The organism is Microvirga sp. CF3062, assembly GCF_036314045.1.
Taxonomy (GTDB): domain Bacteria; phylum Pseudomonadota; class Alphaproteobacteria; order Rhizobiales; family Beijerinckiaceae; genus Microvirga.
The window spans coordinates 166,675-224,345 of the sequence record NZ_JAYGGN010000005.1; the positions used below are offsets into that span (position 1 = coordinate 166,675).

At 59.4% G+C, this 57,671-nt stretch carries 49 protein-coding genes, 1 tRNA gene and 2 pseudogenes (2 of these 52 only partly in view); 31 read left to right on the top strand and 21 right to left on the bottom strand.

Features of this window, described 5'->3' with window-relative positions:
* Window positions 1-3, bottom strand: partial view of a phospholipase D-like domain-containing protein gene (locus VB618_RS11015; protein ID WP_329796690.1) — the beginning only. 1,428 nt of this gene lie to the left of the window's left edge; only the first 3 of its 1,431 coding nucleotides appear in the window; the start codon lies at window positions 1-3; its stop codon lies off the left edge, out of view.
* A 191-nt stretch (window positions 4-194) separates the two neighbouring features.
* Between VB618_RS11015 and VB618_RS11020 the strand changes: the two genes are divergently transcribed.
* Window positions 195-317, top strand: coding sequence for a hypothetical protein (locus tag VB618_RS11020; protein ID WP_329796691.1), 123 nt, complete (start codon window positions 195-197; stop codon window positions 315-317).
* Between the two features lie 97 nt (window positions 318-414).
* Here VB618_RS11020 and VB618_RS11025 read toward each other — a convergent pair whose 3' ends face one another.
* The 7 genes from VB618_RS11025 to VB618_RS11055 form a co-directional block, all read right to left on the bottom strand.
* Complete coding sequence (locus tag VB618_RS11025) at window positions 415-738, bottom strand: hypothetical protein (protein WP_329796692.1); 324 nt, start codon at window positions 736-738, stop codon at window positions 415-417.
* 610 nt (window positions 739-1,348) lie between these two features.
* Complete coding sequence (gene prfH, locus VB618_RS11030; RefSeq protein WP_329796693.1) at window positions 1,349-1,975, bottom strand: peptide chain release factor H; 627 nt, start codon at window positions 1,973-1,975, stop codon at window positions 1,349-1,351.
* The gene (locus VB618_RS11035) at window positions 1,972-3,126 is read right to left on the bottom strand and encodes an RNA ligase RtcB family protein (RefSeq protein WP_329796694.1); all 1,155 of its coding nucleotides are present in this window, start codon (window positions 3,124-3,126) and stop codon (window positions 1,972-1,974) included. Before VB618_RS11035 ends, prfH begins: the two co-directional genes overlap by 4 nt.
* Window positions 3,127-3,491: 365 nt before the next feature.
* A complete protein-coding gene (locus VB618_RS11040; protein WP_329796695.1) occupies window positions 3,492-4,766 on the bottom strand; it encodes a hypothetical protein in 1,275 nt (424 codons plus the stop codon).
* Between the two features lie 240 nt (window positions 4,767-5,006).
* Window positions 5,007-6,533: a hypothetical protein gene (locus VB618_RS11045; RefSeq protein WP_329796696.1), complete on the bottom strand. Its 1,527-nt coding sequence runs from the start codon at window positions 6,531-6,533 to the stop codon at window positions 5,007-5,009.
* A gap of 477 nt (window positions 6,534-7,010) precedes the next feature.
* Window positions 7,011-7,844 carry a hypothetical protein gene (locus tag VB618_RS11050; RefSeq protein WP_329796697.1) on the bottom strand — a complete coding sequence of 278 codons (834 nt, stop codon included), beginning with the start codon at window positions 7,842-7,844 and terminating at the stop codon, window positions 7,011-7,013.
* Between the two features lie 207 nt (window positions 7,845-8,051).
* Window positions 8,052-8,594, bottom strand: a complete 543-nt coding sequence (locus tag VB618_RS11055) for a hypothetical protein (RefSeq protein ID WP_329796698.1) — start codon at window positions 8,592-8,594, stop codon at window positions 8,052-8,054.
* A gap of 98 nt (window positions 8,595-8,692) precedes the next feature.
* On the opposite strand from VB618_RS11055, the gene VB618_RS11060 reads away from it, so the two are divergent.
* The 3 genes from VB618_RS11060 (at window position 8,693) to VB618_RS11070 (ending at window position 13,039) form a co-directional block, all read left to right on the top strand.
* Window positions 8,693-9,880, top strand: a complete 1,188-nt coding sequence (locus VB618_RS11060) for a hypothetical protein (protein WP_329796699.1) — start codon at window positions 8,693-8,695, stop codon at window positions 9,878-9,880.
* Between the two features lie 253 nt (window positions 9,881-10,133).
* Window positions 10,134-12,011, top strand: coding sequence for a hypothetical protein (locus VB618_RS11065; protein ID WP_329796700.1), 1,878 nt, complete (start codon window positions 10,134-10,136; stop codon window positions 12,009-12,011).
* 371 nt (window positions 12,012-12,382) lie between these two features.
* Window positions 12,383-13,039: a DUF2971 domain-containing protein gene (locus VB618_RS11070; protein ID WP_329796701.1), complete on the top strand. Its 657-nt coding sequence runs from the start codon at window positions 12,383-12,385 to the stop codon at window positions 13,037-13,039.
* Window positions 13,040-13,179: 140 nt separating this feature from the next.
* Here VB618_RS11070 and VB618_RS11075 read toward each other — a convergent pair whose 3' ends face one another.
* A complete protein-coding gene (locus VB618_RS11075) occupies window positions 13,180-14,853 on the bottom strand; it encodes a hypothetical protein (RefSeq protein ID WP_329796702.1) in 1,674 nt (557 codons plus the stop codon).
* Window positions 14,854-15,477: 624 nt separating this feature from the next.
* On the opposite strand from VB618_RS11075, the gene VB618_RS11080 reads away from it, so the two are divergent.
* Genes VB618_RS11080 through terL form a run of 3 tightly spaced genes read left to right on the top strand, consistent with a single transcriptional unit; the run spans window position 15,478 to window position 18,783 of the window.
* Window positions 15,478-16,899 carry a site-specific DNA-methyltransferase gene (locus VB618_RS11080; RefSeq protein ID WP_329796704.1) on the top strand — a complete coding sequence of 474 codons (1,422 nt, stop codon included), beginning with the start codon at window positions 15,478-15,480 and terminating at the stop codon, window positions 16,897-16,899.
* An 11-nt stretch (window positions 16,900-16,910) separates the two neighbouring features.
* A complete protein-coding gene (locus tag VB618_RS11085; RefSeq protein WP_329796705.1) occupies window positions 16,911-17,351 on the top strand; it encodes a DUF5681 domain-containing protein in 441 nt (146 codons plus the stop codon).
* The gene (gene terL, locus VB618_RS11090; protein WP_329796706.1) at window positions 17,344-18,783 is read left to right on the top strand and encodes a phage terminase large subunit; all 1,440 of its coding nucleotides are present in this window, start codon (window positions 17,344-17,346) and stop codon (window positions 18,781-18,783) included. The genes VB618_RS11085 and terL overlap by 8 nt, the downstream gene beginning before the upstream one ends.
* Before the next feature lie 28 nt (window positions 18,784-18,811).
* Here the strand turns inward: terL and VB618_RS11095 are convergent, their stop codons facing one another.
* The gene (locus VB618_RS11095) at window positions 18,812-19,324 is read right to left on the bottom strand and encodes a hypothetical protein (RefSeq protein WP_329796707.1); all 513 of its coding nucleotides are present in this window, start codon (window positions 19,322-19,324) and stop codon (window positions 18,812-18,814) included.
* A gap of 157 nt (window positions 19,325-19,481) precedes the next feature.
* Between VB618_RS11095 and VB618_RS11100 the strand changes: the two genes are divergently transcribed.
* From VB618_RS11100 to groL, 8 genes are all read left to right on the top strand, one after another.
* Entirely contained in the window at window positions 19,482-19,727 is a 246-nt protein-coding gene (locus tag VB618_RS11100; protein WP_329796708.1) for a helix-turn-helix domain-containing protein, read from the top strand.
* Window positions 19,728-19,856: 129 nt separating this feature from the next.
* Window positions 19,857-20,102 (top strand): hypothetical protein, encoded by a 246-nt coding sequence (locus VB618_RS11105; protein WP_329796709.1) that lies wholly within the window; start codon window positions 19,857-19,859, stop codon window positions 20,100-20,102.
* Between the two features lie 108 nt (window positions 20,103-20,210).
* Window positions 20,211-20,822 (top strand): DUF3489 domain-containing protein, encoded by a 612-nt coding sequence (locus tag VB618_RS11110; RefSeq protein ID WP_329796710.1) that lies wholly within the window; start codon window positions 20,211-20,213, stop codon window positions 20,820-20,822.
* A 5-nt stretch (window positions 20,823-20,827) separates the two neighbouring features.
* Complete coding sequence (locus VB618_RS11115; RefSeq protein WP_329796711.1) at window positions 20,828-21,373, top strand: DUF2924 domain-containing protein; 546 nt, start codon at window positions 20,828-20,830, stop codon at window positions 21,371-21,373.
* The gene (locus VB618_RS11120; protein ID WP_329796712.1) at window positions 21,370-22,968 is read left to right on the top strand and encodes a recombinase family protein; all 1,599 of its coding nucleotides are present in this window, start codon (window positions 21,370-21,372) and stop codon (window positions 22,966-22,968) included. Before VB618_RS11115 ends, VB618_RS11120 begins: the two co-directional genes overlap by 4 nt.
* 357 nt (window positions 22,969-23,325) lie before the next feature.
* On the top strand, window positions 23,326-23,463 hold the full coding sequence (locus VB618_RS11125) for a hypothetical protein (RefSeq protein WP_329796713.1): 138 nt from the start codon (window positions 23,326-23,328) through the stop codon (window positions 23,461-23,463).
* 849 nt (window positions 23,464-24,312) lie between these two features.
* Window positions 24,313-24,627 (top strand): co-chaperone GroES, encoded by a 315-nt coding sequence (groES, locus tag VB618_RS11130; RefSeq protein ID WP_099509915.1) that lies wholly within the window; start codon window positions 24,313-24,315, stop codon window positions 24,625-24,627.
* Window positions 24,628-24,670: 43 nt separating this feature from the next.
* A complete protein-coding gene (gene groL / locus VB618_RS11135; protein WP_329796714.1) occupies window positions 24,671-26,323 on the top strand; it encodes a chaperonin GroEL in 1,653 nt (550 codons plus the stop codon).
* 222 nt (window positions 26,324-26,545) lie between these two features.
* Here the strand turns inward: groL and VB618_RS11140 are convergent, their stop codons facing one another.
* Together VB618_RS11140 and VB618_RS11145 are read right to left on the bottom strand one after the other, a co-directional pair.
* Window positions 26,546-26,695, bottom strand: a complete 150-nt coding sequence (locus VB618_RS11140; protein WP_329796715.1) for a hypothetical protein — start codon at window positions 26,693-26,695, stop codon at window positions 26,546-26,548.
* A 625-nt stretch (window positions 26,696-27,320) separates the two neighbouring features.
* Window positions 27,321-27,596 (bottom strand): annotated as a pseudogene (locus tag VB618_RS11145) (recombinase family protein); the annotation flags it as partial.
* Window positions 27,597-27,824: 228 nt separating this feature from the next.
* Between VB618_RS11145 and VB618_RS11150 the strand changes: the two are divergent.
* Window positions 27,825-28,280: a very short patch repair endonuclease gene (locus VB618_RS11150; protein WP_329796716.1), complete on the top strand. Its 456-nt coding sequence runs from the start codon at window positions 27,825-27,827 to the stop codon at window positions 28,278-28,280.
* Window positions 28,281-28,300: 20 nt separating this feature from the next.
* On the opposite strand, the gene VB618_RS11155 is transcribed toward VB618_RS11150, so the two are convergent.
* The 7 genes from VB618_RS11155 to VB618_RS11185 form a co-directional block, all read right to left on the bottom strand.
* Window positions 28,301-30,094 carry a DNA cytosine methyltransferase gene (locus VB618_RS11155; protein WP_329796717.1) on the bottom strand — a complete coding sequence of 598 codons (1,794 nt, stop codon included), beginning with the start codon at window positions 30,092-30,094 and terminating at the stop codon, window positions 28,301-28,303.
* 111 nt (window positions 30,095-30,205) lie between these two features.
* Window positions 30,206-32,035 (bottom strand): MZA anti-phage system associated AIPR family protein MzaE, encoded by a 1,830-nt coding sequence (gene mzaE / locus VB618_RS11160; protein WP_329796718.1) that lies wholly within the window; start codon window positions 32,033-32,035, stop codon window positions 30,206-30,208.
* 2 nt (window positions 32,036-32,037) lie between these two features.
* Entirely contained in the window at window positions 32,038-33,057 is a 1,020-nt protein-coding gene (locus VB618_RS11165; protein ID WP_329796719.1) for a PD-(D/E)XK motif protein, read from the bottom strand.
* Entirely contained in the window at window positions 33,041-35,866 is a 2,826-nt protein-coding gene (locus VB618_RS11170; RefSeq protein ID WP_329796720.1) for a Z1 domain-containing protein, read from the bottom strand. Before VB618_RS11170 ends, VB618_RS11165 begins: the two co-directional genes overlap by 17 nt.
* 43 nt (window positions 35,867-35,909) lie before the next feature.
* Window positions 35,910-37,421, bottom strand: coding sequence for an MZA anti-phage system associated ATPase MzaB (mzaB, locus tag VB618_RS11175; RefSeq protein ID WP_329796721.1), 1,512 nt, complete (start codon window positions 37,419-37,421; stop codon window positions 35,910-35,912).
* Window positions 37,418-39,649 carry a sigma-70 family RNA polymerase sigma factor gene (locus tag VB618_RS11180; RefSeq protein WP_329796722.1) on the bottom strand — a complete coding sequence of 744 codons (2,232 nt, stop codon included), beginning with the start codon at window positions 39,647-39,649 and terminating at the stop codon, window positions 37,418-37,420. The genes mzaB and VB618_RS11180 overlap by 4 nt, the downstream gene beginning before the upstream one ends.
* Window positions 39,650-41,100: 1,451 nt before the next feature.
* Window positions 41,101-41,176 (bottom strand) — tRNA-Ala (locus VB618_RS11185).
* 183 nt (window positions 41,177-41,359) lie between these two features.
* Between VB618_RS11185 and VB618_RS11190 the strand changes: the two genes are divergently transcribed.
* From VB618_RS11190 to folD, 3 genes and pseudogenes are all read left to right on the top strand, one after another.
* Entirely contained in the window at window positions 41,360-41,659 is a 300-nt protein-coding gene (locus VB618_RS11190; protein ID WP_329796723.1) for a YggT family protein, read from the top strand.
* A gap of 12 nt (window positions 41,660-41,671) precedes the next feature.
* A pseudogene (locus VB618_RS11195) lies at window positions 41,672-41,958 on the top strand (DUF167 family protein).
* Entirely contained in the window at window positions 41,955-42,857 is a 903-nt protein-coding gene (gene folD, locus VB618_RS11200; protein ID WP_329796724.1) for a bifunctional methylenetetrahydrofolate dehydrogenase/methenyltetrahydrofolate cyclohydrolase FolD, read from the top strand. Before VB618_RS11195 ends, folD begins: the two are co-directional and overlap by 4 nt.
* Here folD and VB618_RS11205 read toward each other — a convergent pair whose 3' ends face one another.
* Together VB618_RS11205 and VB618_RS11210 are read right to left on the bottom strand one after the other, a co-directional pair.
* Window positions 42,858-43,526, bottom strand: coding sequence for a hypothetical protein (locus VB618_RS11205; RefSeq protein ID WP_329796725.1), 669 nt, complete (start codon window positions 43,524-43,526; stop codon window positions 42,858-42,860). It abuts the gene before it with no gap.
* A 125-nt stretch (window positions 43,527-43,651) separates the two neighbouring features.
* On the bottom strand, window positions 43,652-44,539 hold the full coding sequence (locus VB618_RS11210) for a LysR substrate-binding domain-containing protein (RefSeq protein ID WP_329796726.1): 888 nt from the start codon (window positions 44,537-44,539) through the stop codon (window positions 43,652-43,654).
* A 201-nt stretch (window positions 44,540-44,740) separates the two neighbouring features.
* Here VB618_RS11210 and sdhC point away from each other — a divergent pair, with 201 nt between their 5' ends.
* From sdhC to VB618_RS11270, 12 genes are all read left to right on the top strand, one after another.
* Window positions 44,741-45,136, top strand: a complete 396-nt coding sequence (gene sdhC / locus VB618_RS11215) for a succinate dehydrogenase, cytochrome b556 subunit (protein WP_329796727.1) — start codon at window positions 44,741-44,743, stop codon at window positions 45,134-45,136.
* 12 nt (window positions 45,137-45,148) lie between these two features.
* Window positions 45,149-45,568 carry a succinate dehydrogenase, hydrophobic membrane anchor protein gene (gene sdhD, locus VB618_RS11220; protein ID WP_329796728.1) on the top strand — a complete coding sequence of 140 codons (420 nt, stop codon included), beginning with the start codon at window positions 45,149-45,151 and terminating at the stop codon, window positions 45,566-45,568.
* 11 nt (window positions 45,569-45,579) lie between these two features.
* Window positions 45,580-47,403 (top strand): succinate dehydrogenase flavoprotein subunit, encoded by a 1,824-nt coding sequence (gene sdhA, locus VB618_RS11225; RefSeq protein ID WP_329796729.1) that lies wholly within the window; start codon window positions 45,580-45,582, stop codon window positions 47,401-47,403.
* A gap of 16 nt (window positions 47,404-47,419) precedes the next feature.
* The gene (locus tag VB618_RS11230) at window positions 47,420-48,202 is read left to right on the top strand and encodes a succinate dehydrogenase iron-sulfur subunit (protein WP_329796730.1); all 783 of its coding nucleotides are present in this window, start codon (window positions 47,420-47,422) and stop codon (window positions 48,200-48,202) included.
* 184 nt (window positions 48,203-48,386) lie between these two features.
* The gene (locus VB618_RS11235; protein ID WP_329796731.1) at window positions 48,387-48,974 is read left to right on the top strand and encodes an AprI/Inh family metalloprotease inhibitor; all 588 of its coding nucleotides are present in this window, start codon (window positions 48,387-48,389) and stop codon (window positions 48,972-48,974) included.
* A gap of 239 nt (window positions 48,975-49,213) precedes the next feature.
* Window positions 49,214-50,413, top strand: a complete 1,200-nt coding sequence (gene zapE, locus VB618_RS11240) for a cell division protein ZapE (RefSeq protein WP_329796732.1) — start codon at window positions 49,214-49,216, stop codon at window positions 50,411-50,413.
* The gene (locus VB618_RS11245; protein WP_329796733.1) at window positions 50,410-51,039 is read left to right on the top strand and encodes a TetR/AcrR family transcriptional regulator; all 630 of its coding nucleotides are present in this window, start codon (window positions 50,410-50,412) and stop codon (window positions 51,037-51,039) included. Before zapE ends, VB618_RS11245 begins: the two co-directional genes overlap by 4 nt.
* 235 nt (window positions 51,040-51,274) lie before the next feature.
* A complete protein-coding gene (mdh, locus tag VB618_RS11250; protein ID WP_329796734.1) occupies window positions 51,275-52,237 on the top strand; it encodes a malate dehydrogenase in 963 nt (320 codons plus the stop codon).
* Window positions 52,238-52,347: 110 nt separating this feature from the next.
* A complete protein-coding gene (gene sucC, locus VB618_RS11255; protein ID WP_329796735.1) occupies window positions 52,348-53,544 on the top strand; it encodes an ADP-forming succinate--CoA ligase subunit beta in 1,197 nt (398 codons plus the stop codon).
* A 21-nt stretch (window positions 53,545-53,565) separates the two neighbouring features.
* Entirely contained in the window at window positions 53,566-53,892 is a 327-nt protein-coding gene (locus VB618_RS11260; protein WP_329796736.1) for a hypothetical protein, read from the top strand.
* Complete coding sequence (sucD, locus tag VB618_RS11265; protein ID WP_329796737.1) at window positions 53,876-54,763, top strand: succinate--CoA ligase subunit alpha; 888 nt, start codon at window positions 53,876-53,878, stop codon at window positions 54,761-54,763. Before VB618_RS11260 ends, sucD begins: the two co-directional genes overlap by 17 nt.
* Window positions 54,764-54,822: 59 nt before the next feature.
* Window positions 54,823-57,671 carry the 5' portion of a 2-oxoglutarate dehydrogenase E1 component gene (locus tag VB618_RS11270; protein WP_329796738.1) on the top strand. The gene runs 112 nt beyond the window's last position, so the window shows 2,849 of its 2,961 coding nt (coding positions 1-2,849); the start codon lies at window positions 54,823-54,825; its stop codon lies beyond the right edge, outside the window.

Sequence of the window (57,671 nt, forward strand, 5' to 3'; positions counted from 1 at the left end):
CACTGCTGCTCTCTCCATCGCCTTGCATGTTTGGTCCCTCAGGGCGAGCGTGGTCTTATCAAGGGTGCCTTGGCTTTAACCGGGTGCAGTCACCCGAGGTTCCGACGGGAAGCCGTGATCATGGATGTGAGAACCGCGCCGAGGCCTCGCTGCCCAGGCTTGCCGATCGTACCATAGCCGAACTCCTCTGAGTGGTGACCACAGCCTTGAACGTCTCGACCGGCCAGACCACCCCTGAAAGCGATCTCGGCAACACCCCTCAATGTGAGGCGGCCCTCAAGTCGGCACGCATCTATCTGGAGAGCTGCGGGGCGTGAGCGGACATGCGGCAAGTCGGTCCCGCGGGAGCGCGGGACCGATGCTAAGATGAGAGGCGAAGCCCAACCACTTTATCTCAGGTGAGCAGGCTACTCGTCAGTGCGCTGTCGCCGCATTCTCTTCGCCAGGTAAGGCAGAACTGGCGACTGTTGACTGGACTGGATCCGTCTTATGAGCCAATGGACGGGCCACTAGTGTCGGCTCGAAGGCCTGCATGAACGAATGCGGACGGTTGCGCAGATCCATCAGCGAACGCAATTCAGTCGCTGGCAGATCCATAGGCTTCGCATCCCTCCAGCGCCTGCGGAACTTGGGCTTTTGTGAAAAGAGCCCCCATTTGCTCTCTAATTCTTCTTCAACTTGCAAAATGATCCGTCCGGAAAAAGATTTCCGGAGATTAAAACGCCCCGTCAGAGCCATTGTTATGTCCTTTGATCTGGATCTTTGACCCAGAAGAACTCATAGCAACATAGTATCGCCAAAGCCTTAAGACACAAGGTAAACGCCGCAAATTCTGGCAAAGCGGCAGGCACCCTTACCCGATACTCCGGACGACCCCGCGCAACCGGAGCCCGGCCGGACGCTACTTGAGATGGGTGGAGCGCTCGTTGCATTCGCTGTGACACCGTTGTGCCGACTGCTAGGTGCGGTTGATAAGAGCTTTCTTCCGCCGACGTTTTTACTCGATTGTTAAAACTGCGAGTTGGAAAGCCGCCTAAATTCTCAAGAAAGGCTTGGTGGTGGGCGTAGTCCGATACGACTCAGTCTCCCCATCCATTTGCCTGTTCCGCCGGAAAATACAGGGAATGCAGCCGGTTTTCTGGGCAGTAAGGCAGCACCTGGTTCTAAAAACCTAAGACAGACCGGTACTTGACGATGGTTTCCCTGGATCTGAAAACAGGGAAAAGTTCGTGAGCAACAGGGAAACGGCGCATCAGCATCAGGCATTTCCACCACTTGCTCCATATGAATCTCTGCTGCGCTACTGCTCCGGTCGGGAGGCCGGATACCAGATCCGGCCTCCTAGATTTCACCGCTTAGTTCTCAGCCACCTGACGAGCTCGCCGCCCTCGTAGGTCCGGACCGGATTGCCCCGTTCCACCGAGATGCGGACCAGCCATTGCTGGAACTGCGCCGCATTACGGTCCCGCTCATGCACGGCGGCGATGAGCGCCCGCAGGCGCTCGACAGCGAGAACCTTGTTGCGGTGCTGAGAGCGCTCATCGCGTGCGACGACCGAGATCCCCGTAGGGCGATGAGTGGCACGAACAGCGCTTTCCGTCCGATTCTGATGCTGCCCGCCCGGGCCTCCAGCCCGCAGGGCCTCATAGGCGATTTCCGCTTCCTTGATCTCCGGCAGTTGAGGAGGCTGAGGCAGACGGCTGACCGAGACGAACCAGTTCTTCCGCTTGTGCCGCGGTCTCAGGCTACTCCGGGCCACCCACAGCACCGACCCTTCCCAGGAGCGGGCGAAAGCGTCAGCGGCTTCACCGTCGATGGAAACGAAGGTGGAGGCGCGTCCGTGCTCCATCTCCATGCCGAAGGCGAGGCCGTGTTCGGCTGCCTCCTCCCGCATCAGCTCGACGATATGCGCCATGGCTTCGCGGCACTCGGCGGGCCCGCGGCCCGCTGTCACGCAGAGAAGCACCGTGCTCATGAGTGCCTCCGTTCACTGGAACGGGAGGCATCCCGCGCTGTCTTGAAGGTGATGAGCGGGCGCATGATCGCAACCGTACGGCAGAGCCCGTGCGCCTCAAGATCTGCCACGACGCGGCGGATGTCCTTATAAGCCTCAGGCGCTTCCTCCACGAGGAGCTTGCGATCCATGCAGATGACGCGCCCGCCGAAGGCATTGCGCGTCAGCTTGTCGAGATCGCCGGCCTGCGTTCTCACGCGCTTTTCCATAGAGGCGCGGTCGTGCTTGCGGCCGGCTCCATGGGCGAGCGAGAACAAGGCACCCTCCGCCTGCGCGGCGAGCGGTTCGACCAGGTAGGTCACCGCTCCCCGCGAACCCGGGATGGGCAGGAGAGGGCAGTTGGACGAAGCCGCGCCCTTGCGGTGAAGGATGCTGTCTCCCTTACGCTCCGCGAAGTTATGGGGCGCATCGACGATCTCAGTGCCCTCTGTGCGTAGGGCCTCCATGGCCCTCTCGGCGATGACGCGCCGGTTGAGGGCCGCAAAGCGAAGAGCGATATCGTGCTCGTTCAGATAGGCGAGACCTCCTTCATTCAGAGCGATGCCATGAGCATGGCCGGGATGATGGCGCGAGAGCGTGTACGCTCCAAGCCCGCGCGAACCGGAATGGACCAGGATGTAGAGACCACCCTTAGTGATCCTCGCTCTCATGGCGGCGTCTTCATTGAGGATCTCGGCCACGGCCTGAACCTCGCAGAAGTGATTGCCGCCGCCGATGGTGCCGAGGCTTGGCGCGAAGAGACCCGCGTCGATCCCATGCTCATCGAGCAGGCTATTGCTATCTCCGTCCCATGGCCCTTCTAGAGCCAGCATGCGGTCTGCTGCCTTGTCGAGCTTGAGGCGATGCTCCTTCAGGTCGAGAGACCAGAACTGCATGCCGCAGCCGATATCCGTTCCGACCACGTCGGGATGAACGATACCTCGGCTGAGAGCGGCGCAGCCCACCGGACCGTTCATACCCGGATGGAGGTCCGGCATGCCGGAGACCGCCTCGATGCCCTTGCGGTCGGCGAGCTGTTCCAGCTGGCGAATTGCCGCTCCTTCGATCCAGGATTGCGGCGAAGTGAAAAGGCGGACGCGCCGATTGGCGCCCGCAGAAATGGGATTGCCCATGTGAGTTATCTTCGAAAGGGACGCTGCGCCCAAAGCGTGTGTTCGCTCAGGCGTGCGTCAAAGCTTCCAGTGCCATGAGAGGCAGGTGATGGTCAGCTTCTGGCCCTGACCGGGCAGCATGTCATCGTCATGGCTGTGCCCTTTCGAATTTTCAGGCCATTGAAAGGCCTATAAGTGCGAATATAGGATCGGGAGCAAATATCGGCTAGTGAATTTCTGCAACAGTGCAGCATGATCGCAAGTTCCATTCCCCTCATGAGAAACAGGGAGCTGACAGATCGGCATCAGGCATCTGGCGGATCACATAGCGACGGGGTTCAAGGCCTCCGAACACAATAAGATCGTTGGCACGAGCTTATTAAACTCTAAGAGAATTTTGAACGGTGTCTCTCGTCCGGCGCTACCCACATTTCAATAAAATCCAGCGGATCTACACTCTCCATCATCGCCCTGGCGAGCGTCAGACGCTCCTCTAGGCGGTGCCGACGCTCGCCGTTCGTACTCTTCAGACGTTCTTCCGCATCCGTGAAGAAGCGCTCGACGGTCATGGCTCTTCCCCATCTCTCGATAATTTCCGCAAGCTGTTGACGGCTATCGGTGAGAGCCTGAGCCGTCTTGCGGGCATCCTCCTGCCTTTCATAGCGCTCCCACTGTTCTTCCCACTCTTTTTTCCTCTTCGCCTCCGCAGCATCCTCGGCGTCCATGAGGCGTCGCAGATTGTTCTTGGAGGCCCTCAACGTCTCGACAATTCTTGGGATCAGCGTGCCAAGCAATTGCTGTTCCGTTTCCTGCCAGCTGACAGACCAATCGACGCCTTTTTTGGGTGAGTAGGCAACGACCCGAAAGCGCCCGCAGGGCATATCCTGCTCTGTTGTCCAAGAGTTCGTCAGCTGCCACGATTTGGCTGAACGTATGAGGGCGCTGTCCTCCCGATGGTAATCACCATCGAGGTACCGCATCGTCACTCGCTCGGTCATCTCCGTGAGAGCGAGGCCAATTGGTACCGTGCCGATATAAAAGACAGTCGGTCGGTCCGGAGCCCAGATGCGTCCTGAGCCGTAGCGGCCGTATCTGCGATCCTTTTGCTCCACCTCTTGTTCCCTAACATGGATGCGATGCAGATTTTCGGCAGCCTGAGCGATGTGAACTCGATATCCTTGTTCGTCGAGCGCCAAGTATAGGTCGTTAGCGATTGAGAGTGCGCGCAGCAACGCTTTTTCTGATGAAATCAGATCCGGCAGGATTCTCTTGTAGGGTCTGAGGAATTCGCCATTTTCAGCGTCTCGTGTTTTTCGAAAATGCTCTTCGACACCAAAAAGCAGCGGGTGGCGTGCCGGACGATGGGGTTTCGCGACGGGCCTTGTCTTGCGCGCGGATCCTTCTTCCGACGTTCGCTTTTTTCGCGGCTTAGCGACTGACGGTATGAGATCGATGGTTTCATCAGACGCCTCCGGCAACGTAGGCAGCTCTGCCGGAAGTCCGAGGGACTTGCGAGTCCAGTACCCCGACCCGGGATAAGGAACCTGATAGCGTTTGCAGATAGCTGCCAGCGCCGTGCCGGAAATTCCGAGCTCCGGTGCGACTTTGCTGAGAGGTTTGTCGCAAACCCGTTTATAAAGCTCAAGGCGTGTCATCTGCATAGCGAAAGGTCTCAACTCAATCATGACCTATATCGCACTGCCGGACCGCGCGGGATTCGAAACTTCGATATCGATACGATTCAGCTGCCAACGGCATCCGGTAATCCAGCTCCACGATAGCGGTACAAACATCTCCAATGGACAGTTCGTAAGATATTGATCTTACAGCTTTATGGAGCGGATCGACACAATCCTCTTAGAAACTGTAGCGCTTTCGTGAATCTGCTTGCATCTAAGCAATCAAGCCTCCAAGTGCTTGCTCCACAAATCGGCGAAGTGAATTTCGTGATCAAACAGCTCTACTGACATGGGCTCAGGTTCTGGCTCAACATGATCCTCCATTTCAAGCCTCAGCCGAGCGTGCAACTTTTGAAAAACATTGTCAGTTGGTCCGACCTCGTAGCGCGCCCTTGCAAATTGCGGCCAATTGGCGAGAGCCAGCATTTGATGCTTAGTCTCAAAACCATATCCCTTGAACCTCGCACCCGACCTTCCGACTCCAAAAAGGTAAACCTTGGTGATGTTAGGTGCATCTACGTCTCGAAGGCGAAGGGATTGCTTTAGCCCAAGATCGGACAAGCGAGTAAGCCATTCCTCGACGATAGATGCCCAATCGTCCATCCCTTGGACGAAGTTCTTAGCCTTGCTACGAAGCTGCCGCACATCATTTGTGTAAAAGTCCTGCCACTTGATCTGCAACAGCGCCAGTTCGCCAGACGTGCGGTCCAGTATTGCGCCATCAACATCTGTTGCAATCGCTCCTTCTTTACGGACCTTGATGTTTCCATTTACTCGCAGATACCGATCGCCCTGGAACAATCCGTAGATGTCAGCGCGCATCCAGTCTTCGCGTGGTTCTGAAATCCGATTCCGAATTGTTGGGTCACGCCATTCTTGGATTGTACGAACCGTATGAAACGGATTGCGCATGACACTCGCTACCGGCCTTAGGTCCATTCCATTACCCAAGTCGATCAGCAGTGGACGCAACGGCGTTGTATGTTTTGCCAACAACTCGGTGTCGCCTGTCTTCACTGACAGAGCATCCAGTGCCTGCGACGCAAGGCGCTCAGGAAGCCCTGAGTAATCGACAAGAGACTGGATCAGTTCAGAGCGGGGTTTCCAGATCGTCAAACTCTGGACCGGCGAGACCTCTGGCAACTGCTCACATGCGTGTAACGTAAAGGTCACATGCTTCATGTGAAAACTGGCAACGAAGGCAGCAACACCTGAAAGAACCTCGCCAGTTAACTCATTGAAGCGCAAGTCAGGGTGAATTCCGGCGTCACTCTGGGCAATACGGACGAAATGAGCCGCCTCAGCCAAGAAGTGGGCATCAACCTCTGGCAATGCCTTGTACGATGCCATTATGCCCGCACCAGAATCCCAAGGGTAAATCAGAGGCTGCATCAGGGACGGGAGATCGGACCTCTTCCAATGCTCCAGCGGGTTGAAGGACTTGCCGCCCCATATGCTCTTTTCCAAAGCCTCAAGGCGTTGAAACTCGAGCCTGTCCAAGAACTGCGTTGCGATAGCTTTGTCGGTCGTTTGCAGCCGATATCCGCCTCCGCTTCTCTCAACACGGAGAATGCCACAACGCACCATCTCAGCAGCCCGACGCAATAGTACACAGCAGCCAAGCCAGTAAAGCAATTCTGTTGCATACTCTTGAGTGACTTGAGTACTTCTCTTAAGCGGAAAGGCATCTGGAATGTGGAGAGATGTGGAGAGATGTGAAAAGAAGCGATGCTGCCAGATTCCACCCACTCTGGATCAAATCGAACGTAGGCTGAAACAGCCGCTTGTCCTCTGGCGCGACCTCTTGGTAGACACTACAGTAGTCGATTACGCGCGTCGCTTCGACGAATATGGAAAACCTATTGCTCTGATCTTCAGGAATACGTTCTGCCAAATCAGACAATGCTCGTTCGGCTATCGCCTCAAGTTCTGCGGCGATTGTAGTACGCTCATCACTGTTCAATTGCATGGAATGCACACAGCCGCACGGCACTTAGAGAAGGCATATTGGGAGCTTAATCAAACCGGTTCATGGGAGTTTGGCGTTCAGCCATCGCTTGTTTACTCAGAGAACATGCGACTGTAGGCAGGTTTGAAACTAGGATCCGCACGCTCTGCAAGGATCTCCATCACTTCAAAAACTCTGCTTATGTAGTCTTCATCCTTGTTGTAGTCTGCGATGGTGGACCTAACCCGCAAGTACATTTCCTCACTTGCGTACTTCCCCTAAGAGGTGAGAAGGATATCCAAGCCTCTTTTGACGCTCTCCTCATCACTGAGCGCATCCTTCGCCGACACCTGCAAAATTCCCGTTGTTCGATTTTGCTTCCACCAAGCCAGTCGTTCCAGGGCCCGGATTGCAGGGGGCCGACAGTAGTCCTCGTAGACAAGGACAGAGTACGCCACGAGCTTGAGCAGATCGTCGGTCACTTTGCTATTGATGAGATCGCCGAATTCGCGGCGAGCTGTCATGTAGTGTTTTGTCACAAAGCTATTTCGTCTACGTGCTCCAGGTCCACCTGAAAGCGGTATCTTGTTTGAAACGGCGTACAGAAAGGCGAGAATTGCAAGCCACAACTCGTTCCCGGCGGTCTCCAGATTTGGGATAAGAGAGCGATTAGGTACGATCAGATAGTGGTATGCCAGCGCAGCAGCGCTTATGCCGACGAGAGCATGGACTAGATATCTCGGCCAACTTATCAAGTTGTAGCGATTGAACAGGAAGATCACTCCGACGCGTACAAGATAGTAGTACGGAGCCACCATCACTATTCCGAGCCGCAGGACAGGTAGCCCCAGTGCAACGAAGATAGCGGAAAGGATAATGATAAAAACAGCCGGTGAGAGCGCGCGAATGAAAAAATTCAAAGCTACACTCTCATTCGGCTCCTCAAACAAGGTTGTACTGATATAGCCGAAATCGATGGCGTGCCTTCCGATCCAGTTGACCAGGAAGAACAGAGCGACAGCTAAGGCGATGTGCATGCCGAATAGCGGCCAGCTGAATTCAAACATTTTTTCCCCTTGTAACACGCGGCGCTCCAACAACCGGCAGGCCACGATTGATCTTTGGCATACTGACGTGAGAGGGCAACTCAGACATTCTTCGGCAGGCGAACGAACGGCTTAACTTATTGACCGGCCGCATTCGGTTATGGCTGCAAGTAAAGTCTCTGTCCGCAAAGGGCGCCAAGCGGACCTGGTAAGTCTGCCCTGCTCAGGTCTACTCCTTGCAAAAGCCAGCGTCATCTAAACGTCCTCTTTAGGTTAAGCTGCCGCTGGTTCCTCTGCATCAGCTAGCGCTCCCGCTTGGAACGCCGAAAACGAAACTGTCTTAGTCACGAGCCCGCGAAAATTCGTGTTCTTATGGACAGATGTAACACCAATTACGAGTTCCATCTCGGGGCCTATGAACATCGATGCAATAGGATCAGGCACGGAAACGAATGTCGATGAGTGCTTACTCCCCGTGGGACGTCTCGGAAGGTGGGCAAGAGTGATCGGTTTGGACGCGATCAGCCTTCGTGCGCCGCCCTCTTGAAGGGTGACCAAGTCGAAGAAAACCTTGGGCTCCAATGTATCGCCGTAGGCCTTGTTGTCGATACGGACATAGCGGCTACCGGCCTGTACCAGGAATACAATTTCGACATTCGGCCCACCGGCCATTCGGACAAGCCCACTGGCCAGCACGCCTCCCAGAAAAGTGGCGATTGCTGTAAGTATCGTCAGCGAGGTGCTACCGGTTGCGAGGCTTGCGATACCTGCAACGATGACAGCGGCTCCGGCGAGAGGCAGGAAAAATCGGCGCATGATCGGTCTTTCTGGATACCCTGTTGACAGGAATCCGAGGATATTACTTAAGGTTGTGGCGCCAAGCTTCTGAAGCAACGTAGTTGTGGAAAATCGATATGCCGCACCGCCTCAAACGCTCCGAGCTGTACGACCTCGTCTGGTCGGAGCCGATGCGGACGCTTGCAGCCCGTTTCGGTGTGTCCGACGTGGCGTTAGGGAAAGCTTGCCGGAAAGCCGACATTCCGTTGCCCGGACTGGGCTATTGGGCCAAGCGGCAGGCGGGCAAGCAAACGACTCAAATTGCGTTGCCGCCGCGCGGGATCGGCATGTCGGACGAGGTGTTCGTGGGCGGCAACCGCTATTCCTGGAATCCCGGGCCGACCGATCGGGAAATCCTCGGACCAGTTCCCCCGCCGCCCGCCTTCGAAGAAGCCGTTGACGACCTGCGTAAGCGTATTCAGCCCTTGGTCGGAACGGTCAGGGTCTCGAAGACCCATACGCATCCGCTCATTGCCAATCTGCTCGCGGAGGATGAGCGTCGGCGAGAGAGGCAGCGGGCCTCGTCCTATTCCTTTCCGTGGGATGCTCCCCTGTTCGAGACGCCTCTCCAGCGCCGTCGGCTGCGCATCCTCAACAGCCTCTTCCTGGCGCTCGCCCGGGCCGGGGCGAAGCCGTCGCTGAGAGGCAAGGAGACATTGGAGTTGGGGGTGCTCGTCGGCGAGCAGCATGTCGGCTTCACCCTCGAGGGACCGGCGGTTCGGCCGCAACCCCATCGCGGCAGGGCGCATCCCAAACTCAAGGAGAGCGAACTCCGGCTCGAGATCAAGTCGACTCGATACGACGAGGGCACGCGAGCCGCTTGGCAGGATTCGGATGCTGATACGGTGGAGAGCCACCTCACGGCGATCGTCGTCGAACTGCTTGTCGCCGGCGAGCTCCAGTACCGGGAGGCCTGTGAGTGGAGCTATAAGTGGCGCCTTGAGAGGAGAACCCAGCTGCAGGAAGAGGAGCGCAAGCGCAATGAGGAAGCCGAACGTAAGGAGCGCGAGCGGCTGGTCCAGCTCGAAAAGGCCCGCATCGATCGCCTGCTGGGCGAGGCCGCGGCTCTCAAGCAGGCCAATGATATCCGTACCTACGTCAGCGCCGTGGAAAAAGCGAATGCGTCTTCACCCGACCCTCTTTCTGCTGCCAAACTCGGGACATGGGCGAAGTGGGCCAGAGATCAGGCTGACCGGCTCGATCCCATCGCGACGGGACGGTTTCGAAAGGGAGTTGAGGATGGTGAGCCTAAGGTGGCGCCTTAACTACGGTGAAGCCGCCTCTCTCGTCTGCATCTCTCGTCAGAACACGTAGCGCATGTACCGATCTCTCCCTCCATCCAGCCTTGATGATTTTCTCAACCTCTCAGAGAAGCCTTGTGCTCGCATCAGCGTAGACCCCTCACATTCAGAAACAGATCCTAAAGCTTTAGAAACTTGCCGGGAGAGGGTGCGACAAGCATTGTCTTGTCCGGAAGGTGGATGGCCGATAGAAGCAATATTCCGGTTGCGGAAGATCGTGGAAACCGCAATCCACCTGGAACGGGCATCGATAGCACAGTGGCTTCTTCTCTGGGAGGTTTTTGAAGCCATAAGCGGCATGGATCGCTGCCGACCGATCTCCGACGTGGTGGCATGGAAGGAAGCATTGGATGCTGCAGCGACTTCCTTGAACCACTCGACCTTCCGACATTCGCTTCGAGCTAATACTCGCGAAGCAGCGGTAGCCGATGCTCTTCGAACTCTCAGTCGGAAGGGATATACCATCAGGGTCGATGGCCAAGGCGGCCGCTTGACCAGCCGAGGATACGAACAGGTTTGCGCTCGCATTGAGAAGAAAATTAAAAACGTGGGTGGCGCATATGCAGCCAACGCCCTTCTCAGCCTGATGCAGCAAGTCGGAAGGGTGCATGACGGTTCGTTACTTCACGCACGGACGCCGACCATGCTCGACGAACGATCAAAGTCCGGAACGCCGTGGCATTATATTTATACCCTTGCATTGAAGCATTTTGACGCTCCTCCGACAAAGGTCAATCCTCAATCGGTGCTGCAAGCGATGGAAGACTTGACTCGGTCTATGGCTGCGGCTCTCGATGTAGAGCCGCATAGCTCGTTCGAGAACATGAGCATTTCCGGAGCATCGGTTTCCGGTGTTCTTTACGACAGCGTCATCTACGACGAACTCTTTGCATTTCCGCAATGGCAGCCAGCTGCGGCAGAATCGCTTCTGCCGATGTGGTTGAGCGCTCTGCATGAAGAGGGTTGCAAGTTCCCGTTCGTTCCGGAGACGACCTGGAGTACTCTTGCAGATCGTCTTTTGACTCGTTCGCGTCCGAGTATGCTGGTTTCGATCAAGCCGTTAGACCTTACATCAACAGCATTATCTCCGGCTGAAGCGAGCAGGCTTCTGGAATTGATCGGCGCTTCAGCTGAGCAGTTGAACAGCGGGTATCGTACACCATCGGACAATGCCAAAAGGACGAGCACGCTCTACCCGGCTATCCGGACGAAACCGAACGAGTACGCCTTGCAACCTACCGGCATTGCTGCACGGGCTTTCTGCGAACGCCTTTATTCCCTGATGCGGGATGAGGCTGACGACGATCTTGAAAACAGAATGGGACGCGCTCTCGAGCGTCTTACCGCAAAGACACTAGAGAAGTTCGGCGCTTCTCCAACGATCGTGAACGGAATCTATGATGGCGAGAAACGCTCCGAGCATTTTGAGGTCGATATCGCCGTCGAAACTCCAGATCGAATCTTTCTCATAGAGTGTACGAAGAAGCCGCTCACGACGGCTGCCCGGGGCGGCAGTACGCTTCATGTCCTGAACGACCTTGAAGGAAGCTTCCTTAAACTCCTTCAGCAAGTTGCTCGCCATGAGGCGGTTCTCAGAACCAAAGGCGAGATCGTCTTCCGTGACGGGCAAGTCCTCAGGTTGAACGGACGCCCCGTTGAAAAGATCTGCGTAAGCCTTTTCGATCACGGATCCTTGCAGGATCGCAGCTTTACGATAAGTTTGATCGAGAGACTGGCGGGAACGCAACTGAGCGCCGATCACCCCAATGCCGCCTCTTCCATCATCCGAATGAACAAGAGACTGAAGCGCCTCAACGCGAGCCTAAACAGCATAATCGACGCAAGCTCGGACGCTCCGGACCGGGCCCTCTTCAGGTTCGCCATGTCGACATGGTGGCTTAGTATCGACCAGCTTTATTACCTCTGTCATAAGGGCGACGGGCTTTGGAACGGTTTGGAGCGCGTGAGACACCTGACGTCGCGAAGTGGCGATCTCATCTATGAAGTAAGGCGGGTATCTAATCTCAATCAGGTTGGCCAAGCTCTGTTCGAGGTCACTCGCAGCATGGATAGCCGTGCGATGTTGGAGCATTAAAGCCCGTAGTTCAAAGCTCGATTCACAGCCCCAGCGGGGCCCGCACCCTTATCGTGGGCGCGGACTATACAGCGTAATGTTTCCAGCATCCCCTTTAAAGCTCGCGGATGTTCGGCCAGAACATGTCGCTGTCATGGATGGCGCCTAAGAACGGCACCATGGAATCAATCTGATCGTCATGGCGCCCATAAGGAAATGACGACCGTTAGTTGGTGGAATTAATGGATCTCGTTCATGCTATTAAAGTTTAGCAGTAAAGTCTGTTGGGCTTGATGGAAAATTACTGAATACATAATTCGAGAAGAGCATTGCTGACTTTAAGTTCTGGCAACAGAATAATCAGCATAGATCTGAGAAGAGGGAGTGCACCCTTGGCCAGCGGTAAGACCAAAGTCTTGAAGAGATACACCTCGCTCAGCTCCGCGATGGACATGCTGTTCCGCAGGAAGCTGACGTTTCTCAGTCCCTCCTCGTGGCAGGACAAGAATGATACCGAGTACCTTGAGTATTATCGCAAGCGTAGGGGCTTCGACACAATCCATGCTCTATGCTTCACTGAGACGCCAGAGACGTTCCATCACTGGCAGGTATTTGCAGGCAACAATGAAGGGGTTTGCATTGAATTTTCGAAGGAGCTGCTGATAAAGAAGCTTCAGGAAGAGGAGTTCCAATACGGAAAAGTCGAGTATTTGAAGCTAGTGGAGCTTAAAGAGCTCGGGCGTCTTGAACTGAAAAGACTCCCTTACCTGAAAAGGTGGGGCTTTCGCGACGAAAAGGAATTCCGTGCCTTTAAAGGGGGGCATGAAATCGAAGCAGATTTGCCAAACATTGATATCGATTTGTCCTGGATACAGCAAATCAGGTTGAACCCGTGGCTGAAGGAAAATTTGGCCGATGGGATCAAGGTTGCTCTAAGAAGCTTTCCCGATTGCAACAAGTTAAAGGTGACACGCTCTTCCCTGACGGACAATGCGCAGTGGAAGCAAGAGGTCAAGCGCGCTATCGGAGGCATTCGCAGGCGGGGATAGGTTGCGCATAGCTCCAGCATGAAAAATGTCGAGATACCTTTGCAATTAGGCTGTGCAGAGTGTTGGAGGTAACCATTCCGCATCTTTCATCTCTACTCGATTGATACTCTAACATTCGCCTTAACAAATTGTGCGAAACGCTACGGAGAACCGTCGCCCCAACCAATCAGATCTGCTCCTATTGATCGGGCAGACAGTCGTGCTGCGAGCATCAAGGTGTCGAGCTGCCGCATTCGAATAAGCCGGTCGCCCCTGGCAGTCGGCTTTGGTCCTACACATGCAGCTTGCTCTTTCTGCGTAAGCTGAGGTTGGAAGACTATTACCTGTCGTTTGTAGTTCGACCCCAATTTTCGTGCCGCTGCGATGATTCCTTTTCGATCCGGAATTCTCTTTCCGTCATACCAGACCGCCCGAGCAATCTTCTTGTTACTGCCGGAATCGAGCGCGTCTGCCAGAATGACACGATCGAGATGGCGAAGGTTTTTAATAGCCTGACTCACAACGACTTCATAGTTCGCAACAGAAACTTGTCGGCGGACGCCGTTGGTTTTGGCGCCTTTTGCATGAATCAGCGTTACCGTTTCCGATGCGGGATCGATGTGGATAAAATCCGCAAGCTCCATCGAGCCGTCATCGCTGGCCAACCATCCTTTGGGAAAAGCTTTACGGACGACGTATCCGAATAGCGAGTTATCAATCGTCCCGTCTTTTTTCGCTTCGCCGATGCATTCAGCCAACGTTTTACCGCTATGCGGCTTCGGCTTCTCATCCTTCACAGCGTAGCCGGTGAGGTCGACGAATTCCCAGTCAAAGGGCTGATCCTGCCAGCCATTGCGGTAGACTTGATCGCCGGCAATCGTATAGCCGTCTTGATAATAAATTTTGAGCCAGCCTTTGCCGAGGACAATGTCCGCAAATTCGTCTCGCTTATCGGCTCCGGCCGGCGGTGTACTAATCCATTGATGCGCAATGATCGCCTTCTTCCCGAACGTGATTGTGAGTTCCATCTCGCCGATGATTTTACCCTGAACCCAAACGGTAGCAATAAGAGAGGCACCGGCGCCCGGCTTAACTTTAAAGGTACTTTCGTACGCCCAAGTCTGAGCCATATCACGCAGAGTGTCGTCCATTTCGGAGAGAAGTTCGGTTGGGACAATCGCAACTTCATAAGCGTCTTTGACGCCGGATAGAGTATTCAGACGTTGAGCGAGTGCTCGGAAGCCCTTCTGCGGTTGTGGAGGATTTGCTATGTGGTCCAGGATTGCTTCGAGCTCCCGAACGAAAACGTCCCACGTGCCGGGCCGGTTCAGCCAAATTCTACCGTGTTCAGGCGACGCACCGATGACGGTCGGTCGGGGCACACCCGCCATGTCTATAGGGACGGTCGTGCGCACGGCTTTGTAGAAATAGCTCTGATCCCCTAAGGGATCCAAAGCATCTTCAAGTGCAGGTCCTAAGAGCGCTTTTGCCGTAGCCTTGACTGAAGTTGGGATATGGATGCCGCTCAGCCACATGGCATTGGCATTGGTTCCGACAAAGCTCCGCTCTATAAGCTCCGAGCTCACAGGGTGAGCCGAGGTCAGTTTTCGGGCGATACGATCGCGTATCGCAGCTTCAGACGCACAAACGGCGACATGCGGGCCTTTGACAGCCACAACGATCAGCTCATAGATGGTATCCTGTAATGTGCCTGACGGTGCCCAAGAGGGGGTTGTCTCTCGACGATAGATACAGCATCGCAGTACGAGTCCATTTTCATATCGATTGGTCCCCGGATCGACAATCAGACGATTCTGACCGGTCGGCCAAACCATGCCCGGAAGTTCCTGCGAAATAGCGTCAAGTAGTCCGACGTCGGTGCTCGGGCCGGCTCCCGTCATCAGCAAAGGGCCGAGATAAGGTCTTAGATCGGTCAAGGGATATATCTGCACGACAGTCCGGGAGCAGGTGATGGCGGAGTTACTAGCGTAGCTGTTGGAACAATCCTCAAACATCATATTTCTGGCCCGCAGCAAAGCCCTTGCCCAGGAAGGTCAACGAACGAGCACAAATCTTACTCAAGCGAAAAAGGGTAAGCTTTAGGTCCGTCTTGTATATGATTTTTATGAATAAAAAATAGTATCAGTACATATTCGTTATAAAATTCTTGTAGAATATTTCTATTTTAACTATTTAAATATTAATTATAGTATACTAGAAAATATACAAAGGATCAGGCATAGGGTTGTGGATAAATTGAGAGATTGTTGTTTGACAAAGTAGGTATTTATACATACAGATGTGCTTACAGGGGGCGGTGATCAGATGCCGCCTCCGGCAGTCCGTACGAGCTTGAAGCTCGAGAGGGGCAGATAAGTCGAGCAACGAGCAGGGGTGACTTGATCGCCGCTGTATCCACGCCCGAGCTTTCATCTGCCTGCTAAATACGGATGATCGCGATGACGAGCGACACAAGAGTAAGGACGCGCGTGCGTCCTGCTGTAAACCCGACCAATCAAGTACCTTCCAACTCACCTTCTCTGCCGGTTCATCCGCTCAAGATTGAATACTTAGCGCCGAGCGATATTCACCCTGCATCCCGTCAAGTCAGGCAGCACAAGAAAGACAAGCTGCCCAAGCTCAAAGCTAACATCGAGCGCTTCGGCGTGATCGTTCCCATCCTGATTTCTTCTAATCGAGAGATCATTGACGGACATGCCGTCTGGCAGGCCGCGCAGGAGCTGGGACTGCCCACAATTCCGACCGTGATGCTGGGCCGTCTCACACAGGCTGAGCAGAGCGTGCTGCGGATCGCCTTGAACCGCTTACCGCAACTTGCCGAATGGGACGAAGGAGCGCTCAAGAAAGAGTTCGAGATCCTTTACAGTCTCGACATCGATTTGGCGCCACTCACAGGTTTCGACACGCCACAGATCGACTACTTCATGATGGCGTCAGATGCGCCTCATGAGCCTGATGCAGCCGACGAGCTGCCTGCCATCGATCCTCGTATTGCCCCGGTTACCCGACGCGGCGATCTCTTCCTATTCAAAGGAGGGCACCGGCTGAGTTGTGAGGATGCGCGAGACGGCATAGCTTATGCAGCCCTCATGGCCGGCGAGAAAGCTCATGTGGTATCTGCCGATCTTCCCTACGGCTGCGCGATCGAGGGCCACGTCAGCGGCTTAGGCAAACACAAGCACAAAAACTTCGTCATGGGGGCCGGTGAGATGAATGAGCCGGAACTCCAGGCCTTCTTCACGGACATCTTCCGGCAGTTGGCCGAGCATACGGTTGACGGCGCCATTCTCTTCAGCTTCGTCGATTTCCGCAGCCTCTATCCGATGCTGGCTGCAGGGCGTTCCGTGTTCACTGAGCTCAAGAACATCTGCACCTGGGACAAGGGCTCAGGTGGGATGGGGTCGCTGTACCGAAGTGCCAGCGAGTTTGCGACCGTGTGGAAGAACGGGCGCGCACCTCACCAGAATCATGTTCAACTCGGCAAGTTCGGAAGGTCGAGGACGACGGTATGGCAGGTTCCGGGACTGGCCCAGTTCGGCCGAGGCCGGGACGAGGCTCTTGCGAGTCACCCCACGAAGAAGCCGACAGCACTGATTATGGACTGCATCCTTGATGTGTCAAGCCGCGGCGACATCGTGCTCGATCCGACGGTGGGCAGCGGCACGACTCTGGCCGCGGCTCATAAGACGGGACGGCGCGGTTACGGCCTCGAACTGGATCCACTCTACTGCGACGTTGCCGTCAAGATGATGGAGGTCCTCACCGGCGAGCCGGCCGTTCATGCCGAGACGGGACTAACCTTCCAGGAACTGGCCGAGCGTCGTGCGGCTGATGCGGCTGATGCCGTGCAGGCAGCGTAAGGGAGGCTTCGATGGCGAAGAAAAAGAATGGGGGCGGCTCACGCCGCCCCACTGCCACCTATCCGGTGGGCTACGGCAAACCTCCCAAGGCAACGCAGTTCAAGCCGGGGCAGTCCGGCAATCCCAACGGACGTCCGCGCAAGACAGAGCCGACCTTAGATGAAGCGCTCTCAGCGATGATGGACGAGCCGATTACGATTAGCGAGCAGGGTCAACGACGGGTCGTGCCTTATCGTGATGCCCTAGTGCGGTCGTTGGCTGCCAAAGCTCTCAATGATGCTAAAGTCGGCTTGGCTCTGATGCGATACATGGACAGGACCTCGCTCGGTGGCTCACAAACATCAGGCGAGTATCCGGTGCAGGAGGAGGACGAGGAGATTCTCGGTCGCTGGAGGAAGCGCATAGTCGGCACACGGCGTTCTCCTGCGCATGAGGAGGGGAACGATGACTGATCAGGCACGCCTTCTCCGGGCCCTTCTGCGCAACGATCTGTCCTCGTTCGTGCAGAAGGTCTTTGCTCTCCTACAACCCGTGACGGTCTATCTGGACAACTGGCATATCCGTCACATCTGCTGGCAGCTCCAACGGGTTCTCCGAGATGAGAAGAGGCGGCTGGTTATCAATATGCCACCGCGATCCATGAAATCGATCATCGTCTCCATCGCCTTTGTCGCCTGGGCCATGGGACACGATCCCACACGACGCATCATCTGCGTCTCCTATGCCGAAGAGCTTGCCCGCAAGCTCTCCATCGACACCCGCACCGTTCTCGAGAGCGCCTGGTTTCGGGCGCTCTTTCCGGCCTTGCAGCTGACAGCCAAACGGCAGCGCAACCTGGAGCTCACCACGACCCTGCAGGGCTACCGCTTTGCCTCCGGTGTCGGCGGCTCCGTGCTGGGGCGGGGCGCCGATCTGATCGTCATCGACGATCCGATCAAAGCCATCGATGCCCTCTCTGAGGCCGGACGTCGCCATGTGGCGGAGTTCTACGGCAACACGCTCTCCACTCGCCTCAACGACAAGCAGACCGGCGCCATCGTCATCGTCATGCAGCGTCTGCACGAGGACGACCTCGTCGGCCATGTGCTCGCCAAGGAGGAGTGGGAGGTCGTATCCATCCCGGCCATTGCGACCGAGACGAAAGCCTATCAGCTCAGCGATGATCCGGACGATGTCTATATCCGCCCGGCCGGAGAGGTGCTGCACGAGGAGCGGGAGCCTCTGGACATCCTGGAGGCCATCCGCCGGGTGCAGGGCTCGTTGCTGTTTGCAGCCCAGTACCAGCAGAACCCGGTGCCGGCCGACGGCAACGTCATCCGCCGCGACTGGCTGCGCTTTTATGAGACAGCCCCGTCACGCTTCGACCGGGTAATCGTGTCCTGGGATACCGCCTCGACGCTCGAGGAGACCAGCGACTGGTCGGTGGGCACCGTCTGGGGTGCGGTCGGTCTCGATTACTACCTGATCGATCTGGTGCACGGCCGGTTCGAGAGCCCGGACCTGCGCCGGCAGATCATTGCGCTCAGTGCCAGGCACAATGCCGATGCCACCCTGATCGAGGACACTGAGCTCGGACGGGCCCTGGAGCAGGACCTGCGCCGCTCCGGTGAGCTGCGGGCTTTGCGGATGCGCCCGCGCTTCGACAAGCAGGCCCGCCTCCTGGCGCAGTCCGCCCGCTTCGAGGGGGGCCAAGTGTATCTGCCGCGGGAGGCCCCCTGGCTCGGGGACTACATCGCCGAGCTGCTGGCCTTCCCCAACGGCAGACACGATGATCAGGTCGACAGCACCTCGCAAGCGCTCACCTATCTCACCAACCGCTCGCTCGGAACACAGGACATTGTGCGGCGCGATCCGGTACGACGGGATGTGGTTCGCCGGAGCTGAGTGGATCTGTCTTTGTCGATCCCGCGCCTCATTGGGGCGCGGCATTGACCTCCACGACCGTCTTGTTGGTCAGGTCGTAGACGCACTTGACCCGGACGCGTTGCATCGCCCCATAGGCGTTTTGATACTTGGCTTCCGTCTCCACCAGACTGATCTGACCGGTGGCGAAAGACTTCTCAATCGGGAAGTATGTTTCAAAGGCGTAGAAGGGCAGATCGGCATCGCCGAAGCGGGCCAGCTTGCGGGCTGCCTGCTTGCAGGTGGTGTGGGCCTCTCTCATGCCCTGATAGGTGTCCACCAGCTGGTCTTGTGTGGTGCACTTCCGAAAGTCCTGCCGGCACGCCTCAACCGCCGGATCTTTCGGCTGTGGAGGGGCAGATTCCCATCCCCAGGTGAAGTACCCGACCGCCGCCAACCCTAAGGCGCCGAAGAGCACGAGCGTGAACGGCTCGCCGGCCGAAGAGCCTCGCACTATGCCCAGTAAGCCGCCGAAAAGGCTCAGGGCGCATACGCCAACAATGACCCACCAGACCGTTGTCATGAAAATCCCCCATTGAAGCCCCGGTTGCCGGGGTTCGGACACGTCGCTCTGTTACGCGGCGAAGTCCAGTGTTGTATCTAAATATCATATATCTATTTTTTGTATACGACAGCCATGCCCCTAGGCAACAGGCCTGTTTCCCTTGTTCCGGCCGCCCATGCCCTCGCATCACCGCTCCCGCCGTCATCAGCGCCTGGCCGAACTCTTGGCCCAGTACCGGCTTGTGGCCGGTCTCAAGCAGACCGATGTGGCGGAGGCCCTGGGCAAGTATCAGCCGCTGATCACCAGCATGGAGAACGGGCAGCGCCGGATCGATGTCGTCGAGCTGCTGGAGCTGGCCGAGATCATCGGCTTTGATCCGCACGAGGTGCTCGACGCGCTCATGAAGACGCCGAAGAAATAGCCGCATCTGACCGTCCTGATCACAACAGGACAAAAGCGGCCCGAACAAAGCACTGTTCTTGCTCTCATTGCGCTCGACTTCCCCGGCCCGGCACGCATCCATGGGACCGCCAACGACGCGGAGACAGACATGGGCAGCACACTTACCATCACCGAGAGCTTACGGGCCGCCAGCCGGCGGCTCGATACAGCCGCCGCCCTTGCACGGGGAGCGCTCACCTGCGCCGAAGGAGGAGCCGAGCCAGAGGCGGTGCGGATGACCCTGGAGCTTGATCTGGAAGTGTACCTCAGCGAGGCACAGACACTGCTCTCAGCGGTGACGCTGCTGCAGCGCATGAACTGGAAGCAAGAGCAAGGCGCCAGCGACAGCAGCTGATCCGACGCTCCGCAGGTCAGAGCAGGCAGAAGACGTGGTGTGCCCCGTGTGCGGGGCTTGAGGCAGTGGCGGCGCTGGTGCCGCCTCAAACCTCAAAGGATTGGTCACATGACCCGCACACCTAAACTCACCGACACCCAGCTCATGCTGCTCTCAGCCGCCTCTCAGCGCGATGATGGCCTGCTCGATATCGCCGCCCGGCTCAAGGGTAACACCCTGCAGAGTACCGCCGAGAACCTCCTCAAGAGCGGACTGGCTGAAGAAGTTGCGGTCGATCCCGATCAGCCGGCTTGGCGCTCGGATGAATGGGAGAGCCGGATCGGGCTGAAGATCACTGCAATCGGTTTGGCAGTTATTGGTGTAAGCCAGGACGGCGAAGGGGCTGAATCAGAGAACGCCACTCAGCCTGAAGAAGGGCAGGACCCGCATCAATCCGATGAACCGCATCAGCCCAGGCCTGAGCGACCCGGCACAAAACGTGCCCTGGTGATCTCCTTGCTGCAACGTGAGGAAGGAGCTGATCTCGACGATCTGATCCAGGCGACCGGGTGGCTGCCTCACACAACCCGCGCTGCTCTGACCGGGTTGCGTCAGAGGGGATATACGATCAGGAAACAGAAGGGAGCGCAGGGGCAAACGGTTTATTCGATCCAAGACGCTGAGCCGACTGATCCCGAAGGATGCGCCAACCGGGACGTGGCTCCTCTTGAGGCGGCCTAACCGTGATGAAGCAGGGCATAATTCGTCTCGACGGAGGAGCTGCCGGCCAATCGGCAGCTCCTACCGACCGCCAAGCGGCAAAGCAGCAGGAAGTGGAGAGCGAGCTTGCTGTTCTGGTGAGCGTGGATATTCATGAACTTCGGGTCCGCTGGCGGCGCCTCTTTCGAACCAAGGCGCCGGAGCATCTTTCGCGCGCATTGCTCGTTCGCATTCTCAGCTATCGCCTGCAGGCGGTTGCCTACGGCGATCTCGATCGTGAGAGCCTGCGCTTTCTGGATCGTATCGCCAGGCAGCATGCCGCCGGAAGCGACAAGCCCGTCCCGCCGGTTGCCGAGACCCTCAGCCTCAAACCCGGCACCGTCCTGATTCGGGAATACGACGGCGTGCTCCACCAAGCGACCGTGACGGGTGACGGCTTTGCCTGGAACGGGACGAGCTACAGGAGCCTGTCGGAGGTAGCTCGGGCGATTACCGGGACCCGCTGGAACGGGCCTCGCTTCTTCGGTCTACGAGACAGGAAGCCGAACATGCAAGCGGAGCAGGCGGCATGAGAGCATCGCCTAAACCTTCCTTTCGCTGTGCAATCTATACCCGTGTCTCGACCGATCACGGACTGGAGCAGGAGTTCAACTCGCTCGACGCGCAGCGGGAAGCCGCAGAGGCGTACATCAAGAGCCAGGCTCATGAGGGCTGGCAATGCCTGCCGGCTCAGTACAATGACGGCGGCTTCTCGGGCGGATCCATCGAGCGCCCGGCGCTGCAACAGATCCTGTCTGATATCCGATCCGGCCTCATCGACATCGTGATTGTCTACAAAGTCGACCGTCTGACCCGGTCCCTGGCTGACTTCGCTAAACTCGTCGAGCTCTTCGATCAGCATGATGTCTCATTCGTCTCAGTCACCCAGGCCTTCAACACCACAAGCAGCATGGGTCGCCTGACCCTCAACGTGTTGCTGTCCTTCGCGCAATTCGAACGAGAGGTCACGGGGGAACGCATCCGGGACAAGATCGCCGCATCCAAGAAGAAGGGACTCTGGATGGGCGGCGTCGTCCCTCTGGGGTATCGGGTGTACGAGCGGACGCTGGTCATCCATGAGGAGCATGCCGAGCTCGTCCGGACGCTTTATAGATCATATACGGCGTGCGGGAGCGTCCACGAGCTGAAGAAACAGCTGGACACGCAAGGCTGCCGCCTTCCCATCCGAACCGACGGAGCGGGTAAGCAGAGTGGCGGTGGTCTGTTCGGCCAGGGACATCTCTACAAGATTCTGTCGAACCCTCTATACATCGGTGAGATCGTTCATAAAGGGCAGCGGTATCCCGGACAGCATGAGGCTTTGATCGATCCGGCCTTATGGGAGGCCGTTCAACTGCGTCTCGCTGAGCAGGCTCAAGCATTCAAGAATCGTCGCAGGGCTTCGGATGCACTCCTGCTGGGGCGGCTGTTCGATGACCGGGGCAATGCCATGAGCCCGAGCTATGCCCAGAAGGGCAGCATCCGCTATCGTTATTATACCTCGCAGGCTCTCCTGCAGGGTCGTAAGGCTGAGGTCGGGTCCAGACCTAGAGTTCCAGCCGCTGAATTGGAACAGGTCGTTCTCGACCACCTCCGCAATTGCCCGCTCCCCTCCGGCGTGCCGCCGCTCACCAACCCCGACGGAAAACTCGAACTGATGGATACTCGCACCTTGATTGAAGCGCTTCTGGAGAAAGTTGTCGTCAGCAAGGGGAAGGTGGCCCTATCGTTCAAGTCAGAAGAGGGTAATGGGCAAAAGCCAATTGTCGCTGAGATCGATTGGAGTCCGAAACCCGGAACGCGTAAGCGGGAGATCATTCAGGCTGGATCGCAAAGTTCCCGCGCGATGCGCTCTGAGGCGAGAAGCAGGTTGCTCATTGCCCTGACTAAAGCCCGACAGTGGCTCGCCGAAATCATTGCTGATCCTGATGTGACCATGCAGACGATCGCGGATCGGGAGGGCTGCAGTGAGCGATCAGCTCGGATGACTCTCAACCTCGCCTTCCTGTCTCCGGAAATTGTGAGAGCCGTGATCGATGGCACTCTAGCCCGAGGCGCAGGTATGTCCGGGATGACGGATCTGCCAATCAGCTGGATTGATCAGATGAAGGTGATTTTGGAGCGCTAGTGAGGCAGTAAAAGCCTCAACTTGCTGGTTGCCTATGATGGAGCTCATGCCCACCAAAACTGAGTGGACTTAACTCCTCTGGTGCTCAGGAGAGGATTGCCGCCCTGGCAATAAAAGGAAAGCAATTTCAGTTGCTTAGTTCGTTGTCAATTATGTCCTGTGTAGCACCAATGTGTAACTATGTCGAGCCGTCCGGTGCTGATTGTAGACCGCCGAAACCCAGTTCAGTAAAGCAGCTTATTTGTGCGCATCTCCTCTAGCTTCAGGCTGAACAAAGCAAAAGAGGTTGCAAAATCTCATTATTTGCCATCTATTCCTATATCATCTTATGAGAACTCTTAGATCGAGGACTATCGAATGGCCAAGAACGAAAAAACCGGAAGCAAAGCAGGTAAAGCAGCCTCTAAGGTCTTGCGTGATGATCGGACAGGCAAAGACTCTAAAACAGCCGCAGGCTCCGCGCTTTCCCAACGACCCGATAAGAAGAAAAAATAGGCATAGCTGCCAAATCCAGTCTGCCACTGTGCCTCACGGATCGTGCTTTCCAAGGCGCACCTACTTCCTAAACCGAAGGTCGGAAGTTCGAGTCTTCCCGGGATCACCAGTATTTTCAGGCCTTCGAGAGAGCCGCGGTTACCTCTTGGTTACCAGCTTGGGAATCGACCGAAATCGGGCGGACGCCCCGAAGGGATTGCTCTATCTGTTTCGCGCTGATGCGGATATTGGCAAAGTGCAACTCGATTGCCATATTGTAACGTAAGCGGACTTAGGCTCGTCTTCGCTTCAGCTGCAAATCCACTTCGGTCATGCGAAGCCGCCACTCAAGCTCAGAAGGTGCGACCCGTGTCTATTCGGAAAAAGCAGCTTTAATTCGAATTAGGCCCTCACTCGTGAGTGAGTCGATCCTGAGAAGATTGTACCCTCCGGGCGAGACGCGCTTTGAGAAAACCAGGCGCACATACCCAGTGCTGGGAAGAGGGAGGAAAAAGAGGCCGTCGGTTTCTCCCGCAAGAAAGCAGCGGAGCCCAACATAGAAGCTTTCCTCGTATCCCTTGATGGCTCGCCGGATAACAGGGTGGATCACAAGAGTTGTCCGCTTGCGCTCGCAGACCTCTTCAACGGCATCGAAACTCAACACTGCTGAACCCCATCTCTGAGCGGCCAGTTGGCCTCACGGGTTCAACGCCGGTGATATGAATACGGTTCAGCTTCTTCTGAAGGATGAGCTTGCCTCAACCGGAGCATCAGGCTATCAACTCGAGTTAGCACTCCCATGCGTCGAGTGCTAAACGTGCTGCTCGGCGCAGACGAGTGCCCCCAATTCTGTATCGAGGAGGCACACCCATGAAGTTCCGTCCGCTGCACGACCGCGTTGTCGTCCGCCGCATCGAAGCCGAAGAGAAGACGGCCGGCGGCATCATCATCCCGGACACCGCCAAAGAGAAGCCGCAAGAGGGCGAGATCGTCGCCGTCGGCCCCGGCGCCCGTGACGAGAGCGGCAAGGTGGTTGCCCTCGACGTGAAGGCCGGCGACCGCGTCCTGTTCGGCAAGTGGTCCGGCACCGAGGTGCGCATCGATGGTCAGGATCTCCTGATCATGAAGGAATCCGACATCATGGGTGTGATCGAACAGTCCGCCGCGGCTCAGAAGGCGGCTTAAACAGCCCAGCCCGAACAGATAACAAATAACAGGAGTTCAGCTCATGGCTGCCAAAGACGTAAAATTCTCTACTGACGCACGCGATCGGATGCTGCGTGGTGTGGATATTCTGGCCAACGCCGTAAAGGTCACTCTTGGCCCGAAGGGCCGCAACGTGGTGCTGGAAAAGTCCTACGGCGCACCGCGCATCACCAAGGACGGCGTCACCGTCGCCAAGGAGATCGAGCTCGCCGACAAGTTCGAGAACATGGGCGCCCAGATGGTGCGTGAAGTGGCCTCGAAGGCGAGCGATGTGGCTGGTGACGGCACCACCACGGCGACCGTTCTGGCTCAGTCCATCGTCCGCGAGGGCGCCAAGGCGGTTGCTGCCGGCATGAACCCGATGGATCTCAAGCGCGGCATCGACTTGGCCGTGGCAGAGGCCGTGAAGGACATCCAGGCTCGCGCCAAGAAGGTGGCCTCGTCGGAAGAGATCGCCCAGGTCGGCACGATCTCGGCCAATGGCGATGCCTCTATCGGTGAGATGATTGCTCAGGCGATGCAGAAGGTCGGCAACGAGGGCGTGATCACGGTTGAAGAGGCCAAGACCGCCGAGACCGAACTCGATGTCGTGGAAGGCATGCAGTTCGACCGCGGCTATCTCTCGCCGTACTTCATCACCAACGCTGAGAAGATGGTGGCCGAGCTCGAGGATCCCTACATCCTCATCCACGAGAAGAAGCTCTCCTCCTTGCAGTCGCTCCTCCCGATCCTCGAGGCTGTGGTGCAGACCGGCAAGCCGCTGCTGATTGTGGCGGAAGACATCGAGGGCGAGGCTCTCGCCACTCTCGTGGTCAACAAGCTGCGTGGCGGCCTGAAGATTGCTGCCGTCAAGGCTCCCGGCTTCGGCGACCGCCGCAAGGCCATGCTCGAGGACATTGCGATCCTGACCGCCGGTCAGACGATCTCCGAAGACCTCGGCATCAAGCTCGAGAACGTCACCCTCGACATGCTTGGGCGTGCCAAGCGCATCCGCATCGATAAGGAAAGCACCACGATCATTGATGGCGCTGGTGCCACGGATGCCATTGAAGCTCGCGTTTCTCAGATCAAGGCGCAGATCGAGGAGACCACCTCGGACTATGACCGTGAGAAGCTCCAGGAGCGTCTGGCCAAGTTGGCCGGCGGCGTCGCGGTGATCCGCGTCGGCGGCTCGACCGAGGTCGAGGTCAAGGAGAAGAAGGATCGCGTTGACGATGCCATGCATGCCACCCGCGCTGCGGTGGAAGAGGGCATTGTTCCCGGCGGCGGCACGGCCCTGCTGCGCGCCAAGGGTGCTGTTGCGAAGCTCACCAGCGACAACCCGGACGTGAAGGCCGGCATCAAGATCGTGCTGCGTGCGCTCGAGGCTCCGATCCGCCAGATCGCCGAGAATGCTGGTGTCGAGGGCTCGATCGTGGTCGGCAAGATCACCGACAACACCGCGTCGGACACCTTCGGCTTCAACGCTCAGACCGAAGAGTTCGTCGACATGCTCCAGGCTGGTATCGTCGATCCGGCCAAGGTCGTCCGCACGGCTCTGCAGAATGCAGCATCGGTCGCTGGCCTCCTGGTCACCACTGAGGCCATGATCGCTGAGGCTCCGAAGAACGACGCTGCTCCGGCGATGCCGGGCGGTGGCGGCATGGGTGGCATGGGTGGCATGGGCGGCTTCTAAGCCCTTCCTTAATGCCGATAACAATGAGGGCCGCCCAATGGGCGGCCTTTTCCTTTAAGGTTCAGCGAAGCTAAAGAATCGCGTTTCATACTGCTTTGCGGGACGAAGGGGCTGCCCTTTGCCTTCATGAGCCGATGCAGCTCTAATCGCCAGTCGCGGCCTCGCTGCTCCATGGCATCAACATCTGAGACAAAACAGAGTATGGCCACACGAAAAGCTCGCCTAGAAGAGTTTGTCATTGACCGGACGCCCGCCTCTGGTCTTCAGGTTGAAGCCCTGGCTGAAGATCATGTGGGGACATACATCCTTCCATTCCGGTGTGAATACGCCAATGGGGCGTGGCGAAATGCGGAAATAGGCGAGGCGGTTCATGCCCATGTCCAGGGCTGGCGCGAGCTTCGACCTCAGCGCCAGAAGGGTACAAGGCCGCTCAGAGGACTTTAATGATCTAAAGGCTCCGAAAGCGGCATCCTCTGCGCATGGATCCGGCTCACATATCTTGACCAGCCTCATGGCTGAGAGATCGCCACACCACCTTTTGTTTCAGGCGGGTTCAGGGTTTCCTAAAGGGCTTCAACGTTCCCCTCTGGATCAGCAGGTGTTACACTCTGGGACGAGACCAGGAGAAGAATAGATGGCAAAGGGCGAACAACGCGGAAACCGCGAATCCAAAAAACCGAAGGCAGCAAAGCCGAAGACCAATGCCGCTGCGCCTTCTACAAAGGTATCGGTGAGCTCAAGCACTGGATCCAAGAAATAACGGCTCAATGAGCCCGTCCTGGGGTGGGGGATCTTTAGCTTTCATCAAGCACACGGATTTCTCGTTGCTTGCGACATATCAACGGGAGGTCGCAGCCTGGCGGTTACTCCGCGGTTGCAGTTTTTTGCCTGCACCGGCTTATGCGTGGCTTTGCTACGTTCTACGTCATTTCACGAATGTCCAAACGGCCCGAGCCTGACCGGGTCATTGAGCCCATGAACGGTGAATTTGCGCAACGAGCACCGTGACGAAGGCACCTCTCTGCTCGCATTCGTAAATCAGGTTCAGGACGTCCCTTGTGTCCCTACCAAGGCGATCAAGCCGAGTGACCACAAGCTCGTCGCCGGGACGTAGGAAGTCGAGGATGGTGGCAAGTTTGGTGCGGCCATCGCGGCTCGCCCCTGACACTTTCTCCGAACGGATGATCTCGCAGCCTTCGGCCTTGAGCTTCGCAAGCTGGGTGTCGAGATCTTGGTCAATTGTGCTGATGCGGGCGTAACCGATGCGGGCCATAGGTCACCTCAGGGTTTAGGCCCGACCGTAGCATTGTAACAATTAGGCTCGTCAACCTAGATGTGACAAGAAATGTGCGGCCCGAAGTGACATCACCTCAGGATATACCTTGATGTGCATGCTTTGCACCGAGGTTTCCGACACCGGCTGTCCGATTTTGAACCAAACTACAATTCGGGCTTTGGGGGGAATAGACCTTGCATTCTGAGGCGTCAGGCAAGTAGCGCAATGGACAAGATTTCAGCCGAGGCACGCAGCCGGAACATGGCGAAGATCGACGGGAAAAACACCAAGCCGGAGCTGCATGTCCGCAAGATGCTGCACAGTCTGGGATACCGGTATCGCCTGCATGTGCGCGGCCTTCCGGGGAGACCTGATATCGTGTTCCCGGCGCGGCGGAAGGTCGTTTTCGTACATGGCTGCTTCTGGCATCGGCATGAAGGCTGCCGGTACTCATACCATCCGAAATCGCGCCCGGAGTTCTGGGGCGCAAAGTTCGCTAGGAACGTCCAGCGCGATAGCGAAACGGCCGCCCGGCTGAAGGAGGCAGGCTGGGCGGTGCTGGTGGTCTGGGAATGCGATATCCGGGAGCGGCCGGCAGAGGTCGAGAGCCGACTGACTGCTTTCCTCGGCCCTCCGCGCCAAGCAGCAGAGCCTAAAGGTCAGCTGTCCGGCAGCAACTGACAGCTTCGGCATCCAAGGGGCTATGCCGCGCGACGCCTTCCTCCGTCGGAAGCCCGACGGCGCACTCCGCGGCGCTGGTCTCGCACTACTTGCCTGAGCACGCCGGCTACCACGTTCGCCAGCTGAACGGCCAGATAAGGCGGGACAGCATTCCCGACCTGCTCGTACTGCTGGGTACGTGTGCCCTCGAAGAAGTAATTGTCCGGAAATGTCTGGAGGCGTGCCGCCTCACGGACCGTCAGGCTGCGGCACTGCGCCGGATCGTAGTGAATATAATAATGCCCATCTTTGCGGATGTGCGACATGATCGTTGTGGCCGGTCTTGTGGCCACTTGGACGCGAAAGCGATCATGGAAGTCCCTGGACCCCGTCGGTTCGCCGCTGGCTGTCCGTACGTTCTCATGATGAGGCAGAAGTGACGGCGGAAAGTGGCGGATCTTCGGAGATACTCCCATGACCTCGCTGTAGGCCGCCGCAAAAAGATAACGCCCGAAATCCGAATCCATGTGATGCCGGGTCTCGTGCTGAATGACCCCTTTGAGCCGGTCATCACGGAGCCATCGCAGCAGCTCGCTTTTCGACCGACTGGGTAAGCCTTTGTACGCAAGGAAGGATCCGCCCCGATCCAGTTCCGGACTGAGACTGTTCCGTACGGTCCTGACGAGCTTCCGCACTGCGGTTGGCTCGATCTGTGCGATGGTCTCTTTCGGCAGAGAATCCCGTACAGCCTGAATCCATTGGTCGGCAGTATCGAAGCGTTCCTGACGCTGGCGGCTCTTTCCGCGTCCACTTCGACCGCTCCTCAGTGCCGGCAGATCGCCAATGACCTGACTGACGGTGACACGTTCCCTCCGCACAGGAAGCGGATCCGGCAGCACGTCAAGGTCGTTACGGATGCCCAGAAGAATGACGCGGTGACGTTCCTGAGGAACCCCGTGCCGTTCGGCATGAATAAGGTAGTCGTCCCGGGAGCAGGCACCTGTCGGACCATCAGGCCGTGTCGTGAACGAGTACAGCTGGTATCCCTCCCTTCGGCGGTCAGCGACTGCTTCCCAGCCTGCTGGAAGGTGCTCGTCACGAAGAGCTTCCCAGGGATTGCTCATGTCCCTGAGGATGCTGTCGAATATAAATACGGAGCCCTCTCCGCCATCCGGTTCACGGACAGGGACCTTGGATGTCAGAATGCCCTTGACGTTCTCCATCACGAACACTGCGGGCTGGTGGAGAGCCACAATCTCCAGGTACTCCCTGTAAAGAGTATGCTTCTCATCTCGGAAGAACTGTTCGCTCCGCTCCCGGCGACGGCGTTCCAGCTCCTGGTCGGGCAGTTCCATACGACGATCACGGCCGTTTCCCAAACGGCGCGACCTCCCGACAACAGAATAGGCCTGACACGGCGGCCCGCCCAGCAGGACCCAATAGGGGGCATCAGCGATGCGATGCCTGATCCGGCGATGCAGCTTGAAGAACCTTTCGTCGCCCTCATCGCCCAGCGCCGTCTGCCAGACCTCGGCCTGCGCCTGACGCCATTCGGGAAGCGCCTGCAGTCTCTCCAGCAAGCGGCGCCGGTCATCTGGGTCGGTGCTGCGGATATAGTGGTAGTACTCCTCCGGAACCGATCTTCCGTGGAAGTGACGGAAGAAGGCCCGCAGCCGAAGCGTTCTAACCGCAGCCTCGTCCTTCTCGATGGACAGGCGGACATCGTAGTGCAGCGGGTCATCGTAAAATGCGGAATGCCGGCTGAAACCCTCGCTTAGGCCTCCCGGACCGGCAAATAGGTCAATGATAGGGACTGTGATCGGAACAGGATTCATGATAAGTTGTCTATAGACGGTAACGGCTTTGCACACCAGGTCCGACAGCACCCGTTCATCACGGGCGCGGCCGTCCGGCCCGCGATGTCCACAGGGTCGTCCCGGTGCTGGTTATGCTGCGGCAGAGGAGGACTTCCGGTTGGTCCGCTCCTGCTTCACCTCAGGAATGCCATCGATCTGCGGGGAGTAGGTTGCATCCCTCACGGCAGCCCAGCAATCCTGCTTCTTTGCCCATTCCGATATCATTCTTCCGTTCGCGGTACGGTGAAGCACTTCATTAACCTCGTGCGCCCAGATCTTGGCCTGATCAAGCAGCTGGGACGAAACACTCTGCTCAAGCCAGATCCGGTCGAAATCGACCCTCTCGCCGATCAGGTGAGAGAGAAGAGCAACCGTGTAGGCGGCAATGTTGGCCTGAAACGCAGGAAACATCGGGCGCACAAGGCGATGAACGGCCTTGAACAGGATGGCCTTGCCGATCATCTGCTTGAAGGCAGTGACATCCGGAAGAGGAACTGCCGGCTGACCATCTTCACCTGCCAGCGTGTCCATGAACCGCTCGAAGTTCTTCTGAGAACCGAAACTCACCAGATCTGGTCTCTGTGCCCAAGCGTTCAGGTATTTGGCCAGATCTGTCTTGGAGATCTTTCTGGCTGTCGGGATCGTCTCCTTGATCTTCCGGAGACGCGCCGGGGTTGTTCCCTCCCGTGCCAGCATGACATTGTAGCTGCCCGCAGCCCGTTCATAGAACCATCGACTCACTCCGTCCGGACAGTAGGTGGCCAGCGCCAGCTTTTCGAGTTCGACGTGGAACGGCTTGTTTGCGGAAAGATCCGACAGCTTCACGGAATTCTGGCTGTTCGCATATCGCGATATGTCAGCAATAAGAGCCTCCTCCGCTGCCGAATCCTGCGAACGCAGAACAATCACCTTCACTGGCACCCGCACGCGACGCAGGTCCACGTCCGGGTTCTTCTTCTTTGTGAAGTACATGGAGGCTGTCGTCTGGCCACCGTTCACGATCTGCATGCCCTTGAGCCAGAGAATTCCAGGGCCGCCATCGGCCGTCGTGCCCAGCCGCGCCTCATCAGCGACCACGACAATTCCGTTGTTATAAGCCATGAAACGCTCGGGCGCCTCCCGGAGAGTGTCACGAATGCCCTTGTTCACCTTTCCCGCTGCGCTCAGGAAGGACCGGACGTTGGCTTCGAGTAGTCGCGCGCCGTACTTTTCGTAGATGAACCTCAGTGCCTCACCAGGAAACACGGTGAGAGCGTAGTCATAGTCGGACATTTCGCCCGGCACATAGACACAGGGCAGCGCCCCACCACAGACTTCCTCGAAACTGACGACCAGCTCATCCCGCGGCTTGCCCTCCGACCAGTGCCGGTGAAGCCGCTCGATGTCCATGACCTCGAGCCGAACTGTCTTGCCATTGACCTCTCGGGACTTGAAGTTCTTTGCCTTCGCCTGCCGGTCGGTAAGAACATAGATCCTGATCTGATCCAGGTTCGCGTAGCATTCCTGGATGGTCAGAACCAGCGTGTAGGCGTCGTTCGTCTCGTCCATTGTCGATGCCAAGCGGCCTTCAGCGCACTTTCCGAGAAACTTTACACACTGCTCCGCCGCAGTCTTCGTATCGGTATCGCTGACGGGAGCGATCTCGTCAGTTCCCTGATAGAGGCTGACGAAGAGGTCGAGCTGATCCGCTTCCTCGGAGACAGCATACCCGCTCAGCCGCAGGTTTGCGTTCCCGACCTTCGCGGAATAATGGCAGGGAATCGGATCAAAGGTCATGCCTATGTCCGCCATGTGCTGCATCACCAGCTCGGTGAATACCGATTCCGGATACGGATAGGCATCGCCGAGAGTGCCGAGCCGCTGCCCGATCTCAGCTCTCACCTCTGCCTGGGTCTGGGCGAGAAATTCATTTAGTTCCATCTTCAGATTACTCCCAGCTGGGTCAGAGCCTGTCCGAACGTCACACGCTCGATACGCAACAGATCAAGATCAAGGTCATAGTGGGCTCGCCGGATTTCGGCAGCTGTACTGCTGCGGGTGAGCCTCGGAAACGCGCCACTCACTGGGAAGAGCAGGACATCGGCAACTGCAAAGCGCCGTGTGTAACGGTCGGCAAATGAGTCGGCGTAGCCGGCTCGCATCAGCCGGATCGTGAACGAATCCGCTGCTGCAATTTCTCCGCACAGTTCCGATCTGACGCGGGACACGTAATCAGGCAGTGTCGCACCAGACCCTTGAAGCGACAGGCGGACGCCAGCCAGAAACAGAGGCTGGCGGAAGGCATCATCCAGCTGCTCAAGAGAGCTGATCCCTGCGGGGAAGCCCGTCTGCGCCACGGTCGATTTTACCTCGATGGCCCCTGCGCCCAGATAGAAGTCCTGGACGCCATCAAGCGGACCTTGCCAAGCTTCGACAACAGCATTCGGAGACAGGCCCGCCTTCAGCAGCTCGAGGAGGGCAACCAGTTCTCCACAGAGGCCGGTTTCAGCCTCAGAGCTGAGCAACTCCGCGCCGCCCCGCTGCATGAAGTCCTGCCAAGCCCGGATTCTGGCGAGCAGGATTTGAAGCAGCCTCTCATCATTCTGTCCGGCATTAGCCGCGAGCAGGCCTGCGATGTCCTCCACCATCATCGTGAACAGGTCGAGACTGGCTGCTCCGCGGCGTGAAAGCGAGATCCAGTTCCCAGTCATGCCGGATGAGCTGAACTTGACCGGCTCGACAGCAAAGCCTCTTCCCTGCGGGAGCTGCTCCATGGGCGGAATTCGGACTGTGTCAAAGCCGACGAGGATTGCCTCCTCGTTGGCGGGAAAGCGTCGCGCTGCGAGCAGTTTGGCCCGGCCAAGCGAGGCGAGTGGAATGGTCCGCCACCCGTCGCCGGTTCCACCACCCGCGAGCGCCCGCCATGCCGCGCCAAGGTCTTCCCCTCTACTCTGCGGAGCCATATTCGCTCTCCCAGAGGACGTTATTGACCTTGTATCTGACCTTGTGGCCGCTGCCGCTGCCCGGGAAGCTGATTCCGAAAGCGACTACCGGCGGAGTGTCCGGCGGGAAGCCGACGTCTGCGCTCTGCGGATCAAGCACATAAAGCAGCAGAAGACCTCGCTCCGGATGACCTTTCAGGCCCGGGCCTCCAAAGCCGCGGACCCTCCGGATTGCAGGACCATTCGGCACATCCGGCTCATCTCCGCTCTGCAGGCGGGCCGGGTCCAGTCGCGAAGCCTCCCGGGTCGCAGCAAGTGCAGCGGCCCACTCGGCCTCGTCGAGATCAATAGCCTCATCGCGTGGCGACAGCAGCCGCCCAATGGAGTAACGATCTCCGTCCTTGGACTTCTGCTGTCGCTTGAGCATTTGAATCGAAATATCCGCAGTTATTTCAGAAGGCTGGCCCTGTCCGCCCCCGATCAGCGCAACCGTCCAGTGAGTTAGTTCGCCCTGCGCGGACATCGACTGAATGAACTCGGCAAGCAGGGGGCTGTTGACCTTATACGCGTCGGAGTGGGTCCGGTATCTGAGAAGGAAGTCGGTCACGTCCGCTGCTGCAACGTTCTCCCACAGAAAACCTTGCCATGTCTGTTTCACACCACTGCGGATGCGTTCCGGATTGACCTCGTTGGGATCCCCTAACCTAGTCACCAGCTGCCGAAGAGCATCGCGGTTCTGTTCCAAAACCTTGGAGTTGCGGTGGAGAGCCACAGTCTCAACGAGGCTCCCGCTGAAGGAAAGCATCAGGTCCTTGGCGGCGCGCATCTTGAGACGGGATGTAACCAGCAGGACCGGGTGCGACTGTACCTTGAGTCCATACTCTCTTGGAGTTGCGCCGTTCGCCGCCATCAGATCGAACTCCTCCCGCAGCTCCTCTGCGGCATCGGCGATGTGACCAAACCAGTCGCGCAGCTCAGCGGTCGTATAAAGACGGCAAAGATCCAAGTAGCTAGGCCGATAGCCGAACCAGCGGCCCATTTGCATGAGTGTGTCGTACATGCGGGAGGCCCGCAGGAAATAACTGACGCACAGTCCCTCAAGCGTCAGTCCACGGGCAAGTTTGTCACCGCCAATGGCAATAACCTTGAGTCCGTTCGCTCCTCGGTCTGCGTAGTCGAGAGCGTCCTTGGCGGTTCCGTTAATCATACGGACTTCGATATCGGAGATCACATCAGGAAGGACCTCTACGATCTGTCCCCATGTCTCCTCACCAAGCGCCGCCAGCTCAGGATGCTCCTCAGAGATCCGCGCAGTAGCAACCCTGAAGTCCTTTTCCCAGAGCACCTTCAGGCGTGCCAGAACCTGCTCGTCATCAATGCGGCGGGTCAGCCGCTGGCGCAGCAGCCGTATATACTCCTGAACCTGCTGGTGGACCTTCGCCTGCACCACATTGAAGCGCGTGACATGCACTAGCATGGACGCATGATCGCTTCCCTGTCCGCGCAGATGACGGATCGCGCAGGTCAGCAGAAAGGCGGAGACTGCCTCTTCCAGCGACGGAGGCAGCGCATCCCGGCCATCGTACAGCGGATGATGTCCGTTTCTGTGCCCGTGGGGCATCCAGCCGCCGGTTCCATCTGCCGTGGTGTAGTCATCGACGGTCCTTACTAGTGGAAGCCCACCTTCACGACCATTGGGTGTGTTGAGTCCAAAGACCTTTGCCGGACCAATATAGTTGGAAGGGGCCGCGAGATTGATGATGAAGCTGGCAGGGAAGAGGTCCGGCCCCTCGTCACGTGTCTCGCCACGCTCATGGATGAAAATGTTGGCGAAGGGGGTTGCCGTATATCCGACATAGGCGGAGCGTGCGAAAGAATGCATGATCCGTCGTATCAGCCGATTGATGGCGGTGGGCTCATGTTCGTCATCAGGCTTGCCGTCCTCGCCGAAGAGCTGTTCTCCGGTGTCAACTGACGCATGATCCGCCTCATCATCGATCAGCAACAGTGGAAGATTTGTGACAATCTTTCTTCCGGTTGCAGCATCATGGCTGTTGGCTACATGATTCCTGATCCAGCGGTACAGACGGTCGAGAACGGTTTTGTTCTTCTTGATCACAAACAGCCATGGCCGCTGCTCGGGAGTGATGCCAAGATTGCGTGCGTTCCTGATGCTGAAATCGCCCGAGTTCGAGCGATTTGTGGCATAGTTCGGCCTGATCAGCGGATCCCCGTCAATCTCACCGACACCGATGATCTTGAGGTCCTCGGAATTGGGGTGAGTTTCGTAGCCAAGGAAGCCTTCATCGAGGCGGATCTGGGTCTGAGACCTGAGATTGTTGTGCAAGCCGGCCAAGACTATGATGATCTTGTAGCCGGCATCAGCCGCTTTGCAGATCAGCCCTGTGTAATTTCCTGTCTTGCCGGACTGCACATGACCCACAACCAGCCCACGCCGATCCCAGCTCCCGTCTCGATTCGGGTCTTCGAGCAGATCGAGAACAGCGTCGGTCGAGACGTCAAGAGCCTCAACTGCGCGGTAGGAGAGCTTTCTCTCAAGCCACTCACGATAGCGTTGCCAGTATCGCCAGTCCCGCTTCCGTGCTGCGTTCAGCCAAGGAACGTGACCGGCGTCGCTCTTCAGCGTTGAATCAAGGCCGATCCACAGGCTGAATCGCCGGATCAGCTCGTCGGTGACAGCCTCCCGGTCGAGGTCGGCACCCCATTTTGGCTGCATCCGGAGGACCAGATCGATCTTCTCCGAAATAAGGCCGGGGCCGATGGCCGACTTGTCCTCCTCGTCAAGAAGCAGCTCCTGAACAAACTTCACGACCCTCTGCTGTGTGTCACCTGCGCCAAAGGCCATTCCTGGGCTACTCCACTTTACTGAGCTGATCCGGAAGTGCAGCGACAAGATCCGGATAGTTATGAAACGGTTCGGTCTGCAGTAGCTGCTGCCGCGCATAGGCTGGCGACAGTCCCTTTCTGCGGACGAGATTTCTGAACATCACTTCGAGAACAGAACTGACCTCGCCGGGAGGATCGCCGGAGAAGCCTGTGCGGGGCGTTTCCTTCGCTTCCGCCGTGTCGAGCCAGATCCGCTGGACTGGGAGCGTCTCCTCGACAACGCGCAGCATCGCCCGAATGGTTGGAGCCAGATCGCCCGCGTCGTCCAGTACGGCCTTCACGGCCGGATGGAGCTCGTCGATGCGATAGCGCATGCCGCCCTTGAAGTGCTCAACCCGCCAGGCCTGTACGAGAGGTTGGCCGTCCCGCGCGCGTATGGCTCGGCCTCTGTGGGCGAAGACCCGCCGTGCCCGTTCCCTAGTGTCCTCCGCGAGCCGGGTCAACCGTTCCCGTATGGCGACGGGCGGCCGGGCTGTTGATTTACGGATATCGATCTTCCAGTCGGCATCCGCTGAATTTGGAATGTCCAGCCTGATCCGCGCCAGCCGGTGAGCCTCCTCCTTGGTCCAGGATCGGCCCTGTCCCAGTCCCAGCCAGCTGCCCGCCACCAGAAGACGCTCGTTCCTGTACACATAGAAGCCCTGCTGGGCTGTCCAGCCGTCCGGTCCGGCAGCTGAGTCATGCTCCTGCTGAGACAGGCGGTCCTTGTGGGGCAGGACGTGGCATTGAACCTCGATGGCCCCGACAGAGGTCGGGAGCGTCTCGACCGGCGAGGACCAAGTGGCGGAGTGGCCGCTGAGGAACGGATCCCAGGGAGCGACGTCCCGGCCGTTGATGCGGAGCCGTAGTCGCGGCCGCGGCCCGCCGAGATAGCGGTGGAATACCATGGCTAGGTGGCGCTCCACCCGGTCGATGAGGTTGAGGAAGTCCTGCTCGGTTGATCCGGGCGTCACAAGTCGGTCGAGCTGCTCCCAGAGCACCATAGTGCCGTGGGCGCTTTCGGTCAGATGGTCCACGAATCTTTCGGAGCCGGGCGCTGGTCCCTCAAGAAGATACCAGCCGTCATCCGGGCTGGCGGCAAGCACATCGAGATCCCAGCGGAGGCACTCTATCAAGCTGCCGGTACGCCGGCTCGCGACTGTCAGACGGCGGCACTGGGAGAATGAGGCAGTCTTCAGGCCGAGGCCGAAACGGCCGAGATCGTGCGCGGCTCGGTCGTCGAGTGGGCTTCTCTCTCCCAGCCGCATTGCGCGATCCAGCTCAGCCTCATTCATTCCATGGCCATTGTCACGGATTGTTACGCGGCTTGCCCGACTGGACCAGTCAAACTGCAGATCAACCTGGTCAGCTCCCGCGGCGATGCTGTTGTCGATCAGATCGGCAAGCGCAGTTCCGGCCGAGTAGCCGAGGCCCCGCAGCGCCTCGATCATTGCGCCTGCCCTGGGTGGCGCATGCCGCGCTTTGGAGATGGGTGTCATGGCTCGAGAAAGTCCCTGAGCAGTTTGGCTCTCACCGGATGTGCAAGTTTCTTGAGCGCCTTCGCCTCGATCTGGCGGATGCGTTCGCGTGTCACCGAGAACTGCTGACCGACCTCCTCGAGCGTGTGGTCGTCAGGCAGGTTCAGCCCCATGCGCATGCGAAGTACACGTTCAGCACGCGGCTCGAGATACAGCAGCATCTGCGTGAGAACGAACCGGAGGCTACGGTTTATGGCAATCTCCAAGGGAGGCGGACCGTGCCTGTATTCTGTCTGTCTGTCGATCTTCTGCAGTTCCTCCGCATCCGACAGATCATCCAGATTGACCATGTCCGCGTTGAGCATGATCATTCTTTTCACCTTCGCGAGAGGCAGGGCCAGAATTTCTGCCAGCTCATCCGGACGGGGTTCACAACCTGTCTCCTTAATGAGCGCATCTCTGGTACGGAGCAGCTTGTTCACTGCCTCGAACATGTGAACTGGCAGACGGATGGTGTGCGCGTTGTCTGCAATGAACCGGTGGATCGCCTGCTTGACCCACCACATCGCATAGGATGAGAATTTGTTGCCGCGTCTGTAATCGAACAGTTCCAGCGCACGCATGAGGCCGAGGTTCCCCTCCTGAATTACATCAGTGAGGGGAAGGTTGCGCCGATTGTGCCGTCTGGCCTGCCAGACTACAAGCTTCAGGTGCGCTCGAAGAATCCTTTCACGAGCACTCCGGGCTCTTGCAACGGCACTAAGAAAATCACGTGCTGCGCCATCGCGTCCGCTCCGGTTTGCGGCATCCGCGAGATGCTCAATGCTCCTCCAAGTCAGACCAAGACCGGTGATTTCAGCCTGTAGTTCCTGCTGCAGGCGGTTGAAAGCATCGGGTCTGCTAGCGGTCAGACGTTGCCTCAGCGTGCGTACTGCCTGCGTGCGACGGATAAATGTGTCCCGGCCCGTGCTTCCCGTATTGGTCTTGGCGGCATCACTAGACTCTGAGGGAACATCAGGGCTGTCAATGTCTTCGGCAGTCAGCTCCTCCCCTTCATCATCGGGATCATCGTCACCGGCGAGGTTCACGGCCCATTGCAGTGGCAGCTGCCCTGTTTCAACCTTTGCCGCCAATGAGACAAGTTCATCGAGCAGGAAAGGGCAGGAGGCGATCGCACGGTTCGCCTCATTCAGGCTCCGCTCCAATGTCAGGAACAGCGCGGTTTCCTTCTCGGCAGGCAGGGCGCAACCGGTGCCGACCTCGCGCAGGTACTGATTGAGTGGATCGCATCGTGCTGGATCGAGATCCTCAAAGAACGTGAAGGCCTGATCAAGGATCTCATCAGGTTCTTCATGACCGCCCCCATCGCTTGATGGCGTGATCTGATCGTGTTGATCCTCGACCCACTCATCAACGGCAACTCTGAGGTCGTCCAGAACAATCTGCAGCCGTGCTGCAAGGTCCTCATCCATGAGGCCGGTTTCAGGATCAGTGACCGCAGCCCAGAATCCCTCGACTGGAATGCTGCCTTGATCCAGTCCCACGCTGATAAGAAATCTGATCGCCGAGCGGGTCGCTGTGTAGGCAGGGTCCTGAAGCCGCCGTTCCTTTCTCACCTCCGGGAGACTGATCTCTATGTCAGACCAATCTTCATCCGTATCGACAGGCGCATGGACTGTAATGAGTGTCTGAGTGTCCCGAGCGGCCTTCAGTACCAGCGGGTCGTGATCAGGCGCGGGTGCGTCCTCCTCCGCTTCCCACCCCGAGAGATCTAACTCATCCTCATCAACCGGTGGCTCTGATCTAATGACCGGTTCAACTGGTTCAGATTTGGGTTCCTCCGCCACGGAAGCCGCATCGTCTGATGCTTCTGGTCGAATGACCAAGGCAGGCGGCTCGTAACGGGGTTCCTCTAGGATGACTGCGGCTTCCTCTGGCAGGTCCTTCTGACCTGAAAGGTAGTCGAGAAGCAGCAGCTCGGTATCGCGATGCCGGTTAGCCTGTGCCGCCTTCAGCGGGTCCTGCCCGGTTACGTCGGAAAGAAAGGGATCGGCACCTGCGTCGAGCAGCAGCCGGCAGATGGCTGTATGCCCCCGAGCCGCGGCCAAGAGAAGGGGGGACCGCCCCTTCTCGTCTTGAGCGTTTACATCAGTTCCCTTCCGGATGTGGAGGCGGACAGCAGTCTCGATGCCGGCCGCAATGGACATCTTGAAAAGAGGGCTGAGTCTGCGCCTCAGCTGAGCCGTCATCCCATGCATCGCAAATCTAGAAGACGGAGCTGAAGAGAGGTCTGGAGTCAGGAGTCCAAGTCTGTTCTACGGACCGATTGAGAATTTGACCGGGCGCGGAAATGCCAAGATCTATCGCAGAGACCTGCAGCCAAATCAGTACAGTGTGTTCTCCGCGCAAACGTCGGAAAATGTTAATCAGCCCCCATGACGTTATATTCACAGCTGCTCCACCCCCAAGGAGCAAAAAACCTGCTTCCCAGCAAACGTGTCAGAAAGACGGTATTTTGGTGCCAAGCTAGCGAAGCTGTGAACATTCTAGCAAGGAGATAATTGTCGCGCCGCATCATACATGGGTTGGGGTTGCTTTTGCGCACCACAAAGGTCGTCTGACAGGATTACATATGGCTGCCGCATGGAATAATGTTTCTAATGACTAATCTGTGCCTGAGTAGACGCTGTTGCGTTTGTGAGAGCCGCTGATGGATCAGTGCTCTAGAATTTAAGAAACTGCCGACAGCAACCCACCGCACCGGAATGGATAGGCGGGTGGTACTTCAGCACTCATCGAGCGACGACGGTTGCTTGCCACCCTGTCGCCGTCCTCACAACCGACGCTAGGAGCCTAATGCGTTTATGGCTCGACGGGGCTACACGGAAGTGCTACACAGGTCATCAGTGAACGCGACCTAAGTATCTGAAACTACGTGTTTTTTCTTACTAAGGTGACAATCCTCTCCTGAGCACCATTCCATTGCCTAGTGCAGTCCCGCCGACATGCCAGCCCGCATTGGAGGGCCACGCTGTGAAGTGCATCGCAGTAGAGATTGTTCTCAGCAGCTCAAGTAGGTTCTCCAGTTCTGTGGAGCACTAATGTGTGATGAAATCCGCGTCCGGCTTTGCGTGGCAGCAACAGGCCGCCATTAAGCGAGCGGAGTCTTCGATGTCCTTGAGGCTCAGCAGCTCACAGGGCGTATGCATGTAGCGCAGCGGCAACCAAGGAGCTTGTGGTCATGCGGCCCCGGTTTAGCTACGTATCGGCGGCCATTCCAACTCGCCACTCGCAGGTTCTGCATGTCCGAGGACGACCAGTAACAGCCAATACAGTCCGTAACAAAATGTGGGGCAAGGTGAGGGGTGCGCACCCGTATTTGCACTAAAAACACTTCAATTTCAATTGCTTAGCAGTGAAGAGTGGCGGAGAGGGGGAGATTCGAACTCCCGATACAGTTGCCCGTATGCCGCATTTCGAGTGCGGAGCATTCAACGATGCAAACCAGTCTCTGCATTCAATTAGTGAGTTGCCCGGAAAGCAAATGAAGACCGCCTGAGACGCAGGCGTTTTTCGGGCGCAGGGCGGCAGGTTTCTCGTGAGGTTTGACGTCTCTATAGACTGACTAGGCTAGATAACCCTTTGAGAATTACACCTAAATCTGGTATTCACCACATGTATATAGGAAAAAATGACTAGGTGGTGGAGCTGAGGGGAATCGAACCCCTGACCTCTGCAGTGCGATTGCAGCGCTCTCCCATCTGAGCTACAGCCCCGGTCGATTGAATCGAGCCAAGAGGCGCAAGTTTTAGGCCCGCCGGCTTTGGTCTGTCAATCGGCCGGAGGGAGGGCTTTCAGACCTCCTGGAGCGGGAAGTGGCTGTCTTGTGAAGCTGTTATGGGTTGTTCAGCCCCGCTTCAGTTGTTACATGAGCAACGCCGATCCCTGATAGGTTTCTCATGCGCGCTTTGATCTCCGTAATCCAGTTGGCCTTGCAATTTTATACCTATCTCCTCATCGCCTCTGCGATCCTGAGTTGGTTGGTGGCCTTCAATGTCGTCAATATACGCAATAATCTAGTGCGCTCGATTTGGACGTTTCTGGATGCCGTAACCGAACCGGCTTTGCGTCCAATTCGGAAACTCCTGCCTAATCTCGGGGGCGTAGACATTTCACCTATCATCCTGATCTTGATCATCATTTTTGCTCAGCAGCTGCTTGAGAACGCAAAGTACTATCTTCCTCCAGGGGCTCTTTAAGAAGGTTCAGCCTTGCCCTGGCGCATCCGCTCTGAGGGCCTCGAGGTCCGGTTTCGCGTGACGCCCCGGGGCGGGCGGGATGCCATCGACGGCATCGAGACGCTGTCGGACGGCCGGCCGGTGCTGAAGGTCCGGGTGAGGGCGTCCGGCGTCTGCTCGCCAAGGCCTTGAGGCTCCCGGCCTCGGCGGTGAGCCTGGAGGCGGGCGCCACCGCCCGACTGAAAACCTTTGTGATTTCGGGCGAGGTGGAAGCGTTAGCCGAAGCCCTTGCCGCCGTGACAGGACGAGAGAGCCCATGAGCGCCACGATCATCGACGGAAAAGCCTACGCCGAAGGCCTGCGCTCCCGCATTGCCGGGGCTGTGAGGACCTTGGGCCAGCAGGACGTAATCCCGGGGCTTGCCGTGGTGATCGTCGGCGAGGATCCGGCGAGCCAACTCTATGTGAAGAACAAGGCGCGACAGACCGTCGAGGTGGGCATGCGCTCCTTCGAGCATGTGCTTCCCGCCTCCACGGGCGAGGCGGAGCTTCTCGATCTTGTCGCCCGGCTCAATGCCGATCCGGCGGTGGATGGCATCCTCGTGCAGCTGCCGCTGCCGAAGCAGATCAACGCCCAGAAGGTCATCGAGGCCATCGATCCGACGAAGGACGTGGACGGGTTCCACCCGATCAATGCGGGCCGGCTCATGACTGGCGTGCCGGGCCTCGTCTCCTGCACGCCCTTAGGGTGCCTGCTGCTGGTGCAGTCGGTGCGCCGGGATCTCGCCGGGCTCAACGCGGTGGTAGTCGGGCGCTCCAACATCGTCGGCAAGCCCATGGCGCAACTGCTGATCGCCCAGAGCTGCACGGTGACGGTGGCCCATTCGAAGACCCGCGATCTTCGGCAAGCCTGCCGTAGCGCAGACATTCTCGTGGCTGCGGTTGGCCGGCCCGAGATGGTGCGCGGCGATTGGATCAAGCCTGGCGCCATCGTGATCGATGTGGGCATCAACCGGGTGCCGAATCCGGCTGCCGGCGAGGGCAAGACCAAGGTGGTGGGCGATGTGGCTTATGCGGAAGCGGCCGAAGTCGCTTCCGCCATCACGCCGGTGCCGGGCGGCGTCGGCCCGATGACCATCGGGTGCCTGCTGCGCAACACGCTGGAGGCCGCGTGCCTCCGGCGCGGGCTCACGATGCCGGAGGTAGATTTCGCCGCCTGATCAGTTCGCCGCGAAGCAGTAGAACAGACCCGCGCCGCCGGTGCCGCGCAGGGCGTCCTGGCTGCAGCCGCCCCGCGTCGCGTGCGACGAGTTCCAGGACTTGGCCGGCGGCGACTCGTCGAGGCCCATGCGGTCGTGGTGTCCCGTCATGGCGGCGCCCTCGGTGCCGCTCTTCGTCCAGTTGCCGCAGGTCATGTCTTGATTGCCCGCAAACGCCGTGCCGTCGGGTTGCGATCCGGTGAGGATGTCGTGCTGGTTCGGCTGATCGCCACGACCCTTCACCAACTCGCCCTTCTCGGTCAGCGCCGTCTGCTTGGTGATGTTGTTGTTCGCGCCGTGCAGGTCCGCCACGTCCTTGGCGATCACGGTGCCCTTGGCATTCTGCCAGGGTCCGCGGCCGATGCGGTCCTTCGCATTGACGCCGTTCGCGCCTTGGGTCGAGAGATAGGCGCGCCACATCTTGCCGCGAACGCCGGCGGCTTCGGCCAGGGTTTCGCAATGCCGGTCCGCGCCGTCGAGGCCGCCGAGATCGGCGCCCTTGCCTGATCCGATGCTGGTGACGAAGAAGGTGGTGTCGGCTGAGGCCGTCTGCGCCTGGGCGATGCCCGGAGAGGCCAGGGTCAGAAGGCCGATGAGGGCCACGAGGGATATGCCGTCCGTTCCACGCATTGTTTCCTCCAAAGGGATTGAAGTCCCCGGTCAGAATGACAGTTCTGCGCTGAGAGTCATTCCCTCCTCACGCTGATGTGAGGACCGAGGTCCGGCCATTTTTTGCCGCTCACATGTCGCCTGCCTCAGGCGCCTTTGCGCAAATGCTCCACCAGCTGACGCGCCGAGGCCGGCAACTCCTTCAGAGAGCGGATGCATAAGGTGAGGTCGCGGGCAGCCCAGTGATCTTCCAGGTCGACCGTTCCAATCGCCATGGTGCGGGCGGCGCGGTGCGCGGTGGTCTCAGGTACGATGCCGAGGCCCACGCCCGCCTCGACCATGCGGCAGACGGCATCGAAGCTGCGTAGCTGAACGCGCAAGCGAATGGGCTTGCCGGTGCGGCTGGCTTTGCCGGCGAGGAAGCGCTGGAGGGCGCTGGCCCGGTCGAGGCCGACAAAATCGTGCTCCAGCACCTCGGTGAAGGAGATGCCCGGCCGGGCGGCGAGGACGTGATCGTGCGGCACCACCAGCACGAAGCGGTCGCTGCGAAAAGGATAGGTCTCCAACTGTCCGGTCTCCACGGTGCCGGCCACGATGCCGATGTCGCCGACGCCCTCGGCGATCAGCCCGACGATCTCGTCGCTGAGGCGCTCCTCCAGGTCGATGGAGACCTGGGGGTGCCCGGCGAGAAAGGCGCTGAGCGCCTCGGGCAGGAACTCGGTCAGGGCATTGGTGTTGGAGAGGATCCGGATCTGGCCCGTCAGGCCGCCGGTATAGGAGCCCAGATCCTCCCGCAGGCGCTCGACCCCTGCCAGCAGGGTACGGGAATGCTGGAGCAGGGTCCGGCCGGCCGGTGTCGGGGTCACGCCGGCCCGAGTGCGCAGGAGGAGGGCAGCCCCGAGGGACTTTTCCATGTTGCGGATGCGGGTGCTGGCAGCCGCGAGCGCCAGATTGGCCCGCTCGGCCCCATGGGTGATGCTCCCGGCCTCCACCACATGGCGGAAGAGGCTTAAGTCAGTCAGGTCAAATTGCATAGGTTCCCTTCGTGGTTCGCGAAGGCAGATAAGAATTATTAAAGATTGCACTCTATGGGCGCTTGGGCAATCTTCGCGGCTGACGAAGTGTGCGCCTCTGTAGCTGGATTGGGCGGAAGGCGCATTGCGGTGCCGCCGCGCTTCTTATACGAACCGTTCTAAACGACGCGCGACCCTCGTCGCCGATCAGGAGTGAACACCATGGCTGAGGCGAAAGTGGCCCCGAGGCCCCTGTCCCCGCATCTGCAGATTTACCGGTGGAGCTGGACGATGGCGATGTCCGTCGTCCACCGCATCACCGGCGTTGCGCTTTATGGCGGCATCGCGCTCTTCGCCATCTGGCTCGTGGCCTTGGCCTCCGGCCCCTCGGCTTTCGACGCGGTGCAATGGTTCTTCGGCTCACCTGTCGGATACCTGATCCTGTTCGGCTACACCTGGATCCTCATGCACCACATGCTCGGCGGCGTACGCCACCTCGTGTGGGATTTCGGCCATGGCATGGAAGCGGCTCAGCGCATCAACATGGCCCGCTTCACCCTTGTCGGCTCGGTCGCGCTCACGCTGGCGATCTGGGTCGTGGCCTTCATCGCGTTCTAAGGAGACCGGAAAATGGCCGACAACAGGGCTGACACACGCGTTTCCATGCGCACCCCGCTCGCCCGCGTGAAGGGCCTCGGCGCCTCCGGGCATGGCGTCGAGCATTGGTGGCTCCACCGCATGACGGCGGTGTCGAACGTGCCTCTCATCATCGCCTTCGTGATCATCGTGGCGGCGCTCGCGGCCTCGCCTTCTTATCAGGAGGCGATTGGCATCATCTCGCACCCGCTGGTGGCGATTATCCTGATCCTCGCGGTGATCTCGGTGACGAACCACATGCGGCTCGGCATGCAGATCGTCATCGAGGATTACGTGCACGACAAGGGCCTGAAGATCATGGCCGTGATCGCGAACAATTTTTATGCCGTGATCATCGCAGTCGCCTGCCTCTACGCCATTCTCAAGGTCAGCCTCGGCCGCATCCTGGTTTAAGGACAACAAACATGGCTCAAGCAACGAACGGCGCAGCCATCAACGGCAAGGCCTACACCATCATCGACCACACCTTCGACGTGGTGGTCGTGGGCGCGGGCGGCGCGGGGCTTCGCGCCACCGTCGGCTGTAGCCAAGCCGGCCTTCGCACCGCCTGCATCACCAAGGTGTTCCCCACCCGCTCGCACACGGTGGCGGCGCAGGGCGGCATCTCGGCCTCGCTCGGCAATATGGGCCCGGACGACTGGCGCTGGCACATGTACGATACCGTGAAGGGCTCGGACTGGCTCGGCGACCAGGATGCCATCGAGTATCTCGTGCGCAACGCGCCCGCGGCCGTTTACGAGCTGGAGCACTGGGGCGTGCCGTTCTCGCGCACAGCCGAGGGCAAGATCTATCAGCGCCCCTTCGGCGGCATGACCACCGAGTTCGGCAAGGGTACAGCCCAGCGCACGTGTGCCGCCGCCGACCGCACGGGCCATGCGATCCTGCATACGCTGTACGGTCAGGCGGTGCGTAACCAGACCAACTTCTTCATCGAGTATTTCGCCCTCGACCTGATGATGGATTCCGATGGCCGCTGCATCGGCGTCGTGGCGCTGAACCAGTCCACCGGCGAGATCCACCGCTTCCGCGCCCACATGACGATTCTCGCCACGGGCGGCTACGGACGTGCGTACTTCTCGGCGACTTCGGCGCATACCTGCACGGGCGACGGCAACGCCATGGTGCTGCGCGCCGGCCTGCCGCTGCAGGACATGGAGTTCGTGCAGTTCCACCCGACCGGCATCTACGGCTCGGGCTGCCTCATCACCGAGGGCGCGCGCGGCGAGGGCGGGTACCTCACCAACTCGGAAGGCGAGCGCTTCATGGAGCGCTATGCGCCCTCCGCCAAGGACCTTGCCTCCCGTGACGTGGTCTCGCGCGCCATGACCATGGAGATCCGCGCCGGCCGCGGCGTAGGCAAGAACAAGGACCACATCTATCTCCACCTCGACCATCTCGACCCGAAGATCCTGCACGAGCGCCTGCCCGGCATCTCGGAGAGCGCCAAGATCTTCGCGGGCGTCGATGTCACCAAGGAGCCGATCCCGGTCCTGCCGACCGTGCATTACAACATGGGCGGCATCCCGACGAACTATCACGGCGAAGTGCTGACACTCAAAAACGGCAACCCGGACACGGTGGTGCCGGGCCTGATGGCGCTCGGCGAAGCGGCCTGCGTGTCGGTGCACGGCGCCAATCGGCTGGGCTCGAACTCGCTCATCGACCTCGTGGTGTTCGGCCGTGCGGCCGGCCTGCGCTGCGCCGAGATCCTGGAGCCGAACGCCCGCCATGCGGACCTGCCGAAGAGCGCCGACGCGCTCGCGCTCTCGCGCCTCGACAAGTTCCGCTATGCCAACGGCTCGACCTCGACCGCGGAGCTTCGCCTCCAGATGCAGAAGACCATGCAGAACAACTGCGCGGTGTTCCGCACCGGCGAGGTTTTGGAGGAGGGCCGTCAGCTCATCCACCAGGTCTGGAACGCAGCCGCCGACGTCAAGGTCACGGACCGTTCGCTGATCTGGAACACCGACCTCCTCGAGACGCTGGAGTTCGACAACCTGATCGGACAGGCGGTCGTCACCATGGAGGGCGCGGCCAACCGTCAGGAATCCCGCGGCGCACATGCCCGCGAGGACTTCTCCGAGCGCGACGACAAGAACTGGATGAAGCACACGCTGGCGTGGCTCGACGACACCTCCCACAAGGTGACCCTCGATTACCGCCCGGTGCACACCTACACCATGTCGAACGACATTCAGTACATCGAGCCGAAGGCTCGCGTGTACTAAGGAAGACGGAAAAACGATGGCTCAGTTCACGCTTCCCAAGAACTCCCAGTACACTGAAGGCAAGACCTGGCCGAAGCCGGCCAATGGGGCGAACCTTCAGGCATTCCGCATCTACCGCTGGAACCCGGACGACGGCGCCAATCCGCGCATCGACACCTATTATGTCGACCGCGACGATTGCGGCCCGATGGTTCTCGACGCGCTGCTGTGGATCAAGAACAACGTCGATTCCACGCTGGTCTTCCGCCGCTCCTGCCGCGAGGGCATCTGCGGCTCCTGCGCCATGAACATCATGGGCGGCAACACGCTGGCCTGCACGCTCGGCATCGATGATTGCGGCTCTGACACCATCAAGATCTATCCGCTGCCGCATATGCCGGTGCTGAAGGATCTGGTGCCGGACCTCACGAGCTTCTTCGCCCAGCACGCGGCCATCGAGCCCTGGCTGCAGACGCAGACGGCGGAGCCCGAGACCGAATGGCGCCAGACTCCCGAGGAGCGTTCCAAGCTCGACGGCCTCTACGAGTGCATTCTCTGCGCCTGCTGCACCACCTCGTGCCCGAGCTACTGGTGGAACGGCGACCGGTTCCTCGGCCCCGCGGCCCTGCTCCAGGCCTATCGCTGGCTCATCGACAGCCGCGACGAATCCACGGGCGAGCGCCTCGACAACCTGCATGATCCGTTCCGGCTCTACCGCTGCCACACGATCATGAACTGCGCCAATACCTGCCCCAAGGGCCTGAATCCGGCAAAGGCCATCGCCGAGATCAAGAAGATGATGATTGCCCGCGCGGTCTGAGGCGTCCTTGGTGACACCTCCTGGCAACACTTTGATCAAAAGGCGCCTTTGGCGCCTTTTTTTATGGTTTGCGATCCCATATGTCGAAGCCGGAACAATGTTGTCCTAGGTTCATATTCCTCCTGATAGCCTAAGCCGAAGATCAAGCCGTCCCTGAAAGACAGCCCCGCACAAGAGGACCACGATGAAGACTTACCACTGTCTCGCGACGGCCGTGATGTGCTCCGCTCTGGCTCTCGGAGCGTGCTCCTCGACCCGTCTTGGCGGTCCGCCAGTCCGAAGCGCGAACGCAGCCCCGATTGTCGAGGCGCCTCCGGTTGAGGCGGTTCCGTCCGGGCCGGTCGAAGCCACGCCGCTGCCTCCGGTGGCCGGTGCGCCGCTCGCCACCGACCCCATGGCACCCCCGGCCGGAGGCACCGACATCGCCGGCCTGCCGCCCGCCCCACCGCCACCGACCGTGGCAGTGCTTACGCCTACAGCAGCCCCGGCGCCGTCGAGCCGCACTGCGATGGTCGGCAACTGGAGCGCCCAGACCTCCGGCGGCAGCTGCCGCATCCAGCTCTCAAGCTCGCCGGCGCTCGACCTCTACCGGGCCTCGGCCACGGGCTGCTCCAACCAGGACCTGTCCCGCGTCAATGCCTGGGACTATCGCGACGGCGAGGTTTATCTCTACCAGACCGGCGGTGCGGTCGCGGCGCGCCTGCGCGGCTCGTCGGCTTCGCTGAGCGGCGTTCTGTCCAAGTCGGGCGCTCCGCTGTCGCTTGCGCGCTGACGAACAGGCAGCAAGAGCCGACTGGCCTTTAGTGAGCCAACCTCCGCCGTCATGGCCGGGCTTGTCCCGGCCATCCCGATGATGTGAAGCGCCGCGCTTTTCCAATCGAGATCACCGGCACAAGGCCGGTGATGACAGAGAGAGTAGAGTTCTGGCCAGGCTGGGAGATAGGCTGTCTTTCAAAGCAACTTGCCTCAAGACGTTTGCGCTCAACGCTCCGGAGCGCTATCGATCATCCCGTGAACGATACCTCCTTCTCCTCGCCTCACTCCCTCACGGCCCGCTACAACGCCCTCGTCGCATCGGGCGCCATCGAGCGCGATCCGGCGCAGGTGGCGCTGCTCAAGCGGCTGGAGGCGCTGGCGGAAAGCCTCGCCAGCCACCGCCTCGCCCGGAAACCCAGCGCACTCGGCTGGCTCTTCGGCAAGAAGAGCAAGGATCACGCGCCGCCGAAGGGCCTCTATGTCTGGGGCTCGGTCGGGCGCGGCAAGACCATGCTGATGGACCTGTTCTTCGAGGCGCTGCCCGTGCGGCGCAAGCGGCGGGTCCATTTCCATGCCTTCCTGTCTGACGTGCATGAGCGCATCCACGTCTATCGGCAGAAGCTCAAAAGCGGTGAGGTCTCAGGCGACGATCCCATCGCGCCCGTGGCGGCGGCGCTGGCTGAGGAAGCCTGGGTGCTCTGCTTCGACGAGTTCACCGTCACCGACATCGCCGATGCGATGATCCTCGGGCGCCTGTTCACCGCGCTCTTCGCTCATGGCGTCGTGGTGGTGGCGACCTCCAACGTGGAGCCGGACCGGCTCTACGAGGGCGGCCTCAACCGCTCGCTCTTCCTGCCCTTCATCGGGCTCCTGCAGGAGCGAATGGCGGTGGTGAAGCTCGAATCCCGCACCGATTTCCGCCTCGAAAAACTCGCCGGCTCTCCGGTCTTTTACACGCCGGCCGACGAGCACTCCCGCGCGGCCATGACCCGCGCCTTCAGGAGCCTCACGGGCCGCGAGCACGGCAAGCCCGTGACGCTGACCGTGAAGGGCCATCCGGTCGAGGTGCCGCAGGCGGCGGGCGGCGTGGCGCGTTTCTCCTTCGAGGATCTGTGCGCGAAGCCTTTGGGAGCTGCCGATTACCTCACTGTGGCCGAGGAGTTCCATACGGTCATCCTGGAGAACATCCCCAAGATGAATGTCGAGCAGCGTAACGAGGCCAAGCGCTTCATCATGCTCATCGACGCCTTCTACGATGCCCGCGTGAAACTTCTGGCCTCGGCTGAAGCCGAGGTGCCCGAGCTCTACCATGCGGATTCCGGCCGCGAGGCCTTCGAGTTCGACCGCACGGTCTCGCGTCTCATCGAGATGCGCTCCGAGGAATACCTGTCCCTGCCGCATGGCCGCTCGGATTCGGCGGATCGCGGTCACTCGACCGGGCTCGCCGAGACATGAAGCGGCCGGCCGGCAGCCTGGGGAACGGGACGGACTCCGCTCCGGCCGACACCCGGCTCCTCGCTATTGCTGCCGATCAGCTGAAGGAATTCGGCCCTAAGCACATCACCGTCGTCGGCATTGCCGATGCGGCCGGCATGACCCACGCCAATGTCTACCGCTACTTCACCAACAAGGCGGCGCTCATCGATGCGGTGGCCGGCCAATGGCTGCGGGAGATGGAGGCGACGATTGCCGATATCGCGGATTCCCCCGATCCCGCCGACGACAAGCTCGAGCGCCTGATCCAGGCTTGGGCGCGGGTTCACCGGGACCTCCTGAAAGAGGATCGCCACCTCTTCGATGTCTATTGCACGGCCACCGAGACCTCGCGCCCCCTGGTCCGCAAGCACAGGGCCCGCATGCGACAGTTGATCGAGCGGGTGCTGGACGAGGGCATCGTGACGGGTAAGTTCGACCCTCGGGACCGGGAGAAGGCCCATGCTTTCATCAGCGATGCGGTCTACCGCTTCATCAATCCGCTGACCGTGCGCCTCGACGCCGAGGTGCCGCAGGACATCCTCGACCAGCGCCTCGCCACCATGATCCGTGTGGTGCTGAGGGCCTTGGCGAATGGCAGTGTGTAGCGTCAGTTACAAACTTTGAAAATTGTAACAGGAAAATTCCAGTAGGCTCAAATTAGCAAGTTACTGTAAATACGAAGTATTTCCTGCTTGTTAAGCTTGAGAACACTTTTCCGGGGTCTCAAAGCTTGGCCTGTTAACCTTTTGATCGCTTGATGGCTGCCCATTTCTGGTGTCATACAGCGCCACCTCAAAAAGGCTCATGCCAGCAATCCAAGGCAAAACCCAAGGACACACTATGGCCCGGAAAAAGATCGCGCTCATCGGTGCAGGCCAGATCGGCGGTACGCTCGCCCATCTCGTCGGCTTGAAGGAACTCGGCGACGTCATTCTCTTCGACATCGCGGAAGGCATCCCCCAGGGCAAAGGTCTCGATATTGCGGAATCCGCGCCGGTCGACGGGTTTGACGCCAAGTACAACGGTGCGAACGACTACGCCGATATTGCAGGCGCTGACGTGATCATCGTGACCGCCGGCGTGCCGCGCAAGCCCGGCATGAGCCGCGACGACCTCATCGGCATCAACCTGAAGGTCATGGAAGCGGTCGGCAACGGCATCAAGCAATATGCCCCGAACGCCTTCGTCATCTGCATCACCAACCCGCTCGACGCCATGGTGTGGGCGCTCCAGAAGTTCTCCGGAATCCGCCCCGAGAAGATCGTCGGCATGGCCGGCGTGCTGGACTCGGCCCGCTTCCGCCACTTCCTGGCCGAGGAGTTCAACGTGTCGGTCGAGGACGTGACCGCCTTCGTGCTCGGCGGCCACGGCGACGACATGGTGCCGCTGGTGCGCTACTCCACCGTCGCCGGCGTTCCGCTGCCCGATCTCGTGAAGATGGGCTGGACCACCCAGGAGAAGCTCGACGCCATGGTCGAGCGCACCCGTAAAGGGGGCGGCGAGATCGTCAACCTGCTCAAGACCGGCTCTGCCTTCTATGCGCCGGCGGCTTCCGCCATCGCCATGGCCGAGAGCTACCTCAAGGACAAGAAGCGCGTCCTGCCCTGCGCGGCCTATCTCAACGGCCAGTACGGCGTGAAGGACATGTTCGTGGGCGTTCCGATCGTGATCGGCGAGAACGGCGTCGAGCGCATCGTCGAGGTCGAGTTCTCCGGCGAAGAGAAGGCCATGTTCGAGAAGTCGGTGGCTTCCGTGCAGGGTCTCGTCGACGCCTGCAAGCAGATCAATTCGGCTTTGGCTTAACCCATTCGCGTCATGACCGCACTTGTTGCGGCCATCCACGTCTTAAACCGCCACGTCGCAACAGACGTGGATGCCCGGGCCAAGCCCGGGCATGACGGAGAGGAAAACACATGAATATCCATGAATATCAAGGCAAGGCGGTCCTGAAGGAGTTCGGCCTGCCCGTCTCCAATGGCGTTGCCATCTTCTCCGCCGACGAGGCGGAAGCCGCTGCCAAGCAGCTCGGCGGCCCGCTCTGGGTCGTGAAGTCCCAGATCCATGCGGGCGGGCGCGGCAAGGGCAAGTTCAAGGAAGCCGACGCCGGCGAGAAGGGCGGCGTGCGCCTCGCCAAGTCCGTCGATGAGGTGAAGCAGTTCGCTAAAGAGATGCTCGGCAAGACGCTGGTCACGATCCAGACCGGTGAGGCCGGCAAGCAGGTCAACCGCCTGTATATCGAGGACGGCTCCGACATCGAGAAGGAGTTCTACCTCTCCATGCTCGTCGACCGCGAGACCGGCCGCGTGGCCTTCGTCGTCTCGACCGAAGGCGGCATGGACATCGAGCAGGTCGCCCACGACACCCCTGAGAAGATCCTGACCTTCTCGATCGACCCCGCGACCGGTGCGATGCCGCATCACGGCCGCACCGTCGCCAAGGCGCTCGGCCTGACCGGCCCGCTCGCCAAGGAAGCCGAGGACGTGGTTGCAAAGCTCTACCGGGCCTTCATCGCGAAGGACATGGAGATGCTCGAGATCAACCCGCTCATCGTCACCAAGGACGGGCACCTCAAGTGCCTCGACGCCAAGATCTCCTTCGACGGCAATGCCCTCTACCGTCACCCTGACGTGGTGCAGCTTCGCGACATCACGGAGGAGGACGAGAAGGAAATCGAGGCCTCCAAGTACGACCTCGCCTATATCGCGCTGGACGGCACCATCGGGTGCATGGTCAACGGCGCGGGCCTTGCCATGGCGACGCTGGACATCATCAAACTCTACGGCGAGGAGCCGGCGAACTTTTTGGACGTCGGCGGCGGCGCCTCGGAAGAAAAGGTGACGGCGGCGTTCAAGATCATCACGGCCGACCCGAACGTGAAGGGCATCCTGGTCAACATCTTCGGCGGCATCATGAAGTGCGACGTCATCGCCCGCGGCGTGATCGCCGCGGTGAAGACGGTCGGCCTGCAGGTTCCGCTGGTGGTGCGCCTCGAGGGCACCAACGTGGAAGAGGGCAAGCAGATCATCCGCGAGTCCGGCCTCAACGTGATCCCGGCGGACGACCTCGACGACGCCGCCCAGAAGATCGTGAACGCGGTTCGCAAGGCTTAAGGTTCAAAGCGGCATACAGCGATGGCTCTGGATCTCATCACCGAAACAGCAACTTGGCTCCTCAAAGATGACGGCAGCCAACGAAGTGTTTCGCGTACTGTGAAAAAGATCTGGCTATATGCCGTAACTTTGATTGTTGCCGGGGCGATCTTGGTTGTTCTGCTGGGAGGCTTGAGTGGTTTTCTCGGCGTCCCAAGCGATACAAGACGTGTCCTCACATGGGCAGCAGGCCTGTTCAGCGTCATGACTCTGATGGCTGGCGCCTTTCTCCTGCTCTCATCCATCATTCAGAAACTTAGATCGATCCTCGGTCGAGTTACAGGAAACACGAATGTCCATCCTGATTGACAAGAACACCAAGGTCATCTGCCAGGGCTTCACCGGCAAGAACGGGACCTTCCATTCCGAGCAGGCCATCGCCTACGGCACCAAGATGGTCGGCGGCACCTCGCCGGGCAAAGGCGGCTCCACGCATCTCGGCCTGCCCGTGTTCGACACGGTCATGGAAGCGCGCGAGGCAACCGGCGCCGACGCCTCGGTGGTCTACGTTCCGCCGCCGGGCGCGGCCGATGCGATCTGCGAGGCCATCCAGGCCGAGATCCCGCTCATCGTCTGCATCACGGAAGGCATTCCGGTGCAGGACATGGTGCGCGTGAAGCGCTCGCTCCAGGGCTCCAAGTCGCGCCTCATCGGCCCGAACTGCCCCGGCATCGTGACGGCGGGCGAGTCGAAGATCGGCATCATGCCGGCCAACATCTTCAAGCCCGGCTCCGTCGGCATCGTGTCGCGCTCCGGCACGCTCACCTACGAGGCCGTGTTCCAGACCACCAACGAAGGCCTCGGCCAGACCACGGCGGTCGGCATCGGCGGCGATCCGGTGAAGGGCACCGAGTTCATCGAGATGCTCGACATGTTCCTCTCCGACCCGAAGACCGAGTCGATCGTGATGATCGGCGAGATCGGCGGTTCGGCCGAGGAAGAGGCGGCCGAGTTCATCGCCCGCGAGGCCAAGAAGGGCCGCAAGAAGCCGATGGTCGGCTTCATCGCCGGCCGCACGGCGCCTCCCGGACGCCGCATGGGCCATGCCGGCGCCATCATCTCCGGCGGCAAGGGCGGGGCGGAAGACAAGATCGCCGCCATGGAGGCCGCGGGCATCCGCGTGTCGCCGTCGCCGGCCCGCCTCGGCAAGACCCTCGTCGAGGTTCTCAAGGGCAAGTAACCGATAAAGGCCGCCTCGAACCCGGGGCGGCCCACAGTCATTTTGGATCGAGTATTGTCATGGCACGCCAAGACGCCAACGAGAAGCTTCTCAACACCGCCTTCCTCTATGGGGCGAATGCGTCCTATATCGAGGATCTGCACGCCCGCTACGAGCAGGATCCGTCCTCGGTCGATGCCGAGTGGCAGGCCTTCTTCGGCGCCTTGAAGGACGACAAGCAGGCTGTCGAGAAAGCCGCCAAGGGCCCGTCCTGGGAGAAGGCGAACTGGCCGATCCACGCCAACGGCGAACTCGTCTCGGCGCTCGACGGCAACTGGGCTCAGGTCGAGAAGGCTGTCGGCGATAAGATCAAGGCGAAGGCTGAAAGCAAGGGCGCCGAGATCAGCCAGGCCGACGTGCAGCAGGCGACCCGCGATTCCGTGCGCGCCATCATGCTGATCCGCGCCTACCGCGTGCGCGGCCACCTGCATGCCAAGCTCGATCCGCTCGAGATCAACCCGCGCCCGAACGACCAGGAGCTGCACCCGTCCCATTACGGCTTCACGGAAGCCGACTGGGACCGCAAGATCTTCCTCGACAACGTGCTCGGCCTCGAATTCGGCACGATCCGCGAGATCGTCGCGATCCTGGACCGCACCTATTGCCAGACGCTCGGCGTCGAGTTCATGCACATCTCCGATCCGGTCGAGAAGGCCTGGATTCAGGAGCGTATCGAAGGTCCCGACAAGGAGATCACCTTCACTAAGGAAGGCAAGCGCGCCATCCTCAACAAGCTCGTCGAGGCGGAAGGCTTCGAGAAGTTCCTGGATGTCCGCTACACCGGCACCAAGCGCTTCGGTCTGGACGGCGGCGAGTCGCTGATCCCGGCGCTGGAGCAGATCATCAAGCGCGGCGGCAATCTCGGCGTTAAGGAGATCGTGCTCGGCATGGCCCATCGCGGCCGCCTCAACGTGCTCACCCAGGTGATGGGCAAGCCGCACCGGGCGCTGTTCCACGAGTTCAAGGGTGGCTCCTTCGCGCCCGACGACGTGGAAGGTTCGGGCGACGTGAAGTACCATCTGGGTGCCTCGTCGGACCGCACCTTCGATGGCAACAACGTCCACCTGTCGCTCACCGCGAACCCCTCTCACCTGGAGATCGTCAATCCCGTAGTGCTCGGCAAGGTTCGCGCCAAGCAGGACCAGCACGGCTGCACGCCTGACAACCGCACCGCCGTGATGCCGCTTCTCATCCATGGTGATGCGGCCTTCGCCGGCCAGGGCGTGGTGGCGGAATGCTTCGGGCTGTCGGGGCTTCGCGGTCACCGCACCGGCGGCTGGATCTCCTTCATTATCAACAATCAGATCGGCTTCACCACCGACCCGCGCTTCTCGCGCTCCTCGCCCTATCCGTCTGACGTGGCGAAGATGGTCGAGGCGCCGATCTTCCACGTGAACGGCGACGATCCGGAGGCTGTGGTTTTCGCCGCCAAAGTCGCGGCCGAATACCGGCAGAAGTTTCAGAAGCCTGTCGTCATCGACATGTTCTGCTACCGCCGCTTCGGCCACAACGAGGGCGACGAGCCGGCCTTCACCCAGCCGCTCATGTACCGCAAGATCCGGTCGCATCCGGCCATCGTGGAGCTCTACTCCAAGAAGCTCCTCGCCGAGGGCGTCATCACCGAGGCCGAGCTCGAGGAGATGAAGTCGAGCTGGCGCTCAAAACTCGACGCCGAGTTCGACATCGCAGGCAGCTACAAGCCCAACAAGGCCGACTGGCTCGATGGCCGCTGGTCGGGCCTCAAGGCCGTGCGCGAGGACCAGGACGATCCGCGCCGCGGGCAGACGGGCGTGTCGGTCGAGACCCTGCAGCAGATCGGCAAGGCGCTCACCACCATTCCGGAGGGCTTCCATCTCCATCGCACGATCCAGCGCTTCCTCGACAACCGCAAGAAGATGCTGGAGGCTGGCGAGGGCTTCGACTGGGCCATGGCCGAGGCCCTGGCCTTTGGTTCTCTGCTGCTTGAGGGTCACCGCGTGCGCCTCTCCGGTCAGGATGTGGAGCGCGGCACCTTCTCGTCGCGCCACTCGGTGCTCATCGACCAGGAGAACGAGGAACGCTACACGAACCTCAACCACATCTCGGAAAACCAAGCCCGCTACGAGGTCATCAACTCGATGCTCTCGGAAGAGGCGGTGCTCGGCTTCGAGTACGGCTATACGCTTTCCGAGCCGAATGCGCTGACCCTGTGGGAGGCTCAGTTCGGCGACTTCGCCAACGGCGCTCAGGTTGTGTTCGACCAGTTCGTGTCGTCGGGCGAGCGCAAGTGGCTGCGCATGTCGGGCCTCGTATGCCTCCTGCCACACGGCTACGAGGGACAGGGACCGGAACATTCCTCCGCCCGCCTCGAGCGCTGGCTGCAGATGTCCGCCGAGGACAACATGCAGGTGGGCTACTGCTCGACGCCGTCGAACTACTTCCACATCCTGCGCCGCCAGCTGAAGCGCGACTTCCGCAAGCCCCTGATCCTGATGACGCCGAAGTCCCTGCTGCGCCACAAGCGCTGCACGTCCTCGCTCGCCGACATCTCGGAAGGCACGTACTTCCACCGTGTTCTGCAGGACGACGCTCAGACCGGGCGCGACAGCGTCAAGCTGGTGAAGGACGACAAGATCCGGCGCGTGGTGATCTGCACGGGCAAGGTCTATTACGACCTGCTCGAGGAGCGCGAGAAGCGCGGCATCGACGATGTCTACCTGCTGCGCGTCGAGCAGCTCTATCCGTTCCCGGCGAAGTCGCTGGCGGCCGAGATCGCCCGCTTCAAGAAGGCCGACGTGGTGTGGTGCCAGGAAGAGCCCAAGAACATGGGCTCCTGGATGTTCGTCGAGCCCTATCTCGAATGGGTGCTCAAGACGGCCGGCTCCAAGGT

What these genes read in the sequence shown, in the direction of transcription:
- VB618_RS11210 (WP_329796726.1), bottom strand. Translation starts at nt 44,539, where the DNA reads ATGCAATTTGACCTGACTGACTTAAGCCTCTTCCGCCATGTGGTGGAG.
- mzaE (WP_329796718.1), bottom strand. Translation starts at nt 32,035, where the DNA reads ATGGAACTAAATGAATTTCTCGCCCAGACCCAGGCAGAGGTGAGAGCT.
- groL (WP_329796714.1), top strand. Translation starts at nt 24,671, where the DNA reads ATGGCTGCCAAAGACGTAAAATTCTCTACTGACGCACGCGATCGGATG.
- VB618_RS11235 (WP_329796731.1), top strand. Translation starts at nt 48,387, where the DNA reads ATGAAGACTTACCACTGTCTCGCGACGGCCGTGATGTGCTCCGCTCTG.
- sucC (WP_329796735.1), top strand. Translation starts at nt 52,348, where the DNA reads ATGAATATCCATGAATATCAAGGCAAGGCGGTCCTGAAGGAGTTCGGC.
- VB618_RS11115 (WP_329796711.1), top strand. Translation starts at nt 20,828, where the DNA reads ATGAAGCAGGGCATAATTCGTCTCGACGGAGGAGCTGCCGGCCAATCG.
- sdhC (WP_329796727.1), top strand. Translation starts at nt 44,741, where the DNA reads ATGGCTGAGGCGAAAGTGGCCCCGAGGCCCCTGTCCCCGCATCTGCAG.
- VB618_RS11035 (WP_329796694.1), bottom strand. Translation starts at nt 3,126, where the DNA reads ATGGGCAATCCCATTTCTGCGGGCGCCAATCGGCGCGTCCGCCTTTTC.
- VB618_RS11260 (WP_329796736.1), top strand. Translation starts at nt 53,566, where the DNA reads ATGGCTCTGGATCTCATCACCGAAACAGCAACTTGGCTCCTCAAAGAT.
- VB618_RS11075 (WP_329796702.1), bottom strand. Translation starts at nt 14,853, where the DNA reads ATGGTTTGGCCGACCGGTCAGAATCGTCTGATTGTCGATCCGGGGACC.
- sdhA (WP_329796729.1), top strand. Translation starts at nt 45,580, where the DNA reads ATGGCTCAAGCAACGAACGGCGCAGCCATCAACGGCAAGGCCTACACC.
- VB618_RS11190 (WP_329796723.1), top strand. Translation starts at nt 41,360, where the DNA reads ATGCGCGCTTTGATCTCCGTAATCCAGTTGGCCTTGCAATTTTATACC.
- VB618_RS11105 (WP_329796709.1), top strand. Translation starts at nt 19,857, where the DNA reads ATGGGCAGCACACTTACCATCACCGAGAGCTTACGGGCCGCCAGCCGG.
- VB618_RS11060 (WP_329796699.1), top strand. Translation starts at nt 8,693, where the DNA reads ATGCCGCACCGCCTCAAACGCTCCGAGCTGTACGACCTCGTCTGGTCG.
- VB618_RS11085 (WP_329796705.1), top strand. Translation starts at nt 16,911, where the DNA reads ATGGCGAAGAAAAAGAATGGGGGCGGCTCACGCCGCCCCACTGCCACC.
- VB618_RS11055 (WP_329796698.1), bottom strand. Translation starts at nt 8,594, where the DNA reads ATGCGCCGATTTTTCCTGCCTCTCGCCGGAGCCGCTGTCATCGTTGCA.
- terL (WP_329796706.1), top strand. Translation starts at nt 17,344, where the DNA reads ATGACTGATCAGGCACGCCTTCTCCGGGCCCTTCTGCGCAACGATCTG.
- prfH (WP_329796693.1), bottom strand. Translation starts at nt 1,975, where the DNA reads ATGAGCACGGTGCTTCTCTGCGTGACAGCGGGCCGCGGGCCCGCCGAG.
- VB618_RS11120 (WP_329796712.1), top strand. Translation starts at nt 21,370, where the DNA reads ATGAGAGCATCGCCTAAACCTTCCTTTCGCTGTGCAATCTATACCCGT.
- VB618_RS11140 (WP_329796715.1), bottom strand. Translation starts at nt 26,695, where the DNA reads ATGAACCGCCTCGCCTATTTCCGCATTTCGCCACGCCCCATTGGCGTA.
- sucD (WP_329796737.1), top strand. Translation starts at nt 53,876, where the DNA reads ATGTCCATCCTGATTGACAAGAACACCAAGGTCATCTGCCAGGGCTTC.
- groES (WP_099509915.1), top strand. Translation starts at nt 24,313, where the DNA reads ATGAAGTTCCGTCCGCTGCACGACCGCGTTGTCGTCCGCCGCATCGAA.
- VB618_RS11150 (WP_329796716.1), top strand. Translation starts at nt 27,825, where the DNA reads ATGGACAAGATTTCAGCCGAGGCACGCAGCCGGAACATGGCGAAGATC.
- VB618_RS11095 (WP_329796707.1), bottom strand. Translation starts at nt 19,324, where the DNA reads ATGACAACGGTCTGGTGGGTCATTGTTGGCGTATGCGCCCTGAGCCTT.
- VB618_RS11165 (WP_329796719.1), bottom strand. Translation starts at nt 33,057, where the DNA reads ATGGCTCCGCAGAGTAGAGGGGAAGACCTTGGCGCGGCATGGCGGGCG.
- VB618_RS11180 (WP_329796722.1), bottom strand. Translation starts at nt 39,649, where the DNA reads ATGACGGCTCAGCTGAGGCGCAGACTCAGCCCTCTTTTCAAGATGTCC.
- mzaB (WP_329796721.1), bottom strand. Translation starts at nt 37,421, where the DNA reads ATGACACCCATCTCCAAAGCGCGGCATGCGCCACCCAGGGCAGGCGCA.
- VB618_RS11110 (WP_329796710.1), top strand. Translation starts at nt 20,211, where the DNA reads ATGACCCGCACACCTAAACTCACCGACACCCAGCTCATGCTGCTCTCA.
- VB618_RS11205 (WP_329796725.1), bottom strand. Translation starts at nt 43,526, where the DNA reads ATGCGTGGAACGGACGGCATATCCCTCGTGGCCCTCATCGGCCTTCTG.
- VB618_RS11155 (WP_329796717.1), bottom strand. Translation starts at nt 30,094, where the DNA reads ATGAATCCTGTTCCGATCACAGTCCCTATCATTGACCTATTTGCCGGT.
- VB618_RS11025 (WP_329796692.1), bottom strand. Translation starts at nt 738, where the DNA reads ATGGCTCTGACGGGGCGTTTTAATCTCCGGAAATCTTTTTCCGGACGG.
- VB618_RS11080 (WP_329796704.1), top strand. Translation starts at nt 15,478, where the DNA reads ATGACGAGCGACACAAGAGTAAGGACGCGCGTGCGTCCTGCTGTAAAC.
- sdhD (WP_329796728.1), top strand. Translation starts at nt 45,149, where the DNA reads ATGGCCGACAACAGGGCTGACACACGCGTTTCCATGCGCACCCCGCTC.
- VB618_RS11040 (WP_329796695.1), bottom strand. Translation starts at nt 4,766, where the DNA reads ATGCAGATGACACGCCTTGAGCTTTATAAACGGGTTTGCGACAAACCT.
- VB618_RS11245 (WP_329796733.1), top strand. Translation starts at nt 50,410, where the DNA reads ATGAAGCGGCCGGCCGGCAGCCTGGGGAACGGGACGGACTCCGCTCCG.
- folD (WP_329796724.1), top strand. Translation starts at nt 41,955, where the DNA reads ATGAGCGCCACGATCATCGACGGAAAAGCCTACGCCGAAGGCCTGCGC.
- VB618_RS11100 (WP_329796708.1), top strand. Translation starts at nt 19,482, where the DNA reads ATGCCCTCGCATCACCGCTCCCGCCGTCATCAGCGCCTGGCCGAACTC.
- VB618_RS11230 (WP_329796730.1), top strand. Translation starts at nt 47,420, where the DNA reads ATGGCTCAGTTCACGCTTCCCAAGAACTCCCAGTACACTGAAGGCAAG.
- VB618_RS11125 (WP_329796713.1), top strand. Translation starts at nt 23,326, where the DNA reads ATGGCCAAGAACGAAAAAACCGGAAGCAAAGCAGGTAAAGCAGCCTCT.
- mdh (WP_329796734.1), top strand. Translation starts at nt 51,275, where the DNA reads ATGGCCCGGAAAAAGATCGCGCTCATCGGTGCAGGCCAGATCGGCGGT.